Source organism: Collinsella sp. An271 (assembly GCF_002159695.1).
Taxonomy (GTDB): domain Bacteria; phylum Actinomycetota; class Coriobacteriia; order Coriobacteriales; family Coriobacteriaceae; genus Collinsella; species Collinsella ihumii.
On record NZ_NFJE01000005.1, the window covers coordinates 115343 to 173013 of the forward strand.

Here is a 57671-nt window from a genome sequence, read left to right on the forward strand (position 1 = left end):
CCCTCCTCGAACGGCAACAGGTTCACGATCGCGGTGCCGCGCGCCTGGCGCGTGCCGACCGGGAGCTCATGGACCTTCAGGCGGTACACCTTGCCGCGGTTGGAGAAGAACAGCACGTATTCATGCGTGCTCGCGATGAACATCTCGTCGATGACGTCGTCCTCTTTGAGGTTCGCGCCCGTCACGCCCTTGCCACCGCGCTTCTGCGCGCGGTAGGCGGCCACGGGGATGCGCTTGACGTAGCCCGTGTGCGTGATGGTGACGACCATGTCCTCGTCGGCGATGAGGTCCTCGACGTCCAGGTCGCGCTCGGCGGCGCAGATCTCGGTGCGGCGCTTGTCGCCGTACTTGCGCGAGATTTCGCGCATCTCCTCCTTGATCACGCCGAGGATCTTCTCCTCGTGCGCCAAGAGGTCCTCGTAGTAGGCGATGGCGCGGAGCAGGCCGTCCAGCTCCTCCTGGATCTTGTCGCGCTCCAAACCGGTCAGGCGGCGCAGCTTCATCTCGAGGATGGCCGTGGTCTGCTCGGGGCTGAAGCCGAACCGCTCGATCAGGCGGGCGCTCGCCTCGGAGTCGGTGCGCGAAGAGCGGATGATGGAGATGACCTCGTCGATATGGTCGAGCGCCAGCAGGTAGCCCTCGAGGATGTGGGCGCGGGCCTGGGCCTTCTTGAGGTCGAAGCGCGTGCGGCGGGTGACGACGTCGACCTGGTGGTCGATGTAGCAACGCAGCATGTCGCGCAGGGACAGGCATTTGGGGACACCGTTCACGAGCGCGAGGTTGTTCACGCCGAACGTGTTCTGCAGCGAGGTGTACTTATACAGGTTGTTCAGGACGACCTGCGGGATAACGCCCTTCTTGAGCTCGATGACCAGGCGGATGCCCTTCTGCGTCGACTCGTCGCGCATGTCGGAGATGCCCTCGATGCGCTTCTCGTTGACGAGCTGGGCGATCTTCTCCTGCAGGTTACCCTTATTCACCTGATAGGGGATCTCGGTGAACACAAGGCGGTTGCGGCCGGTCTTGGTGGACTCGACATGCGCCTTGGCGCGCACGGTGATGGAGCCGCGGCCCGTCTCATATGCCTGGCGGATACCGTCCGACCCCATGATGCGGGCACCGGTGGGGAAGTCGGGACCGGGCATGACGGTCATGAGCTCTTCCGTCGTGGCGTCCGGGTTGTCGATGAGCATGCAGGTCGCCTCGACGGCCTCGGCGAGGTTGTGCGGGGGGATGTTCGTGGCCATGCCGACCGCGATGCCCGAAGAGCCGTTGACGAGCAGGTTGGGGAAGCGCGCCGGAAGCACCTGGGGCTCGGCGAGCGACTCGTCGTAGTTCGGCTGCCAGTCGACCGTATCCTTCTGCAGGTCGCGCAGGAGCTCCATGGCCGGCTTGGCCAGACGGCTTTCCGTGTAACGCATGGCCGCCGCGCCGTCGCCGTCGATGTTGCCGAAGTTGCCGTGGCCGTCGATCAGGGGCGTGCGCATGGAGAACCACTGCGCCAGGCGGACCATGGTGTCGTACACCGCGGCGTCGCCATGGGGGTGGTACTTGCCGATAACCTCGCCGACCGTCCAGGCCGACTTCTTATGCGGACGGTTGGGGTAGATGCCCGACTCGTTCATGGCGTAGAGGATGCGGCGGTGCACCGGCTTCAAGCCGTCGCGCACATCGGGCAGGGCACGCGCCGTGATGACCGACATCGAGTACTCGATGAAGGACTGCTTCATCTCGTGTCCGAACTCGGAGATCTGGAGCGATCCGCCGTTGATGTCCTCGCCGGCATCCTCGCCGCGGTCTACGGTGCCGAAACTCTCCTCGAGCTCCTCGTCATCGTCTTCCTCGTCCTCGTCGACGGCGTCCGGGTCGTAACCGACCGTCTCGCCGTCGTCGTTCTGCGTCTCGGCGCGGGCCAGCAGACGCTTGAGGTCCTCGGGCAGGCCCTCGGTACCCTCGCCGTCGGCGCCGGGCGTGTTGTTCATATCATCTGCCACGTGCTACCTCCTGGTTTAGTCGTGGTCTGGTCTGGTTCGGTCTGATTCAGTCGCAGTCGGCCGTGGGTTGGGGGTTGGTTGGGGACGGGTTCGTTTCAACCCATCCCCTGATGGGGGAACTCTGACGGCCTACATACTGGGGATGGGTTGAAACGAACCCGTCCCCAACCAACCCTCCGCCGACCCGGCGCGCTAGGCGTCCAGGAAGCGCGCGTCGTGGGCGTGCTTCTCGATGTACTCGCGGCGGTACTCCACCTGGTTGCCCATGAGCTCGCGCACGGCGCGATCGGCGACCGCGGCGTCCTCGATGGTGACGCGCTGCAGGATGCGCGTCTTGGGGTCCATGGTGGTCGACGCGAGCTGCTTGGGATCCATCTCGCCCAGACCCTTGTAGCGCTGAACGGTGTAGCCGCGGCGCTTCTTGGTGATCTTGCCGGCCGCTGCCTCGTCGTCGCCGTCATCGGGATTGAGGCCGAGCGCGGCGATGCTCTCGCGCAGGATCTCCTCTTCCGCCTGGCGGCCGTTGGGGTAGACGTAGTGAATCTTGTTGCGAACCTTGATGCCGAAGATCGGCGGGCAAGCCACGTACACATAGCCGGCGTCGATGAGCGGGCGCATGTACTTGTAGAAGAACGTCAGCAGCAGGATGCGGATGTGCGCGCCGTCGACGTCCGCATCGGTCATGATGATGATCTTGTGGTAGCGGGCCTTGGTGATATCGAAATCGCCGCCGTCGCCGCTGCCCGTGGTCACACCGCAGCCGATGGCCGTGATGAGCGACTGGATGGTATCGCTCGAGAACGCGCGGTGGTCGCCGACGCGCTCCACGTTCAGGATCTTGCCGCGCAGGGGCAGGATCGCCTGAATGTCGCGGCGGCGGCCGTCTTTGGCCGAGCCGCCCGCGGAGTCACCCTCTACGATGAACAGCTCGGTCATCTCGGGGTCGCGCACGGAGCAGTCGGCCAGCTTGCCGGGCAGGCTCGCCGTCTCGAGCAGGCTCTTGCGGCGCGTCGCCTCGCGCGCCTTGCGGGCGGCGTTGCGGGCCTTGGATGCCTGCTGGGCCTTCTTGATGATCTCGCGCGCCTGCTTGGGATGCTCCTCGAGATATTCCGACAGGCCGTCGGAGACGACCTTGCGCACGAGCGTGCGCATGAACGAGCTGCCGAGCTTGGCCTTGGTCTGGCCCTCGAACTGGGGGTCGGCGAGCTTGACGGAGATGACGGCGGCGAGACCCTCGCGGACATCGTCGCCCGTGAGGTTGGCGTCCTTCTCCTTCAAGATGTTCTGCTTGCGCGCGTACTCGTTGATGACGCTCGTGAGCGCGGTGCGGAAGCCCTCGAGGTGCATACCGCCCTCGGGCGTGTAGATGTCGTTCGCGAAGCTCATGACCGTCTCGGAATACGAGGTGTTCCACTGCATCGCGATCTCGACCTCGCCGGTGCGGTCGACCGGCAGGCCGGGCTCGGAGGCGCCGGAGAGGTAGATGGGCTTCTTCAGGCCGTCGGGGATGTCCTTGCCCTCGTTCAGGAACTTGACGAAGTCGACGATACCGCCGGCGTAGCAGTACTCGTCGACGCGAGGGGCGAGCTCGCGCTCGTCTTTGAGCACGATCTTGAGGTTCTTGTTGAGGAAGGCGGTCTCCTGCAGGCGGTTGCGCAGGATGTCGTAATCGTAGACCGTCGTTTCGAAGATCTCCTCGTCGGGCCAGAACGTCGTCGTGGTGCCCGTCGTCTTGGACGTGCCGACCTCGATCATCTTCTGCGTGGTCTTGCCGCGGCTGAACTGCATCTCGTAGATCTTGCCGTCGCGGCGGACCTGGACGACCATCTTCTTGGACAGGGCATTGACGACCGAGACGCCCACGCCGTGCAGGCCGCCGGATACCTTGTACGCCGAGTTGTCAAACTTGCCGCCGGCGTGCAGGATGGTCATGACGACCTCGAGCGTCGGGATCTTCTTGACCGGATGCTTGTCGACCGGGATGCCGCGGCCGTTGTCGACGACGGTGATGGAGTTGTCGGCGTGCACCGTCACCTCGATCTTGGTGCAGAACCCGGCCATGGCCTCGTCGACGGAGTTGTCGACGATCTCCCACACGAGATGATGCAGACCGCTGGAGCTCGTGGAGCCGATATACATGCCCGGGCGCTTACGAACGGCCTCGAGACCTTCGAGGATTTTAATTTCGCTGCCGCCGTATTCGTTCTTATTCGCCACGCACATCTCCTTTTCCTTCAAGCAAATGCTAGTAACCTTCAATAGTTTAATGGAAAAGAAGGGGTGCCATCGCGCGTTTCAAATACCCCTACAAGACCACCAGACGCGATTTGCGCCCGTTTTGGCCTATCGGGAGTCTTCGCATTCAAAACTGGCCTTTATGGCCCGTTTGAGCGCATCCCTCAGGCGTTCGTCGGCGATGCCGGAGACCCTATCGTCAAGACGCGCGTCCTCCTCCGCCGTCAACGGGTGGCGCGCCACGGCGCGATGGGAAGCAGGGGAGGGGCTCTGGGCATGCGTGCGGGGAGCGCCCGCCTTGGGACGCGCGTAGCCCTCGCGCGAAAGCTTGACCTTGATGCCGGCGATATCGACCCCGAGCCGGTACATGCGCGCGCGGATGATCTCGCGCATCATGGTGAGCTCTCCCACCCATGTCGAGCCGTCGGCGTAGACGATGAGCTCGTTCGATTCGGGCACATAGTGCAGGCCCGTCACGTGCTCGCCCTCTCGGGTCCCCGCGCACACCTGGTTCCACGCATGGTAGACGTCGTGCGTCGCCTCCGCGGCGCGCATCTGCGCGAGCTTGGTCTCGGACGCCCCGTCGAGGATGCGGCGGCGCTCGAGGGGGATGAAATCGGCCAGGCTGTGCGTCTCGCCCTTACGCTCGCTTCTCTTCACCGATGCCCACCACCTTCGAGGCATCCAAGATGCCATCGGAAAAATAACCCAGGTTCGTCGTGGTGATGACCGTCTGGATCTCGCCCTCGACGAACCGCATGATCGATTCACGGCGCGCGGCGTCGAGCTCGCTCATGACGTCGTCGAGCAGCAGGATCGGATAGCGGCCCAGAATGTCGTAGGTGACCTCGACCTCCGCGATCTTCCACGCGAGGACGAGGCTGCGCTGCTGGCCCTGGCTGGCAAAGGAGCGCGCCTCGCGGCCGTCGACGAGAAAGACGATCTCGTCGCGGTGCGGTCCGACGAGCGTGAGCCCGCGCCGGACCTCGTCCTCGCGCGTCTCGGCGAGCGCCGCGGCGAAACAGGAGGCGACCGCGTCGCGGTCGCGGGCCGAGGCCGCAGGTATATCGCCGATGGAGGCGCGGTACCGGACATCGACCGTTTCACGTGGAGCGATCCTGGCGTAGACGTCGACCAGGCGCTCGCGCACGCGCTCGAGCAGGGCCAAGCGATGCACCAGCACCGACGCGCCGGCGGTGATGAGCGCATCGTCCCACGCACCGAGCAGATCGTGCGAGGCGAAGCGGTCCTTGAGTAGGTTGTTGCGCTGCTCGAGAGTGCGCTCATAGGCGCCGACGAGCTGCGCGTAGCTCTCGTTCAGCTGCACGCCGAAGTCATCGAGCGCGGCCCGGCGCACAGATGCCGAGCGCTTGATCATATCGAGGTGATCCGGGCAGAACAGCACGCTCGGCAGCACGCCCCGCACGCCCGACGCCGTCGCCTTCTTGCCGTTCTTGGAAAACGCGCGCCGCCCGCGCTCGACGGTCATGCCCATGTCGAGAACGCGGCCGTCGCCTTCCAGGCGCAGCTCGATCTTCGTGCCCGGGGCGCCGTCGCGCACGAGGTCGGAAGGGGAGGGGCGGCGAAACGATTGCCCCGCCGTCAGCAGCTGCAGCGCCTCCACCAGATTGGTCTTGCCCGCGGCATTGGGTCCCACAAGGACGGTGACACCCTCGTCGAGCTCCAGCTCATACAGCTCGTAACTGCGATAGTTGTGAACCGTCAACGTCCGCGCGTAGATGCCCACCCGGGGTCACCTCCTTTCCCCTGATGAATTTTTAGGGACTGTCCCTAAAAATTCAGCCGCACCAGCCCCCTGATGATTTTTTAGGGACTGTCCCTAAAAAATCATCAGGGAAAGGCAGCTAGATGCGCACCGGCATGACCAGATAGAGGTAATTGATCTTGTCGTAGGCCTTGAAGATGCCCGCCTGGCTGTAGCTTTGCAGCTCCAGGGTGATCTCCTTCTCGCGGTTCAGCACGTTCAGGCAGCCGAAGATGTAGTGGTAGTTGAACGCGATGACGCCCGAAGCGCCCTCGACCTCGACGTCCACCGTCTCGGCGGCCTGGTCCTGGTCGTTGGAAATGGCCGAAAGCCCCATCGTGCCCGCCTCAGCGGAGATCTCGAACTTCACGGCGGAGTTCGCCTGCGCCACGACGGCCACGCGCTTCAGGGCCGCGGAGAACTCCTCGACGTTGATCTTGACGGTCGTCGCGCAGGTCGGCGGCAGCAGGGCCTTGTAGTTGGGGTAGTTGCCCTCGATGCGGCGCGACACGTACGTGGTGTTGCCGGCGGCGAACACGACCTGCGTGTCGGTCGAGCCGACCATGATGGTGGGCTGGCCGCCCATGATGTTCAACGCGTCGTTGAAGGCCTCGGCGGGAACGTTCAGCTCGAAGCTCCCCTCGAGCGAAGACGTCTCGACCTGGGTGTCGCACACGGCCAGACGGTAGGAGTCGGTCGCCACGAGGCGCACGGTGTTGTTCTCGACCGTCATGAACACGCCGTTCAGCACCGGGCGGTTCTTGTCGGTCGACGTCACGCGCCACACGCGCGACACCATCTCGGAGAGGATGTCGCACGGAAGCTCGACGGAGCGCTCGAGCGCGATGGTCGGGAACTCGGGGAAATCGGTCGGGTCGAGCGTGTTCAGCTTGAACGAGCTCTTCTCGCACGTGATGCGCACCTGGCGATCCGAGATCTCAAAGGAGACCGGCGCATCGGGCAGCGTCTTGGTGATGTTCGAGAGCATCTTGCACGGGATGACCGTGTCCCCCTCCTCCTCGACGCGCGCCGCGATGCGGTGACGGATCGAGATGGTGTAGTTCGACGTTTGGAACTCAAGCACCCCGTCGGTGGCGCGAATCAAGACACCCGAGAGGATGGGGAGCGTGCTTGCGCTCGCTACGCCCTTCATGACTATTCCGAGTGCCTCCGCAAGTGCAGGCTGGCTGACGGTGAATCTCATGTGCTCGTCCCTTCCGTTTTATATCTATCTATATATACCTATACCAAATAGTAGTAATAAGCCCGTCGAATCTGTTGATAACCCGCGTTTGCTCAGGTCGGTGCAGAAAAGTTTTCAATCTGCGCGTGTCGAGAACTGAGGCTGTTTTCGACACGCGCCTGTGCGCCGCGAATTCATCCACAGTATCGCACGGTCTTTCGACAAGTTTTCTCAAACCTTTCACGCACTTTTCAACAGCCTGTCAGGACTTGATCAGAACGATGTTCGAGAGCTGCTGGAGCTGTTCGGAGAAAGCCGCCTCCTCCCCGCGCTTCTTTTCGATGACGTTCAGGCTGTGCACGACGGTCGCGTGGTTGCGGCCGAACAGCGAACCGATGGCCGGCAGCGACAGGTCGCACATCTGGTGGATGAGGAAGATGGCGACATGGCGCGGAAACGCGATGTCTTTGGTCTGCTTGCGGCCGATGAGGTCGGCATGGCTGACGTGATAGAACTCCTCCACGACCGCCTGGATGGTCGCCGGCTTGACCACCTTGCGCGCCGTGTCGAAGTACTCGTCGGCCACGGCGTCGATATCTGCGGCGGTGAGCTCGGATCCCGCGCGCTCCTTCTCGTAGCTCAAACCCGAGCACCGCTCGCAGAAGCTTTCGAGCTCGCGGATGTTGTTGCTCGAGATCTCCGCCATGTGCCGCAGGTGATCGTCGGTGAGCGTGCCCTCCTCCAGCGCGATGCCGTCCAGGATGGACGCGCCCGCGCCGTCTCGGGAGACGGGGCGCTCGGCGCGCAGCGTGTGCTCGTAGTAGTACTTGAGGATGCGGTACTTGGTCTCGAAGGTCGGCTCTGAGACCAGGCACAGCATGCCGGAATTGAAGCGGCTCGTAAGGCGCTCGTCCATGCCGAGCTTCTTGGGTGCGCGGTCGCTGGCGATGACGATCTTCTTGCTCTCGCGGATGAACTCGTCGACGAGCTGGAAGAAGAACTCGATGGATGCCTGGCGGCCGATGATGTTCTGGATGTCGTCGATGATGAGGACGTCGGCGTTGCGGTATTCGCGCATGATCGGCTCGCCGGGCCCGCGCTGGGCGCCCAGGTCGCGCATGTAGTCGTCGATATAGGCCTGGCTGTTGGCGTATTTCACGCGCATCCAGGGCTTCTCGGTCGCGATGTAGTTTTGGATCGCGAACAGCAGGTGCGTCTTGCCCAGGCCGGAGTTGCCGTAGATGAACAGACTCGTGCACTGGCCGGGCTCGTCGGCGAACGCCGCGAAGCGCGCGGCCGACTGGTAGGCGTGTCGGTTCTCGTCGCCGAGGACGAAGTTCTCGAACGTGTACTTGGCGCTGATGCCGGCCGATGCCGCCGGGTGCTGCTGCTCTTCGATGGTGGGGGCGGCGGCCTCGGGCATGCGAGGTGCCGGTGCGGTGTTCCCGCCCTGTTTCATGGCGGCCATCATGCTCTTGAACTGCTCGGGCGACAACGTGTTGTTGATGCTGACCCGTCGGTCGCCCTCGTCCGCCCGCGCTAGGGCGGGGCCGCCGTGGAACTGCGGCGGAACGGGGTCGATGGCGGGGGAGGGTGCAGCCGGCGCCGCATAGGAGGCCTCTGCCGCCGCGGTCGCTTCCGCCGCGACGGAAGCGGTGCCGGGGGCGGCGGCCGGCGTGGAGGGGCTGCCAGCCTGCTCCGCCGCCTCCGCTGTCGGGCGCGCTGCCGCGGGGGCCTGCGGCGCGGTGACCATGAGCGCCAAGGGGGCGAAGGCGATCTCCTCGAGATAGCGCTCGATGGTCGCCCGCTGCTTGACGAGATAGGAATAGGCGAATCGGCTGGGGGCCTCGATGGTCAGGGCGTCTTCGTTCAGGTCGGTCGCCTGTGCGCCGGCGAGCATGTTGACGAGCCGCGCGTCGAGCCCGTCGCGCTGGCAGCAGGCGATGACGTCGTCGAGAAGCAGTCGGGCATCGTTATCCATGGTTCACCCCTTACGCGTTCTGCTGGTTCTGCTGATGGTTTTGGGCCCAGAGCTGGCCCATTTCGGTTAAGAAGCGCTTTTGGCCGCGCTTGATGACGAGTCCGACCTGCGCCAGCGTCTCAAGCTCGCGCGACCAAGTCGGCGCCGACGAGCCGAACGCGCCGGCAAGATCGGTCGGCCCGCCGCTTCCGTGCTGCGCGAGGAAGCTCAGGGCGAGCGCTCCGCGTTCGGAAACGTACGGCTCGCCTGCATGCGGGGCCTCCTGCGGCCATCCGCCCGCACCCATGCCCGCCTGCGGGGCCCAGCCTTGGGTGGGGGGTGCGGGCTGTTGCGGCCAGGGCGCCTGGTAGGGTTGCTGATATGCGGCGGGCGGATACCCTTGCGGCTGATAGGCCGCATATCCCTGGGGCGCCGGGTACGCGCCCGGCGCTTGGGTGCCCGGCGCGCCGAAGCCGTATCCCTGCGGGTACGGCGCATATCCTGCCTGGTAGGACAGGGGCGCCCCCGCATTCGGTGCCATGGGGTTCGCGACCCCCGGCGCGCCCGGCATCTGCTGCTGGGGCATGGCCTGCAGCGGCTGCGCGCCGCGTACCGCTCCGCCGCGCTCGGCGGCATGCTCGATCTCCATGACGCGCGTGGGATCGATGGAAACGGTCACCACGGTGCCCTGGTGCAGGTTGTCCTCGATGGAGACCGCGCCTCCGGCGTTTTCCAGATACTGTTGGACCATGGGGAAGCCGGCCCCCGTCCCTCGTATGTAGCGCTTTTGGTCGCGGTCGGCGCTCGTCACGCCGAACTCGAACGCCCGCTCCTTGTCCTCGATGCCCGGACCTTGGTCCGCAAAGCGGATCGTGTTGCCGTCGTCGAGGATCGAGATGATAGGTTCCACGAAGTTGGCGTGGATGAAGTTCTCGACGATCTCGCGGATGACCATCAGCGAGATGCCGCCGCCCTGCTCGCGCATGCAGCGGTAGACCGTGTTGGTGATCTCCTCAAGATAGGCGCGGACGTCTTTGGGCGCGATGACGATGACGCGCGGGGTGGAGAGCATGTCGTCGTATACGGCGATGCGCGTGGCATAGTTCGCCTGCTCGGCAGACGGTGCCGTGCCGCCTGCGTCGGCGGGGTCTGCGCCCGATGCGCGTATACCGGTTATATGGGCGTTGTCCGGCGCCGGGTCACCGGAGTCAACAAAAGGGTAGAAGTCATCAGACATGGTGCACCGCATTCTAGTTCGTTTGAGCTGCCCGTCTAGCATATCAGCTTGCACACCTTGTGCAGGGCTTTCAACAAGTTTTCTAAAACTGTTGAAAACTGAAGAAAAGTCGCGAAAAGTTATCAACATCTTCAACGTGACCTGTTGAAAAGTCGCTGAAAAGACGTGAAAGGATGCACTTGTTGACTGCGTGCTGTGGGCGCTTCGTGCGCAAAGCATGAGGTATTGCAAGCTTTTCGTGGTCTTTCATTGACATCGGAGCGCCGTATTCCCTACAATCTCTAAGCTCACGTGTCTAAAACGTGCAAATCGCACGCAAAATGCAGCAGGAGGAAATCAACCATGAAGCGTACCTATCAGCCCAATAAGCGTAAGCGCGCCAAGACTCACGGCTTCCGCGCCCGTATGGCAACCAAGGGCGGCCGTGCCGTGCTCGCCCGTCGTCGCGCCAAGGGCCGCAAGCGCCTTACCGTTAGCGATAAATAACCGTATGCGTCTCGCATGAGGACGATCAAGTCTAAGCAAGACTTCGAGCGCGTCTTTCACCAGGGGAGGTCCTATCGCCATCCCCTGATGCGCATGATAGCGTGCAACACTCTGGACGAAGGCGATCCCGGGCGGGTCGCCTTCGTCGCAGCAAAGCGACTTGGTTGCGCGGTTGTGCGCAATCGTTCCAAGCGCGTGCTGCGTGAGGCTGCACGCGCTTGTGCGTTTCCGCGCGCGGGGTTTGATGTGATCTTGTTCGCTACGCCGAAGACCAAGACGTCCTCACCGCAAGAGATGCAGGCCGCGCTCAGGTCCCTGTGCTCGCGAGCGGGTATCGATGAACAATAAGGTTTGTGGTCTTGCGCACCTGCCGCGACGCTGTGCCGTCGCTGCGGTGCGTTTTTACCAACGATTCATCTCGCCTTTGCTTCCCGACTCGTGCATCTACATCCCGACCTGTTCGCAGTACGCCGTCGAGGCCATCTCGAAATACGGCGTTCTCAAGGGCTGTTGGCTGGGGTTCCGGCGCATCCTGCGCTGCAATCCCTGGCGCGACGGCGGTTATGATCCCGTGCCGTAAGGCGCTTTACAGACGGAGGTTTATACATGTGGGACTGGATCGTTAACATCCTCTTCCAAATCCTGAAGCTTATCCAGAGCTTTGCGGTGGACTGGGGCCTGTCCATCATCATTCTCGTGATCATCGTGCGCCTGCTCTTGACCCCGCTGATGCTCAAGTCGTCCAAATCGACGGCTCGCATGCAGGTGCTCCAGCCTAAGCTCCAGGAGCTGCAGGAGAGGTACGCTGACGACCCTCAGCGCCAGGCCGAGGAGATGCAGAAGTTCTATTCCGAGAACAAATTCAATCCCTTCGGCAGCTGCCTGCCGCTGCTGATCCAGATGCCCATTCTGTTCGCGCTGTTCACGCTGCTCAACAACCTTCCGCAGTACTTCTCCGGTGAGAGCTTCTCGTTCTACGGCATCCTTCCCGACCTGCAGGCCTCCGCGGCCGGCACGATCAGCCAGGGCTTTGGCCCCGCCGCGCCGTATCTGATCGCGCTTGCGCTGTTCGCCGTGCTGACGCTCATCCCGCAGCTGTGGATGTCGCGCAACCAGACCGGCCAGCAGGCTTCGAGCATGCGCATGATGGCTGTCGTCATGGCCGTCATGATGCTGTGGATCGGATGGGGCCTTCCCGCCGGTGTTCTTCTGTACTACGACGTCTCCTCTGCGTGGCAGGTTGCTCAGCAGCTGTTCGTCACCCAGAAGGTTATCGAAAAGGCTAAGGCCGAGGAGGAGGAGCGCATGAAGAACGCTCCGATCGAGGTCAATGTCGTTCGTCGTGAGCGCAAGCAGCGCCCCCACAAGAAGAAGTAAGTGGATTGAGTTAATTTAGGTACCTAACTAATGGAGTATGCCATGTCTGAAGAGCTTGAAGAGGTGACCGAGGGCGCGGTCGAGGAGTACGCCGAGATTGCCGCCCATTACAAGGCCGGTGAGGGGCTTTCTGATGAGGAGCTCGACACCGTTGCCGACGTTGCGGTTTCCGTGCTCCGTGACATCCTGTTCTACTTTGATGCTCAGGATTCTCCCATCGACGAGTACGATGGCGACGAGGGAGAGCTGATTCTCGATGTGACCGCCCCCGATCTTGCCGTGTTGATCGGTCGCCATGGTCGCACGCTCGAGTCGCTGCAGACGTTGTTCTCCCTGTTGGTGAGTCGGAAGCTCGGGTTCCGTTATCCGGTTGCCGTCGATGTCGAAGGATATAAGAGCCGTCGCCACGACAAGGTGATCTCCATGGCTCGCTCCGCGGCCGCTCGTGCGGTTCGACAGCACTCCACGGTGTCGCTTCCGCCCATGAGCGCCTATGAGCGCCGCTTGGTTCACATCGCCCTGCGTGACAACAATCGTGTTGATACGCACTCTGAGGGCGCGGATCCCGAGCGTCGCGTTGTCATCACGGTGCTCTAGGATTCCTCGATTCCGCTATGCTAGGGGCGTACCTTCGGGTGCGCCCTTTCTTTTTGCCACAAGTTCTCGATTCACGTATTCCTGTCATCTCTCTGCTACATGAAGGGATTGCATCATGGCTTCCTTGGACCGTCCGATTATCCTCGCACCTCTAGAGACTTCGGAGTCGGATATCAATCGTCTGGCCAATAGTCTGATCGGCCTCGCTTCGTCGTGTCATGTTGAGCTGACGCTCGACCAGGCGCGTCTGTGTGTCGAGCATCTGCTCTATGTCGAGCAGATAAACCAGTACATCAACCTTACGCGCATTACGGATATCAACGAGGCTCTTGTTCTCCATATTCTTGATTCGTTATCACTGGTTCCCCTGATCAACGCAACGGTCACGCGCTTTCTTGATATGGGTACGGGCGCAGGATTTCCCGGAGTACCGCTTCATGTTGCAACCGGTCTGCCTGGCGTACTTCTCGATTCAGTTGGAAAGAAGATCAAGGCAGTGAATGCCTGTCTGAAGCAGCTGGGGATAGATCGCATTACCGGTGTACACGATCGACTCGAATCGTATGCTGCTGAGAATAAGAAGGCGTTCGATCTCGTCGTTGCAAGGGCTGTGGCTCCGCTCCCTATTCTGATCGAGTATGCGTCGCCCTTCCTTAAACACAACGGACAGCTTTTGATCTCAAAGGGCAATCCTGATCCTGAAGAGCTTGCTCAGGGACGCAGCGCTGCAAAGCTCTGTGGGATGGAGTTGCAGGTCCATGAGTCTTTCGACCTGCCCGATGGCTTTGGTCATCGCGAGCTGTATTCGTTCGTTCAGGTTTCCAAGCCGACGATAAAGCTACCCCGTTCGGTAGGGGAGGCGAGGAAGCGCCCTCTCGGTCAATAAGCTCGATGCTAGGCCCCGATGTTCCACGTGAAACATCGGGGCCTTTTCATGGTGCTGCCAGCGCGCTCCATCTCACATATTGGGATGGCACGCGTTACGTGAAGTAAGGTGGGATAATACCGTCGGCTTCTTTATATAAAGAGTCGTAGGTGGCCAGATTTCGTTGCATGTGGGAATCATCAGGTTGCATTGCGGCTGTACCGGCTCAACAATTCAACGAGGAGTGTGTGGATATCCGCATTGCCGTACGTGTGTCTGACGAATGGGAATGGGTAGTCGTTGCGCAAGAAGCGCAATTCGCTCGACATGCTGCGTTGGGCTCTCGACTAAGGAGAATTCTGACCGAGCGCAGGAACGCCGTGTCTCGATACTTTTCAGTTGTGTCATGTTCATCATGCAGATACGTTTGCGTGCAATAACGATACCTGCACCACTTCATGAGTGACTCGTTTTAATGAGCCGCAGGGATCATACGCTTAAGGCAAATGGTGCGGACCTCTGATGCGATGTATGTTTGCCCTAGCTGTACGCATTTGAAGTCCTATATTATTAGCAGGCTGTAAGGGTATTCATTTTCAGACCTGGGTAGCAGTTTGCGAAATTGGAATGTAAGGCGATCACAGTCTATTTCATGCGACGCGTCGTATTGGATGCGTTAGTGCATTCTGGTGGGACAATGAATAAGTTGAAACATTGAGACAGTCTGGGTGAAATCAAATACATGGCGAGTCAACTCAGTTTGATCGTATACGTGGCCCTGATCACCGCAACCTTTGCAATGGCAGAACGCAGTTAGCACGATTACTTTAGTTTCAGGGGGTAGGCGGGTGGTAATGCGGCTTGCCGATTGTTCGCTCAGTTACGGATCAAACTCTCAAGGGCGACATAACCACCTGCTGCCACTCTTTGTCTGCAACAGACCAATTCCCAGCTGTTACAACCTCATGATGTCGAATATCCGGCAGAAACGCGTCCTACTCCTTTGTAGAATTCGTATATCGAGACTGGCGTACGGATGTCTGGGAGCCAAGGGATGATTCTGGCTCCCCTTTTATGAGCCATTCGTCAACCTAGTGCAATAGATGTTAGTCCGTCTTCCCCAATCGATTCTCTTGAAAGCATGTATAGAGGGCAGGGGAGGGCATTGAACCTTGCAAGTTGGTTTCACGTGAAACATAATGAACGAGTGATTCAGCGTGTTTCACGTGAAACCCTTGATAGGGGTACGTTTCACGTGAAACATAGTGTTCACCTGGAAATGACTGTCGGTGGTGCAGGAGGGTGACGTGGGCTTTAGAGATGTCGAGCGTTCAAAAACGGAGATGAATACGAGGGTTATTGCCATCATCAACCAAAAAGGTGGTGTAGGTAAGTCGACCACCGCGGTTAATTTGGCTGCGGCTCTCAGTGAAGAGGGATATAAAGTCCTCGTCGTTGATTTCGATCCCCAGGGCAATACAACAAGCGGGTTCGGTATCGAGAAGGAACAGCTAGAGAGTTGTGTGTATGACGCGTTGCTCCATGACGTTCCCGCAGAGCAGATTATCCAGGGCACGGATTGCGAGAAGGTGTTTGTCGTACCCGCGACCATTCAGCTTGCGGGTGCGGAGATTGAGCTCGTTTCCACTATGGCTCGTGAATCACGTCTCAAGGATCTACTGGAGCCGATTATCGATGAATTCGATTTCATCTTTATCGATTGCCCGCCCTCGCTTGGCCTATTGACCATCAACGCGCTGACGGCAGCGGATAGCGTGCTCATACCGATCCAGTGCGAGTACTATGCCCTTGAGGGCGTTACAAAGCTGTTGGAGTCGATGCGCATGGTCAAGGGGCGCATCAATAAGAAGCTTGAGACGTTTGGCGTGCTCCTCACCATGTATGATTCGAGAACATCACTCTCGAATCAGGTTGTAGACGAAGTCAAGGGATACTTCGGGGATAAGGCCTTCGAGACGTGCATCCCCCGTTCGGTCAAGGTCTCTGAGGCTCCCTCGTTCGGCATGCCGGTGGTAACCTATGCGCCCACCAATAAGGGTGCGCAGGCATATCGGGAACTTGCACGGGAGGTGATCGCACGTGCCTAGTCCAAAGAAGAAGGCGCTTGGCCGCGGGTTGGGTTCATTGATTCAAGAGGCTCAGACCGAGGCGGCTGCATCAAATAATGACGCTACCAATATGGTGTCAATAAGCGAGATTCACCCGAATCCCAATCAGCCTCGCACTCACTTCAATGAAACTGAGCTTGAAGAGCTCAGCGAATCCATTCGTGCCCACGGCGTGCTTCAACCGCTTCTTGTTCGCAAGGATGATAGTGGCTACGAGATCATCGCAGGAGAGCGCCGCTATCAAGCTTCTAAGATAGCGGGTCTTGAGGAGGTCCCTGTGGTCATCAAAGATGTGGATGACCAGGAGATGCTCCAGCTCGCCCTCATAGAGAACCTGCAGCGCTCTGATCTCAATCCGATTGAAGAAGCCAAGGGATACCGTCAGCTCATCAAAGCGAGCGGTATGACCCAGGAGGCTCTTTCCAAAGCGGTCTCAAAGTCACGCTCGACCATTACCAATTCTCTGCGCTTGCTGGATCTGCCCCAGCGTGTCCAGGACCTGTTGTTTGAGGGTAAGCTGACCGCCGGCCATGCTCGTGCGATTCTTGCTGTTCCGTTTGAAGAGCAGCGCATCAAGCTGGCGGAGAAGGTTGTTGCTGAAGGCCTTTCCGTTCGAGCGACAGAAAACCTTGCACCGTTGTTTTCTGTCGGTGAAACGCCAAAGGCTCCTCGTCCTGTCACACCTCAATCGTTCAAAAAGGCAGCACGTGTGCTTCGTCAGGTCTTTAATACCAATGTGAAAGTGAAGGCCACGCGAGGAAAGAATAAGATCGAGATTGAGTTCAAGGATGAAGAAGAGCTCGCTCAAATCTTGCAGCATGTGATGAATGATGCGACAAGTAGGGAGCTGGACGATGAAGAGTAGGATTATTTCCGCGATCATAGCCGGGGCCGCCGTCGCAGCAGGCGCTTTTGTCGGGTATAAGCTTGCAACAGATAGCGAGCTGCGCGGAAGGCTCACGCGAAGTGCAAAGGATGTATATCAAACATCCAAAAAGAAAGTTGGCGACATGACGGAAGATGTTGCTGTAAGAACCGCGCAAATGACCAAAAACCCCAAGATCAATCAAGACTGGGTTAAAAACCAGTGGGAAAGCATTTGTTATTAAGTAAAATAGAAATCATATAATAGAAAAGGCGCCGGATAACAACGTTGTTATCCGGCGCCTTAGGTTTCATGTGAAACAATCGATCAATGGTTCACTAGGATTGAATCAGGCGCTGCTTGAGCTGGCCGCAGGCGGCATCGATATCGTTGCCACGCGAGTTGCGGATAGTTGCCTCGACACCATGCATCTGCAGCCGCTTCTGAAGCGTTTCGACCTTCTTCATGGGGGAGGGCTTGAGGAGCGACCCCGGGGTGTCGTTGAGCTGAATGAGGTTGACGTGGCAGAGTGTGCCGCGGCAGAAATCGATCAGGGCTTCCATCTCGGGATTGGTGTCGTTGATGCCGTCGATCATGGCGAACTCGTAGGTCGGGCGGCGTCCGGTCTTCTCGACATACGCTTGAATCGCCTCATGCAGACGGGGGAGCGTGTACTTCTTGACGCCGGGCATCAGCTTGTTGCGGGTGCTTTGAACAGCGGAATGGAGCGAGATGGCGAGCGTGAACTGCTCGGGGAGCTCCGAGAAACGCTTGATGCCGGGAATGACGCCGCAGGTGGAAACGGTCAGATGGCGGGCGCCGATGGCGTAGCCATCCGGATCGTTGAGCATGCGAAGCGCCTCGACGGTCGCATCGAAGTTTGCAAACGGCTCGCCCTGCCCCATGAAGACGACGCTGGTGACGCGCTCATCAAAATCCATGGCGACGTGGCGGACTTGATCGACGATCTCCTGTGCGCTGAGTGAGCGTGTAAGGCCATTGAAGCCCGTCGCGCAGAACGCGCAACCCATGGCGCAGCCCGCCTGAGTCGAGACGCAGACAGCAAGCTTGTTTTTGCTGGGCATGCCGACGGTCTCGACCGACGTGCCGTCGCTGAACTCAAGGAGATACTTGCGGGACCCGTCGTGCGAGACCTGCTTGACGAGTTCTTCGGGAAGGCGGAAGGAGAAGTGCTCAGAGAGCTGTTCGCGCAGCTTTTTGGGGATATTGGTCATCTCCTCAAACGAAGAGACGTGCTTGGTGAAGACCCATTCGCAGATCTGCTTTGCTCGAAACGCGGGCTGGCCGAGTTCCTGGACGAGCTCGGCGATTTCGTCGGCCGTCAGAGAGCGGATGTCGCGCATGCGATTTGAACGTTCCATACAGGACCTTTCAAGGAATCATGGGTAACAACTTACCTATACAATAAGGTAATTGCGCGGGTTCGTATTGAATGAACGGCCCGCATTGGACAAACAACATCATGACGGGCCTGCCCGCGATAAAGGAGTGCAAACCATGGGAAGCGATCAACGAAGCGCTATGCGCATCGCCGTACTGGCGGGTGGAATGTCATCGGAGCGCGAGATTTCGTTCTCCTCGGGAAAGAATGCGGCCGTAGCCCTTCGGGAGGCGGGTTTTGGCACCGTCGACCTGCTTGATCCTGCCGACAAGGGCTTTCTGGATGGTATCCGCGCGGGTGGCTACGACGCTGCATTCATCGCCCTGCATGGTGCTGGCGGCGAGGACGGCATGATTCAGCACCTGATGGAGTACCTGGACATGCCGTACACCGGTTCAGATGCGCTTGCCAGCGCGTGCGGTGTCGACAAGGATCTTTCCAAGGCCCTCTATGAGCGCGCGGGTATTCCGGTGGCGGACGGCGTCGCCATCCGCCGCGGCGAGAAGGTCGATCCGGACGCGATCGTCGCATCGCTCGGACACGACCTGTTCGTCAAGCCGGCGATCAACGGATCGAGCTATGGCGTGACCAAGGTATCCGATGCGCAGGAGCTGCCTAAGGCGATTGAGCGGGCATTTGAATACAGCAGCAAGGTCCTTGTCGAAACATGCCTGACGGGTACGGAGATCACCGTCGGCGTTTTTGGCGATGACGATTCCTTGCGTGCGCTGCCTATCGTGGAGATCTGCTGTCCCGATGAGGTCGACTTCTACGATCTCTCCGTGAAGTACGTGGTCTCGGACAGCATTCACCGCATTCCCGCCCGTCTCCCCGAGGACGTGTACGCGCAGGCGCAAGAGCTCGCCTGCCGTGCGCATCGCGCGCTGGGGTGCTTCGGGTTCTCCCGCACCGACTTCATCGTGACGAAGGACGGTCCGGTGATTCTTGAGACGAACACGATCCCTGGCATGACGGAAACCTCGCTGTTCCCTGACGAGGTGCGTCATGAGGGTCGTGCGTTCTCCGACGTGTGCGCCGAGCTGGTCGACATGGCGATCGCTCGCCATGGGCGCAAGTAGGGACATCGGATGCCGGATTTGACCATACGGAACGCGGTGATGGCGGGAACCCCCGAATTCATCGTGCAGAATTACGAAACGCTAGCCGAGCGCGCACAGACGCGTTCGTTCGGCCTGATCGAGGAGGACGTGATCGTCCTCGATACCGAGACCACGGGTCTTTCGGTGCAGGACAACCGGCTTATCGAGATCGCCGCGGCCCGTCTGAGGGGCCGGGAAATCGTCGACAGGTTCGACACCTTCGTGCATCCGGGCGTTCCGATTCCCGACGAGATCGTCCGTTTGACGGGCATTACGGATGCCGATGTCGCTCACGCGCCGTCTCCTGAGGAGGCGGTCGCCCTGCTCGAGGATTTTGTCGGCGGTTGCCCCGTTATCGCGCATAACGCCGCGTTCGACCGCTCGTTCATCGAGGCGGTCAAGGGAGGCGTTCGCGTCAGCGACGTGTGGATCGATTCACTTGCCCTGTCGCGCATCGCGCTTCCGCGCCTGTCTTCGCACAAGCTGTCGAATTTGGCCGAATTGTTCGGGTGCAGTGCCGTCTCGCACCGGGCGATCGATGATGTCGAGGCGCTGTGCGGCGTCTGGCGCATCCTGCTGGTGGCGCTGAGCGATCTGCCGCGGGGACTGATGCGCCACCTGGCGGATATGCACCCCGACGTTCCGTGGAGCTATCGCCCCATCTTCTCGTTCTTGGCGGGGGAGGATCCCGATGCGATCTTCTCGCTCGCCGCCGCCCGCACCGAGGTGCTTCGCGCGCAGGCCCCCGAGGAGCGCATCGATGCCGATAACCTGCCGTTTCTCTCGATGCCGACCTCCGAGGAGATTCGCGCGCACTATGCGCCGGGCGGCCTGGTCAACCGGATGTATCCCGAGTACGAGCCTCGCGCCGAGCAGGTGCAGATGGCGTGCGAGGTGCGCGATGCCCTCGCGACCGGCACGCATCGCGTGATCGAGGCGGGAACGGGCGTCGGCAAATCCATCGCCTACCTCGTGCCGCTCGCCGAGGCGGCTCGCCGCAACCGCGTGACGGTAGGCGTCGCCACCAAATCGAACAACCTTGCCGACCAGCTCATCTATCATGAGCTGCCGCGCCTGGCGCGCGAGATCGAAGGCGGCCTGACGTTCTGTGCGCTCAAGGGGTACGATCACTACCCCTGCCTGCGCAAGCTCGAGCGCCTGAGCCGCTCCGATGCGGAGATCAAGACGACGCGTGACCCTGCTGACACGCTGACGGCCGTTGCGGTCATCTACGCATACGTCTGCCAGTCGCCGACGGGGGATCTCGATGGCCTTGGGATCCGATGGCGCAGCGTCAACCGCGCGGATCTGACGACCCCTTCACGCGAGTGCGCCCGCAGGCTCTGCCCGTTTTTCCCTGACAAGTGCCTTGTACACGGCGCTCGCCGGCGCGCGGCGCGCGTGGATGTCGTCGTGACCAACCACTCGCTGCTGTTCCGCAACGTTGCGGCGGACGGCAAGATATTGCCCCCGATCAGGCATTGGGTCGTCGATGAGGCGCATTCCATCGAGCGTGAGGCGCGCCGCCAATGGGCGGTGACCGTGTCGGCGGATGAGTCTCGTTCCATATTCGAGCGACTGGGCGGCGAGCGCTCGGGCGCCTTGGGGCAGTTGATTCGCAATCTCGCCGGGTCAGACGCCATGACGCTGTATATGGGACTGTCGGCCAAGGCGGTGGCGACGGTGCAGCGCGCCTCGCTTGCCATGGCCGAGGTGTTCGACGGGGTCCGCGACCTCGCGCGCCGCGGAAGGTCGGACGGGTATGACGCCGCGAACATCTGGATCGGTCCGGATATGCGCGAAAGCGACGGTTGGCAGCACTTCCTGCCTATCGCCCTGACAGCCGTCGATGCGCTCGAAGAGGCCCAGCGCAACGTGTCGTCGCTGGTGGAGACCGTTGCCGAGGACAAACCCGACCTCGTGGTCGATGTGGCCGACGGGGCGCGGCGGTTGAAGGAGATGCTCGACGGCCTTGACCTCATCGTAAAGGGTGAAAACGACCGCTACGTCTACTCGCTTCAGGTGAATCGTCGCCTGCGCGCCGGTGGCGAGTCGCTGACCGCGGAGTTGCTCGATGTCGGCGAGATGCTGGCCGAGCGCTGGCTTCCCGAGGTGCACACGGCGATCTTCACATCCGCTACGATCTCCATCGCAGGAGCTTTCAACCACTTTGAGCGCGCGGTCGGTCTCGATCGTCTCCCGCAGGGTTCCTCGCGGGCGCTGCATCTCGATTCGAGTTACGACTTCGATGAGAACATGACGGTGGTGGTGGCGGGCGACGTGCCGGACCCGCGCAACCGCGATGCGTATCTGGGGACGCTCGAGCAGCTGCTCGTCGATGTCCACATCGCAATGGGCGGGTCGGCGCTCACGCTGTTCACCAACCGTCGCGACATGGAGGATCTCTATGCTCGCGTCGAGCCCAAGCTGGCCGCCGTCGGCCTCGAGCTCGCCTGCCAGCAGCGCAGTGCCTCGGCACGTCAGCTGCGCGATCACTTCATTTCCGAGAAGTCCTCGTCGTTGTTTGCGCTTAAAGCCTTTTGGGAGGGCTTCGATGCATCCGGGGACACGCTGCGCTGTGTGGTGATCCCGAAGCTGCCGTTCTCGAGCCCGACCGACCCGCTTGCGTGCGAGCGCGGCTTGCGCGAGGAGCGGGCATGGGCGCAGTATGCGCTGCCTGAAGCGGTTCTCGAGGTCAAGCAGGCTGCCGGCCGCCTGATTCGCTCGTCATCCGATGTCGGCGTGCTGGTGCTCGCCGATTCTCGCCTGGTGACCAAGGGCTATGGCAAGAAGTTCCTCAACTCGTTGCCGACCTCGGGATATCAGCGCATCGAGAGCAACCAGGTCGGGCGCTATCTTGAGCTGTGGAGGCGCGCGCACGAGCACTAGAAGATATGACCGATACCTGAACGGTTGCAATGGGTTGGAACGAACCCGTCCCCAAATGACCCATTACGCTATGAGCAGGCTGCGGGCGTAGGCGACGAACCGGTCGCGTACGCCCTGCGGCTCGACGATGGTGCATGCGCCTCCCGCTGCGAGAATCTGGTCGAACAGCCATGGTTCGGAGGAATAGAAAACGGTGCACAAAGAAGTGCCCTTTCCGTCCGAGACGACCTCCCCGATGCCGGCCCAATCGAGCTGCGCGAGGTAGCCGTCTTCCATCTTCAGGCGCGCTCGGTTGCCCGTGGTCCGTAAGCTCTCAGCTGTTGAACGGTGGACAGCGTCATGCGGAGACACCGAGTCGTCGGTAAACTCAAAACGGTCAATACGGTCAAGACGATAGCGCCGCTCTGCGTCTTTATTGATGTCCCAGGCAATCAGATATACCGCATCGGCTTCTTCTTGCAGGGCAATCGGGTCGATCAGACGCTCGGTCGGGCTCTCTTGTGTGAGCGAACGATAGGCCATCGTGCAGCGAACGCCATCCTCGAGTGCCTCGCCGATCCGTGTGAACCATTGGCCGTAGCGCGACGGCTCTGCAAGTCCTTCGGTCGAGGGGGTCTCATCGAGCGGCATGAGGGAGCGCTGGACGCGTTCGCGCGTCGCATCGTCGATATTCAGTACATCGAGCACGTGCGAGAGCACCATGCCCTCTTCGACGCTCAGCCTGAGCGGCATGATGAGGGCGGAATCCCCAACAAGGCGAATCGTGTTCCCCTCGAGGGAGAGGGCCGCTCGGGCGCCGCTCGATCGGTCGGAGAGCGCGCCGAGCGTGCTGACGATCGAAGGGATATCCTGCGCGGGGACGCCGAGTGCGCGTGCGGCATCGTTGATGTCGAGGGTTTGTTGGGGCGCGGCCGTGAGTGCCTCGAGCAGGCGGATGCCCAGGGCGATCATGCGCTCGGTGGTGATATTCGGTGTGTTAGCCATGCGATTCGACCGCCTTGTCAATCATCGTGTTCCATGCGTCGACCAGCTGCTTTGGACTCTGCGGGCGCATGCCCATCTGCGCGTGCGCCAGGGCGAATTGCGCGGCTGCGCGCATGTCGCTGACCTTGACCGTCCAAATCCATGCGCCCGTATCCGGCCGCCGCTCGAGCGCACCGCGCCCTTTGGTGAGCGACTCGATCTCCGCCTGTCCGATACCGTCGGGAAACCTGAAGCTCACGGCTGTGGTCATGCCGCCTGCCATATCGAATGGCATAAACAGGTAGTCGTGGATGTTGAACCAGCGCGGAATGGTGTAGTTGCCCGAAGGACGCCACACACGCGTGATGCGGTCGCCGCGAAACGTTCGGACGCCCCCGCTCTGCTCGTCGAGTCCAACGTAGTAGCTGTGACCGTGTTGGGTGAAGATGCCCCAGATCGCCATGGTCCTCGACGTGTCGCGCCCGCGCGCGTCGCGATAGGCAAATCGAACCTTGCGCTTCAAGGTGTATGCGCTCCAAAGCGCATCGGCGATGCGGTCGCTTGGTGCGGTTCCGATCGCCGCGTGCGCATCTGCATCACGGCCGTCTGCATCATCCGAATCGCTCTGCTTGAGGGGATGGGTCAGTGCGTGGAGGCGGTGCCTGATGTTGATCAGGGCCCTGCGGTAGGGAATCTCCTTACGCGCAAGGCATTCGTCGACGGCTCTCAGCAGGGTGCCCGCATCCTTTTGCGTGATGATGCCGAGCGTGGCGTACGTATTGGCGCGGTCGATGGTCCAGAGGCTCTCCTCGGTCTGCTTCGCACCGGCGGGCCTCACCTCCACGATCGAGACACCGTGTTCGGCGAGCTTCTCGCGGTCGCGCTTGAATTTCTTGAGATCCGATGCACGATTCGCCGAACCGTATCCAAGATCCGAGTCCTGGAGAATCTGCTCGGTGGATAGGGGAGTGGAGGACGCGTTGAGGATGAACAGAAGGTTGAGGACGCGTAGCGCGGTCTCGTTGAGGTCTTCTTGCTGGAGCGATTCGGTGAAGCTGTCGATGTCCATCGTGCGCGCGCCCTTCTGCTGCAGATACGGTGATCGGAAAGGATGCGAGACGTCGCCTTGCGACTGCCGTATGCAGGTGGAAAGAAACCGGTCGCATACGGCGCTTCCTTTGGCCAACCATTTTAGTCGATATGGAGATAGCCGGGTAAACGCACCCCTTTTGTCGGTAAGAGGGATGTAAAGCTGCAGGTAGTTTAAGTTCAGGGTATACTTTCGACTACATACGGATGATGTTGCATTATGCGCATCGTCTGCATATAAGGACAATCGATGTGGAGCCCACATGGCGAATACCCAAAAATATCTGAACCACCTGCTTCAGAACATCGGCATCACCCCCGCATGCAGCGAGGAGGAGCGCCTTGCTGCCGAGGAGATCTCGCGCATCTTTTCGCGGCACGGCTTCGAGCCGGAGGTCCAAGAGTTCACCTCCACCTCGTCGCCCAAACTCGTGCGGGCCATTCTCTGCCTGCTGCTGTTCATCTCCACGGTCCTCATGGGGGTCGGGGGCTTTTTGGGCGTGCTCGGCACGTTGGTGACGATCCTGTGCGCGGCGCTGTACCTGCTCGAGCGCTTCGGCCGCATCACGTTCCCCCAGCTTGGTTCTGGCGGCCTGTCCCAAAACGTCATCGCCTACCACAAGGCTGCCGGCCCGCTCGCCTCGCCGCGCAACCGCCCTGTGGTCGTGGTCGCCCACTATGATTCCCCGCGCGCAGACTTCTTGGCGCAGCCGCCCTTCTCCGCATACCGCCCGCTGCTGGTCAAGCTGCTTCCGTTCGCGGTCCTGGTTCCCGCCATCGTCGTGGTGCTGCGCCTGTTCCCGCTCCCCGATGCGGCCAAGATCGTGCTGTGGGTGCTCGCCATCCTCGTGGCGTTGATTCCGCTGCTCAACGCCGTCGCCATCCTGTGTAACCGCTACGTACTGCCGTATACGTCCGGCTCCGTGTGCAACAAGTCTTCCCTTGCCGCCCTGCTGGGCATTATGGACTCGGTGTCGCCCTATCGCGGCTCGCGCGAGTTCCCCGACGACGTGCCGTTCAGCGAGTACATGGCCGAGCAGCAGCGCATGTACGCCGAGCTCATGCCCGAGGGCGTGGAGCATCCGATGCCCGAGGTCGCCGACGAGGAAGAGCACAACGCCCCTGCCTTCGAAGAGGAAGCTGCGTACGCCGCCGATGAGCTCGCTCCCGCAGCGGATGTTCCCGTTGCGGCCAACGAGCAGGGCGAGGTGGCCGCTTTCGCAGGAGAGACCGTTCAGATGCCCGCGCTCGATGTCGAAGAGCCTGTCGAGGATGCCGGAGCGACGACGGTCTTTGAGGTCATCGATGGCGAGTCCGCCGTCCAGAGCGAGCCGGCTATCCAGGAGGAGCCCGTCTCCGATACGCCCGCTCCCGTCGAGGAGAAGCCCGAAGAGGAGGAGGCCGACGAGCTTCCCGTCAACTCCGCTGGCTGCCTGCGCTACGGCGTCGACGTCATCCGTTCGCTCGGCATGGTGGCCGAGTCCTGTGCAATCGAATACGAGCAGGGTGCGCTTCCCATGCCGAAGCCCAAGGCGGTTCTGAACTTCCGTCGCGCTCCGGAGCCCGCTCCGCAGCAGGTCGAAAAGCTGACTGCCGAGAAACCGGAGCCCGAGACGAGGACCGTCGATCAGGTCCCTCATATCGTTCCCGAGGTCGAGCCCGCGCCGGTGGAGCAGCCCTCCGATCGCATCGATGCGTCGGCGACCGTCTCCATGCCCCAGCAGCCAGCATCCGATGAGCCCCAGTATGCTCAATACGATGAGCCGGTGGACGTGCCGGTCGTCAACGAGATCTCTGAGCCCGCCCCCGCCGAGCCCGAGGCATATCCGGTCATGGATGATCCCTTCGCGTACAACGGATATACCGGCGAAGAGGACGAGCCGGTCGAGGAGACACAGGCCTACGCCTTTGCGGCCGAGTATGAGGAGATGCCCGAGGAGGGCTTCGAGGACGCAGAGGAAGACGAGGACGATTTCGAGGAGATCGACCCCGAGTTCCTCGACGAGTACCAGATCGATGAGCTCGACGAGCCGGTTATGGCTTCCTATGAGGTGGAGGACGAGAACGGCGACTTCGTGCTTGCGGCCGATGAGGACGAATATGCCGATGGCGGTTACGAGCAGGATGCCTTTGACGAGGAGGCCGACGGCGAGGCCGAATACGATGAGGACGAGGCAGCCGAGTACGAGCAGCTCGATGTTGCCGAAGAGGCCGAAGAGGATTCGGATGATGTCGAGGACGAGGCCGCATTCGATGAGGACGACGCTCTGGAGTACGAGGAAGCCGAAGAGGTAGCGGAAGACGACGCGATCGAATACGTCGAGTCCGAAGAGTCCGTCGAGGAGGAAATCGAGGCCGACGAGCTTCCCTACGACGAGTCGATCGACATCGAGGACTCTCAGGAGATCGAGTCGGATGACGAGGCGCTTGAAGACCCCGGTGCCACGACGGTCTTCGAGGCCCAGCCTTTTGCTGACACCATGATCATCGACGACGCCGTGTCCGAGGGTACGGACGATGTCGAGTCCGCCACCCTTGACGCGGATGACGCCGAGGACGATATCGTCTCCGAGGACGATGAACCGATCGCCGCGGAGGGTGAGTCCGAGGACGTCGAGGAGGGCGCTTTCGACGCCTTCGTGTCCGACGACCCCGATGAGATCACGGACTTCAGCGAGTTCGACTTCGAGGGTGACCTCGGCGTCATGGAGGCCATCTACGAGGAGGTCGACGAAGACGAGCCCGAGCAGGACGTTATCGAGAGCGTGACCGATGCGCCGGAGGATGAGTCCACCGACGATTCCGACTCGTTCGAGGTAGAGGCTCAGCCCGTCAATCTCGACGAGACGGTCTCCTTCGATATGGGTGCGGTCGAGCCTCTTGATCAGACCGCCGAGTTCAATCCCGATGCCGTCGATCCGCTCGACCAGACCGCCGCGTATGATCCCGACACCAAGGCTCCGGCCGATGACTTCAGCTCCGACAGCCTCGCGCTCTTCCAGAGCGTGCTGGAGAAGACGGCTGAGGATTCAGATGACGTGATGTTCGATATGCCCGAGATCGCCGACATCGATTCCGCGGCAGCGGCCGATCCCGTGATGGAGGCGGAGGATCAGCCGCATCTCGCCGAGCGCGAGCTCAAGGTTCCCGAGGTGACGCCTGTCGCGGAAGCGGGAGAGCCGGAAAAGCCCCTTACGGGTGCGACCCAGCTGTTCGACATGTCTTCTGCCGCCCCCGCCGCTCCTCAGGCAGCCCCTGCCAAGCCTACCGAGACGGTGGACTCTCTGATGGCGGAGATCGAGCATCATCCTGCCCGTCGTCAGCGCTCCATCAACGTCCCGGATATCGCGAACCCCGCTCCTTCTGCCCCTGCCGCGCCAGCTCGCCGCACCACGACGAATCGATCCGCCCTGCTGGATCTTCCCGACCCCTCCGCGGGCGGTTCCGATCCGTTCGCCGCGGTCGGGACGACGGGTACCAGCCGGCCCGCCATGGGTTCGACGGCCCAGTTCACTGTAGTGAGCTCCAACGACCGCCCCGCCTCTTCCGCTCCCGCGTCCGGAACGTTCGACACCATCTCCGCGCCGGCACCGGATGCGCATAAAAAGAAGCGTCGTGGCCTGTTTGGTCGTAAGAAGCGTCGTGAGGAGAACCTGAACGACTGGCTCGATAACGACGACGGCTGGAAGGGCGGCGCCACGGGCAACGAGCTGCTGACCGAGGACGATCTGCGCGAAGCGGTCGCCTCGCTCGGCGACGACGAGTTGCTCGGTCACGACATCTGGTTCGTCGCGACCGGTGCATCCGAGCACGGCAACGCCGGAATCCGCGAGTTCCTCGAGTCCCATCGCGACAAGCTGCGCGGCGTGTTCCTGATCAACCTCGAGTGCATCGGCGCCGGCAGGCTCGCGATGCTCTCGACTGAGGGCGAGCGCCGTGTGCTCAAGGGCGACAAGCGCATCATGCGCCTCGTCTCGCGCGTCTCCGCCGATTTCCATCATGAGATCGGCGCGGTCGATATGCCTTATGTCGACACCGACGCGCATGCCGCGATGGAGCGCAGCCTGCGCTCGCTGACCATCGCCGGTGTTGACGGCGCGAGCTTCGCTTGCTCGCACAGCCAGGAGGACATCCCGCTGAACATCGACACCTCCAACATCGCGCTGGCAGCGGATGTCGTCACCGAGGTCATTCGCCGCTCCTAGTCCGATATGAAAGAAAGGGCCCGTATCCGGGCCCTTTCTTTTGGCTTAAGCGAGGTGTTCAGCGAGATAGTCGACGATATCCGATGACTCGTACAACGGCTTTCCGTCGATAAACAGGCAGGGCACCTGTCGCTTCCCGCCGACGCGCACGAGTGTTTCCGCCGCCTGGGAGTCGGCGGTGATGTCGCGTATCGGCATCTCGATATCGTGCTTTGACAGGAAGTTGAGTACCTTGTGGCAGTACGGGCAAGACGGCATGATGTAAAGCTCGTACGTTTCGCTGGTCATATGGGTGTCCTTTCTGGTGCATGGGTACATGTCACCTCGTATACCCGATAATTGACGCAGAATCGTGTCGAGGAGGAACTCCCGGCCGCGGCTGCGTAAAATGCTGCTAGCATACAAAGGACCGATACATCTTGAGGAGGTCACGTGTTCTCGTTTATCAAACGCCATTGGATTGCCTACCTCATCGGTGCCGTGGTGGCGTTGGCCCTCGGTTTCGGCTTGGCCTATGCGGTCGGTGTCGTCGGCTCCACACCCGAGGCCGTCCATACCGAGGAAGTGCTCCAGGAGTCCGGCAACTAATCTCTTCCCTCGACGTCGGTGAAGACGACGAGCGTGCGCCACGTCTGCCCAGGCTGCTCGCTTGAACAGGTGACCAGCGTCAGCACGCGAGTCGCATCCGTCATCTGTTTGGCCCACATGCGAGCCTTGGCCTGGGCGTCTTTCGAAAGAGAGCCGATCCATATCTGCAGGTCAACTTGGTCTGCAAATGAAAAGCGTTGGATGGTGTCGTATGAGGACTCAACGTTGAGGGCCATGCACGGATAGAACGTCTCCGTTTCCCCGTCGGGAGTGCTCCACGTGGCGGATCCTATCGCCTCGAAGATATCTTCCTGATACGCTGCAGCAATGCTGCTGAACATCGCGTCTGAGTTGTGCACATGATGGCCGTACACGAGCAGATGGTGCTTATCGGTGCCGCTTCGGTTGTCGATATAGGGGCATCCAAGCGGATTCCAATACCCCTGGACGTCGTGATCGAGATACCAGTCCCGAGGCGTCTCGGCTTCCGGCAAAACGACGGGATACGAGATCGACGTGTTCTCGACTGTGAGCCAGCCGGCGACTTCGGGGTTGATCGACAGCACGTCGGCCAGCGTCGCGACCGAATCGCCCTCAGCGGTGTTTCCTCTCGATGCCGGAACCGCCAGAGCGCTGCGCTCCAAAGCGTCGTACACCATATCTGAGGACTGTTCCTGTGCACAAGAGATCGCGAGCGACATGGTGCTGACGAGGCAGATTGCGCCGGCGATGCCTCGCAACGCGCGCCGCGCGATATCAAGATCCATCTACGCCGCCTCCTCAAACGTAAACGTAACGCGGCAGACGGTCGTCGGTTCCTTCACGGCCTGGCCGATAAGATCTGCGTTTTCCCGAGGATCGAGATCTCCTATGTGCCACGTGAAACATTGTGAGGACCCCTCAGCGATATCGAGACGTCCAACCATCTTTCCGGTTCGGTAGATGCAGCCCGAATCGTCGGCCATCTCAACGGATACGTCATCGGCGAGGTACTCGGTTGCCATGTCCGATGCCGTGACGGGTACCACCGATCGGTTCTCTATGCGGTAACCCGTTGGCTCGACTACGCTTCCGTCGGGCATGATCGTGCATGCAACGAGCGTGGGGACTCTCACGGAGATGATCGGCTCGTAGACGGGGTGGATGGAAAGGTCCTTCGTCACGCTGATGAACGAGGTGTCCCAACCTGAGGCCGTATATCCGTCAAGAGGGGGAATGCCGGGATCCGTTGCCGCCGATCCATGGTCGACAGATTGCCTCGACAGCTCGTGTCCGTCGCGATCGTAGAACACTACGTCGTGCACGCGGATATAGCGCGCGGTGATCGTCGTGTCGGCATCGATGTCGTCAAAACTGGAGCTCCAGCGGTCGAAGCGATACCCATCATGCTTCGGGATGGAGGGAACCTCCGCATCGTCGCCGTCATCGACGGTTTGACGGTCGATGATCGATCCGTTGATGCCGTCGACGACCGTGACGCGCCAGGTCTTTACGAACCGAGCCTCGATGGTGTGATTGCTGTCAATCAAGGTGAAACGGTAATCGGGTCGGGCTCCGACCGATAGATCGTCCACGATAACGTTGGAAATGCGATATCCCGCATCCGCCTCGATGCGGTATAGCTTCGATGTTCCCTCATAAGCAAGAGATGGGCCGTCCGGCTCGATGGATCCGCCGGTAGCGGCTGTTGCGGTGATGACAAAGGGGACGTTGACCTCGAAATCCCAGCCGGCCGAGGTCTCCGTCCCCTCCCTGAACTCCTCTTCGATGCTGGTGATGTGATGCACCCCGCCGCCGGAGACGCTGAATCGAGCTTCTTGGGAAATGGATTCACCGGGACCTGCCTGCTCGTAGTCGGGTCCGATATAGGCGACCTCTTCACCGTCGCAGTAGATTGTCTTGGTGGTGGTCCAGTACGCGAAGTTCGAGTCGACGCTGGTGAGCGTGGTCCGCACGATAACGTTGACGGTTCCATCGTCATTGGGTTCGCTTTCGATAAAGTAGTCGTTGACCTGCGTGATGCGTCCAGACGTGGAGCCGCCAAAATAAATCCAAACCCCGGTCTGATCCTGCTCGTCCGCTGTCCTCATACGTGATGTCGCGCGGAGGGGAAGTTCGACCACCGTGTCGCCCATGCGCTCGGCAAGGATCGTCAGATCGGATGCGAGGGCGCCACGTGGCGCCATGGCTGCTGCCGCAAGCAGTGCGAGACAGACAATACACGCGAGTTGTCGCAAACGATCGATCATGACCAATCCTCCTTTAATAACGACGGCTAACGAAGATGGGGTCGCGGGCGCAAGAGGGCGACTGCCGTTGCCGACCCCAAAGCGATGGCCGCGATGAAGCCTGATGAGTTCGAGACGCCCGTTTGCGGGAGGCCCTCCGGCTCTTCGGTGTCGGGCGCAGGCTGTTCGGTGGCAATCACGGTGACGTCGGTTGAGCCTCCAGCCGAAGAAGGCGCGTCGGCGGTCGCGGCTCGGGACTGCAAAGGGATTGCGAAGGCAAGCGCCCCGGCAAGGCCGAGTGCGGCAAGTGCCGGGGCGCTGCGCTTACGAGACATGCTGGCCAGGGGCAACAGTCCAGCTGATCGTGGCTATTTTGGCGCCGTCACCGGAAAGGTCGACGGTCGCGTGGGAGATGTTTCCCTCAGATTTAAGCTGGATTGAATCTCCTTCTCCGCCGGCGTAAGCCATATTCCAACTCTGCCTTTGAGACAAATCGGTTCCAGTGTCACGTGAAGCTTCGAAGGCGTCTTTCATATCGTCTTCTGGCCCCACCTGGAAGTCCACCGAGTTGTCCTGTCCGGCCGATTCGGCATCTGCGACCAAAACCCAGGGAGCCTCCTCCTCGACCGACATGTTGGTGACATGGATGCCAAAGACCGAGAGGTTCTTGATCAGCGTCTCGCTGGCCGTCGGTCCCACAAGCTCGCCGTCGCCCGCTGCGGCAAACGGAATGATGGTCGGGATGGAAAACTTGATGTTCTCGTTGGACGTTTGGACCGTTACATCGGTGGTTCCGTTGGTTCCGGTGACGACCTTGTCCTGCGCCAAGGCGATTGTGGGCGAGGCGAGCATGCAGGCGACGCCGACTGAGCAAGCCAGGGTCCCAAGTCGGTTCCGGGTACGTGTGGTTCGTGCACTCATGATCGATCCTTTCTATTCGCGTGGCATATCCCTCATGCCACTGGGTGCCTATGATTCGTCGGCTTCAACGATCGAGATGTCGACGCGGGTCGGGCTGCCGTGGTCTTCGCTGGATTCCGGGTCGAGCGCCTGGATTTCGATGACAGCTGGACCGGCGGAGATATGGTCCGGATGACACGAGCTGACGGTCTTTCCCGGGTCGATCGTTCCGGACCGATATACGACCTCGCCATCTTGGATAAGCGAAAACCGCTGGGGGAATCGATTGCTTTCCTCATTGATGACGTTGACGGCAACATCGCCGTTCTCAGCGAGGAGTGCGGTCGGTGCAACCGAGACGGTCATCATGTTCTCGCGCACCGTCCGGTCGAGCTCGGCTTGGATCTCTTCCCGCGTCATGCCTTCGTATTGGGTGACGATGGCTCCCTCGTCGGCCTTTCCGAACTGAAGGACCTTCCAACCCAAGAACAAGATGCAAAGCAGCAGGATGATCAGGGCGACGATCTGCCCTATCCGGCCGATCTTTCTGCGCCTGTCCTCACATGTGGCCGCAGCGGTGTCTGTCATGATGATTATCCTTTCTAGCGAATGGTTCGCGTCCGTTTGCCGAGACCCGCCCAAGCCCCGAAGGCGCAGATGGCGCCGGTGCCCAAGAGCGTCCCGCCGATGATGCGGAAGCCCGTTTGATCGAGCGGGCGAAACTCCGGTTCGCCCTCATACCGGACAAGGTCTGTGTCATGAGCCTCGAGACCGTCCCCGCCTCCGTTGCGGTACTCGTCGATCTGGACGGAGTTGACGACGGCGTCTCCCGAGACGTACGTTGCGCTCGCGCGCATCTCGATGCGCATGGGGGAGAGGTTCTCGGAGCCTATTTCCTCGGGTTCGACAGTGTCTTGCTCATCTTTGAGAAGGCTGGAGGCGTCGAGGTCGTCCCTTGTCGTGAAGTCCTCTTCAACGCGTCCGAATTCAAACCGCACGGCTGTGATGAGGCTGCCGGTGGCGAGGTTGAGGTCGGCAACATCAAGCGTGGTCGCCTCGGAGGTGCTTACGCCCTCTGCCCATAGATGCCAGCCGTTGTAGTCGAGGACGCGCTGGTCGTCGCCGGTGATGAGCTCTTGCTGCTCCTCTTCAAGTCGGGGGTTGCCCTCGTCGTCGGCGGTAGTCGCGTTCGCATCGCTCGTCTCGGGCTGCGCATCGGAGTCGGCGAGGTAGTACCACACGTTGAGAAGGCCGTCGTGATCGCCTTGCGCGATCGGCGTGGTGACGCTCGTCAACTCGACCAGACCCTGGAGGGCGCTATCGAGCGTATCGGTGACCGTGCACTCGTCGACCCATGACGAGCTGTCGTTCTTGGCATCGATCACATAAGAAAACGTTTCTCGGTCTCCTGAAGACCCCTCGCTGTTCACGCGTCGCTTGTCCACGAGAGCGGCTATTTCCACCGGGTCGTTATACAGGGTGAATGCCTGGACCTCCGCCGTTTCCTCGATGACGATCTCCATGGCACCAGCCGTGTCGTATCCGTCGGGTGCTTCGGTTTCCGCAAGCTGATACGTTCCGGGGGCGATCTTTTCGATACGATGCGGCGTGTCGCTCGTTTCCCAGGAGTCGATCTCCTTGCCCTCGGCATCGATGAGCGTAAGATGGGCTCCCGTCAAGCATGACTCGTCAACTGAGCTGCGTTTAGAGATGTCGACCTTGGTGTAGTCGTTCTCGAACGTAAGGCTCAACGTCGAGGAGCCGTCAATCAAGCCGTCCTGGTCGACCGTGAATTCGCGCGGTGCGTCATCGACGAGATAGCCTGCGGGAGCTTCGAGCTCTTGAAGACGATAGGTTCCGGGGGCGAGGCAGGTGATGGCGATCGTGCCGTCCGCATCGGTCGTATAGGTGCTGCCGGACTCCTCGACTATCGAGTCATCCGCAGGCTCGTCGGGACCCGGATTGCCTGACTCCATGTCTTCGGCGGCATCCTGCGTGTTCTCAGCATCATCCGCCGTCGCTTCGTCTGAAGATCGGTCTTCGACGATACCGGTGTCGCCCTCGGCATCGCTGCCGCTATCGGTGCCGTCATCGTCGTTGACGCCGGTATCGCCATCGGGCTCCTCAGCACCTATGTCGGGTGTCTCCTCCGCTTCGTTTTCTGAAGGTGATTCGGCCTGCTCGTCGATGCTCGTCAGGGCAAAGGTCGCCTCGGCGACAGGCTCCTGGTCGCCTGCAGACACCTTGGTGATGGTGACTGTTGTGGGTTTGTTGGTACAGGCGACCTCGGTGGTCACGACCTCGGTTGCCGGGTCCTGATATGAAAGCGTGAAGGGGACGGGATCCGGATTGACGACATAACCCTCGGGTGCTGCGGTTTCGATGAACGCATAGGTCGCCTCGCCGGAGCCCAAGGGAAGCTCTTTGGTGGTCGCGATGCCGTCCTCATCGGTGATCACCTGGTCGACGATCTCGCCGGTCCGAACCTGCACCGTACCATCGGGTGCGACAACATCCAGTTGCGCGACGACATCGAACGCGGCTCCTGCTAAAGGAGATTCATTTTGACTACCGGTCTTGACGATCTTGCCCTGTCCGGTCGCCGCGGCATCGGCGATCTCAACGACCACGGCTGGCTCATCGGATGAGGCTTCGACTTCAAAGGGAATCAATTCGTCGGCGAGAAGATACGGCTCGGGCGCTTGCGTTTCCTTGACGCAGTACGTCCCACGGCGCAGCTTCTGGGGAATGGCGACGGTGCCTGTCTCGTCTGTGGTGAACGTTTCCTGCTCCGGTGCGGTTGGGAACCAGGAGTCTGCCGAAAGCTGGTTGCCCTGGGCGTCGAGTATGCTAAAGGTAAAGCCCGCGAGGGGTATGGGCTGTCCCGTCGCCTTGTCTACCTTCACGATGGTGAGCTGCGATGCGACGACGGCGTTGTCGACATCGAATGACAGGCTGACCCCATCGACGATCTGATCCGCCGTGATGTTCCACGGTTCTGCGGCCTCAAATCCATCGGGTGTCGTATCCGGGTCCTCGCGGACGGTGTATCCCGCAGCGTCGTAGGGAATCGCACCGGACGCATTGTCGGGACGAGTGCCAGCTCCAAACCATGTGTCGGTTGTATCCGCGTGGCCCGTCTCGTCGGTCACGATCGTCCCGACAACCTCATCGGTCGTGTTCGAGATGATATCGAATGCGATGCCCTTGGCTGATTCATCGGCAGCCTCGCCATTCAGCGTCTTCTCAATCGCGATGTCGAAGGCAACGGGCGTGTTCTCAACGATAAGTTCCCGGGTAAGCGCGAGCTCATCGTCACCTTCCGCATCGCCAAGGATGACTTCATGAACCGTCTCGTCGAGTACGTAGCCCGTGGGAGCCTTCGTCTCCTGGACATAGACGGGTCCGAGGGGGAGGTTTTCAATCGTCGCCGTTCCCGTTTCATCGATGGTGCTCGTTCTTGTGTTGCCCTGTGCGTCGGTGATGGAGAACTCCGCACCCTCCAGGCTTAACGTCGGCTGCGCGTCGTTTCCGGTCGCTGCGTCCACCTTCTTGACGGTGAGCTGGAGCCGTTGGGGAGAGTCGGTCAGGACGATCTCGATGGCATCCTGTTCGGTGACGAACTCGATGCGCTCCTCGTTGAGCTCGTATCCGGCAGGCGCTTTGGTCTCGACGGCGTAATACGAGGTGTCCGGTTTAAGACGGCATGTCGCCCGACCCTCATCATCGGTCGCGAACGAAGCGACGAGGTCGTCGCTTTCGGCAAGGTAGATGCTGTATTCCGCGCCGGCAAGGCTGTACGCCTCGTTGTTATCGGTCACGGCTTCATCATCAGACACTTTGCAGAAGGTGACGAGCAGCTCTTTGTCGGCCGTGATGACCCCTTGGTAGCTGAATGTGCCATCGGCTTCGTATGCGTTGCGATTGCTCCAGAACGTGGCGCAGCCTTCTTCGATGCCGCCACCGCCGTCCTCGGCGTAGTCGAGTGCTTCCTGGTACAGGTCGTATGCGGCCTGCTTGATCGACTCGTCTTCGATGCTCTGCCAGCGCTCGAGATACATCTTGTTGCCATGGAAGGGCTTATCCACGTTGGGGATGAAATTGAGGATGTCGCCGCGCTTGTCTCCGATGGCAAGCCATACGGCTGCCATGGTCGCCATCTCCGAGCGCTGCTCATCGAGTCCGTAGACGGAGGTGACCATGGCTCCGTCGTAGCCGTGGTACATCACGTAGTCGAGCTCGGGAATCTCAAGTGATCCGTAGCGCTCGAGGCTTTGGCCCTCGGGAGGAGTGATGAGCCAGCCTTGGGCGCAGTAGGCGACCGAGGAGGTCGGTCCTTCAACACGGATGAAGTGTCCCGTTCCGCCCTTTGAGTGTGGGTTGCTGACGAGCTGCGAGACCTTCACCGTGATCGGATTCGCGGCGGCAGGCTGGGGAGACGCGAAGACAAGATAGAGCAGCCAGGCGACAAGACATAACGCGCATATGGCCACGGAGGAAATCCTGTCCACGATAATTCTCTTGATAAACGACCGTTCGCGCCGTGGTGAATTGAATCGCGATCTTCCATATGTTTTCAGATATGAACGACGTAACGAACGATAATCATCCCCTGACACCAGTCTCATGACCGACCTCCTTCACACACATGGGATTCGATCGTAGAAACCGGACGGGGGCGAATATCCCGTGGTATCTGCTCACAGTCCGACAGGGTTCTTACAGCAAGCCGATTCCGCGCTAAATCTGCAGCGCTTGTCGGGCGGGGTTTCGAGATTCAGGCTGCAAGGCGAAGAATGAACGCCAGACCGTCTCCACGCATTCATAAAACGAGCTGGGACTGTCAGCGTTATGCTCAGCCTGCATGTTGCTCCGGATCGTGATGGCTCTGCAGCGCGAAGCGTATAATGAAGGCAATATCCTTCTTCAAGAGGGGCGCATGACGACTTCCTTCTAGCCGATATGTCTGACAGGGACGCCGGTCGCTCGTCCCGGCAGTGCCGGGATGGTTCCGTGCGGCCCGAAATGAGATGGAAAGAAGGATAATCATGCTTCAGGCTGACACTGCTGCTATCAAATCCGTGCCGTTTTCGCTGGCCTGCTCCGTAGCGATGCGCGTTCTGACCGCGCCTATGCTTGTTGGGAAGGTCTTTCTTGAGGGAGGGCTTGTCCCCTGGATTGCTTCGGGATGCGATTCGAGGCGGCTTCACGGTGACGTGGACATATCGCTTCGCATCGCCGACATGCCCGATGTGCGCACCTGGCTTGTCGGCGAGGGTCTGTATGACCCTCGGCTCGATTCGCTCAATCTGCCCTGCAACGAGGAGCGTGGAGATTTCGGCGTGCATTCCGTGATCGACGGAGTGCTCGTGAGCTTTTGCCCATATTTAGTTGAGAGTGATGAACTGCACCAACGCAATGCTGCGCTTGAGGTAACCGACGGCTTTGACGCCTTGCTTGAGGCGGTAATGCCTTGCTCTATGGAGGCTGACCGCACCGAGTTGCGTCGCCTGCCCACTGGCGTAACCATCGGCTGTGCGACGCTCGAGGCGGTACGAGCATCCAAGATCATGAGTGATCGCGAGAAGGATGCGCACGATATCGCCGAGATCGATCGCATCGGATACGACTTGGATCGCTACGCACGCATCGCCAAGGAATACGCCACCATGCGTATCGTCTGCGTAGCGCATGGCGAATAGACGGTCCAAGAGCGATTTATAATGGAGCCCTTATGTCGCAGCGTCTCCTCTCTCTTGACTCGAGTTGTCGTTGCCGCGCGTCGCGTGAGCCGATTTCGTGCGGATTGGAATCATGCGGCCCTCTTCTTCTTGCCCGTCAAAAACAGGCAGGGTATACTACTTCGTGCGTCGCTTGATGCGATGCTGACATACGCGGGCATCGCCAAGTGGTAAGGCATCAGCTTCCCAAGCTGACACTCGCGGGTTCGAGTCCCGTTGCCCGCTCCAGGATTTGCAGAGGCACCAGCAATGGTGCCTTTTTCATACGAGCACCGCTTCAGGGACTCGAACCCGTTGGGGTCGCGAGGCTGCGGAAACGCGTGAGCGTTTCCCAGCGAGCGTCCGAGGCGCGCAGCGCCTCGGAGCTGCGCGCCCGCGCCAGCGTGCGCGCGAGTCCCGTTGCCCGCTCCAGGATTTGCAGAGGCACCAGCGATGGTGCCTTTTTGATATTTTTAGGGACTGTCCCTAAAACGGTCACGTCCCCAAAAAGCTCCACATGAGCAAATCTGTCGAATGTGCCCACCCCCGAGGGCAAAGAGAAAAGAGCGCTCGCACCGCGTACAATAGAGCGGTACCAACAGCGTGCCAATATTCAAAAAGGAGCCGCCATGATCGACCGCTATACCCGTCCGGAGATGGGCCATATCTTCTCGCTGGAGAACAAGTACGCCATCTGGCAGGAGATCGAGGTGCTCGCCTGCGAGGCACAGGCCGAGCTCGGCAAGATCGGAATCACCAAGGAGGAGGCTGCTTGGATTCGCGAGCACGCCGCCTTCAACAAGGAAGAGGTCGACGCCATCGAGGCCGTGACCAACCACGATGTCATCGCGTTTCTCACCAACATGGGAGAGCATATCGACAGGGATGTTCCCGAGGGAGATCCCAAGCCGAGCCGTTGGGTTCACTTTGGCATGACGAGCTCCGATCTGGGTGACACGGCCCTGTGCTACCAGCTCGTTCAGGCCACTGACATCCTGATCGAGGACTGCAAGAAGCTCGGCGAGATCTGCAAGCGCCGCGCGTTCGAGGAGCGTGACACGCTGTGCGTCGGGCGCACCCACGGCATCCATGCGGAACCGATGACCTTCGGCATGAAGTTCGGCAGCTGGGCTTGGGAGCTCAAGCGCGATTACGATCGCCTGAAGGAGGCCCGTGCGGCCGTGGCGTTCGGCGCGATCTCCGGCGCCGTGGGAACCTACTCCTCGATCGAGCCCTTTGTCGAAGAGTATGTCTGCGAGCATCTGGGTCTCGTGCACGATCCGCTGTCGACGCAGGTCATCTCGCGCGATCATCATGCGTATCTCGCCGGCGTTCTGGCGACGACCGCCGCGACCTGCGAGCGCATTGCGACCGAGATCCGCAATCTGCAGAAGACCGATACCCTTGAGGCCGAGGAGCCGTTCCGCAAGGGTCAGAAGGGCAGCTCCGCTATGCCCCACAAGCGCAACCCCATCACGGTCGAGAAGGTCTGCGGCCTCTCCCGCATCGTGAAGGCGAACGCGCAGGTCGCATTCGATAACGTTGCCTTGTGGCACGAGCGCGACATCTCGCACTCGAGTGCCGAGCGTGTGGCCCAGGCCGATAGCTTCATCGCCCTCGATCACATGTTCCAGTGCCTGACTCGCATCGTCGACGGACTGATTCTGTATCCCGCCCGCATGATGGCGAACCTGAACAAGACGCGCGGCCTGATCTATTCCTCGAAGGTGCTGCTGGCCCTCGTGGAGACGGGTATCACGCGCGAGGAGGCCTACGCTATCGTGCAGGAGAACGCTATGGCGACATGGCGCGAGGTCCAGCAGTGCGAGCAGGGCTCGACGTTCCGCGAGAAGCTGGAGGCGGATCCCCGCTGCACGGTGACCGACGAGGAGCTCGACCGCATCTTCGATCCGCGTTCGTTCCTGACGCGCGTCGATGTGGTGTTCGACCGTCTGGAGTCGCTCGAGTTCTAACGAGACGCCGATATCGTCTGTAGCAACGGGTCCCACGGCAGTGCCATGGGACCCGTTTCGCTTTTCGTCAACCGTCTATGGGCGGGGGCTGCCGTACTCGGCGATGTAGTCCAAGATCTCTTGGCGCGAATGCAGGTCCGTCTTCTCGTAGACGCGCTTGATATGCGTATGGACCGTGTTGGTGGACAGCTTGAGCTCTTCGCTCACACGGGCTTGGGTGTGGCCCAGCGCGTAGAGCGTGAGAACCTCGACCTCGCGGCCGGTCAGGCCGAAGCGCTGCCCCATCTCCATAACCGAGGTCGCGATGTGCACGTCCGGCTTCTGCTGCACCATCGCGGGGTGCTCCTGCGGAGTGATGGCGAGCACGCCCATCAGCGGAACGCGCTTGATGTCCTCTTCGGTGATCGCCTCGCCTGCGGTCTGGCGCCGTTCCGTTCGCTCGCTCGGCGAGGAGAGGAGCTTGGTGAAGACCACCTGGGCGCCGATGAGCACGAAGAGGCTCATGATGGAGATGAGCACCGGCGTGTTGTTGGGGAACAGCCGCGTGATAAGGCCGTCGAGGCGCATGCCGGCGACGAACAGCAGCGTCATGGACACCCACGACAGCGTGCAGTAATAGAACGGATCCCGCCAGCCGAAGCTGATGAAGGCGATGGTGAGATACCAGACGAAGGTCTGCAGCACGAGCGAGGAGCCCATGATGAACGAGGCGCCGACCGAGATGGTGTTGGGCCAGATGGAGAGGAACACGGCGCCTAAGGCAAGCAGGACCTCCATGGCGACCCAGATGCTCGTGGTGATGGCGCGCATGCGCGACGCGAAGCCGTAGCGAATCCACAGGGCCGACACGATGATGACGAAGAGCAGCACCATGAAGCGGGGCACGGTGCTCATGTAGATGGCTTCGCCCGATGAGAAACCGAGGCCCATGCCCATGGGGACCGAGATGAACCAGATGCCCAGCGTCGCCACGGCCAAAAAGCTGCGGTTGGAGAAGCGGTCCTCGTTCGTGCCGAAATACGATTCCGAAACGGCGGGGAAGGGGTCTCCCGCCGCTCCAAGTTCGCGGGAGATGCGCACGACGCTGAACTGGGCAAACGTGAGGATGGTTCCCGCGATATACCACATGAGCTCGCCGGAGAAGCTCAACGAGAAGGTGATGAACTCCGAGATGGCGAGTGCGCAGAACACGACGATGACGGCTGCCTGGGCGGATGTCCCGCGAAGCTTGCGGAGCCAGTAGAACTTGATGAACGTTGCGCCTGCGGCAACGCCCGCCTGCAGCGCAACGGCGCCGGTAAGGGAGAGCTGCACGCCATAGGCATGCAGCACGGCGAGCACCAGGCAGCAGAGTCCGGAGATGACGATGCTCGCAAAGATGAAGCGGGAGATGAATCGCTTGGTGAAGCGCTTGACCGCGAGGGTCGAGAGGAACAGCATGCCTGCGATAAGGGCGGCGATGATCATCGCCGTGCCGTTGAAGGTTGAGACCCCGGTGGTTCTGTGCGCCTGCTGGACCACGATATCGGTGGTGGTCGAGGCGAGGGTGAGGCCCAAGATGGGTGGGATCAAGACCCGATAGGTTTCAAGCGAAAGCGGGGGCATTGCCTGGCCGGTATCCTGTTGCGCCACGCGTCACACTCCCCCTATCGCATGGCCCGAGCCATTCAGACCATCTGTTTTAGCGATATTAGAGTATACCTTGTACTACACTTGGGCATGCAGATTGGTCATATCAATTTGTAGGGGGAGAATGTGGAGCAGAAGCCCGATGCGGCCATTTCGAAGCAGTCATCTGACATGTCGCATGCCGCTGGCGAGGAATGCCTTCAGCAGGCGGGGCAAGATGATGGCGAGCTGTCCGTTGAGGAGCGAGAGAGGCGTCGCGCCCGCAACGAGATGATATACGCGATGGACGACGCCCTCGCCGACATTCGCCAACGGTCGTACGAGGGGAAGCTCACGCGCACGTCCCGTTGGAAGAAGATGGCGTTCCAGCCGAAGGGCATGGACGCCCGCGCGTTTGAGGAGCAGATGCTGCTGTATATCGAGCAGCACGACCATGCCGAGGACGCCCCGGCGATCGGCAAGCTCACGGCTCCTCGACCGCTGAAGGTGCAGCTGGGCGATCGGCAGATAACGGATGAAGAGGAGCTGCCCGACCTCGACGTGTCGGACATCGTGCTCATCTATGGTAAAAAGGGAATCTACCTGTATTCCAAGGCGCTCATGTCGCATAGCTACGCGCATGCGCTCTATCAGACGGCGGAAGATAGCGATATCGCCACCTTTGTGGACGTGGTTCGGTCGGAATCGAGGGTCTATCCGCGTCCGGTCGCCGCGGACATCTTCATGAACGTGCCGTATCTATGGCCTGTATCCAAGACGCTCGACGTGTACGAGCAGGTGAAGTCGTCTGGGGCGTTCGCGGATATCTGCATGACGCGCACGAGCAGGGGAGAGGCGTACTTTTATTCCAACCTGTACCTGTCTGACGCACAGGGCAAGGCCCTGGCGGAATGGTACGGTGTGGAGCGCGGCATGAATCCATAGCGTTCTGCAGCTTTTTGCGGGACCGCCATGCTGGAGACAAGGGGGAAGGTTCATGGCAAAGATGAGGTTGACGGAGGATACGCCGTTTCTGCGTACTCCCGACATGTATCAGATTGAAAACGATGCGCCGATCACCGAGTATTCGGATAAGCTGCTCGACTTGATCGCAGATACGCCGAACGGAGGCATTCCCGACGAGGCGAATGCCTTCTGCAGCGTGGGCAAGGAGAAGCGCGGCACGGTGCAGATGCAGCTGTTTGCCGTGATCGATCCTGAGACTGAGTCATTTGGTGCAGTCGGTTTCAGGAGCCACGGATGCCTTGCCGCCATCGGATGCGCGGCCGCTTTGGCGGAGATGCTGCCGGGCAAGACGTTTTCCGAGGCGCTCGGTATCACCAAGGACGAGATTCGGGAGCGTCTCGGAGGCGTGCCGAGCTCCAAGCTGTACACGTTGATCTTGGCGACCTGCGCCGTCAAGGCCGTTATCGGCGACTACTACCTGCGCGTCAAGGGCTCATCGACCGAGGAGCTGGACCGATTGTTCGCGTGTCAGAGCATGTCGGTCGACTGCCTGATGACCGAGAACTGCTCGCTGCGCGACCTTCGCGTCGATGCCTACATGAGGGCGTGCGGCGAGATCGAGTAGGAGCATCGCCAGCCGGTGAGTTTGGTGCCACGGGGGTGGATGGTGCGGACGATCGCGCCATCCACCCCTTCTGGCGCGGTGTGGTGCAGTCGTCTGCCGAAGCGCTCCGCATGCCGCCGCCACGCCCCTCAACGCCTGTTTTTGGATGATACGAAGGGTGCGCGACGCGATATCTCACCTATGAGTAAAACGTTGACAGCCCGTTCCGCACACCCTATTGACGTGCGAATATGCCGAGATGACGCTCCTATACCCTGTAACAGGTGACAGGTACGGGGACCATGAGGTGACAAGTTGACCAAATTACCCGCAAGCAGGGTATGGAATGTGAGGCCTTGACGGCACAATATCATCGAAGAGAAAGGTGTGTTTCGCCGCACACGTTTCAATAGTGGGTCGATCGTCCTACGCGTTCGGCCTGTGGTCGTAAAGGGGGGACTATGAAAGGGAACACCGCATTGGAGCATGTGGGCTCCGGCGCGGACCATCTCGACTCCTTCTTCACCCGTCGCGGGTTCGTGAAGGTGTCGGGAGCGTTCGTCGCGGCCATGGCGGCACTCGGGCTTCTGCCCGATACCGCTGCAGCCGCCCCGACGAGCTCGAAGGGAAAGGTCGACTATTACGCGACCCCGTCCCATGTACTCAAGATCAACCGCGCCAAGTGCACCGGTTGCCAGCGCTGCGAGATGAGCTGCACGCTGCTCAACGACGGCAAGTCGCAGCCTGCCGCCGCCCGCATCCACGTGAACGACGGGTTCCAGTACGGCAGCGAGCTCGGCAGCGGTGACGGCATCTACTACTCCATGGAGTGGAATATCCGCACCTGCCACATGTGCACCACCGCGCTGTGCCAGACCGCGTGCCCGCACGGTGCCATCATCACCAACGACAACGGCGTGCGCGAGGTCGACACCGACAAGTGCGTCGGCTGCGGCGCGTGCGTGGCGGCCTGCCCGTGGCACATGCCCGTCATCAACACCGAGACCAACAGGTCCGCCAAGTGCATCGCGTGCGGCCGCTGCGCCGAGCAGTGCCCCAACGGAGCCCTTGAACTGGTTGAGTGGGAAGACGTCAACCATTCGTCCGGTCCGACCCGCCAGGAGAACCCGCTTCCGCTCGTCAGCGAGGAGCAGGACTTCATTGCCGGCGGCAAGATCGCGTAAGTAGAGGAGAAACGTAATGGCTGATAACGTCTCTTACGGTTGGATGGGCTGGATCGCCCGTGTCAACCTTTCGACTGGCGAGATCACCGAAGAGTCCGATGAGGCGATGCAGAAGGACTACATCGGCGGTATGGGCTTCGCCAACAAGATCATGTATGACGAGGTGCCCGCAGGCGTCGACTGGATGGACGAGGAGAACAAGGTCGTCCTCGCCGTCGGTCCGCTGACCGGTGCGGGCGTGCCGCTGGGCGGTCGCTCCACCTGGGCCACGCTGTCCACCTTCACGACCGACCACCTGGTCGTCGACAGCCACTGCGGCGGCCAGCTGGGCGCCAAGCTCAAGTATTCCGGCCACGACGGCCTGATCATCGAGGGCAAGGCCGACAAGCCCGTCTACATCCTAATCGACGATGACGACATCTCGATCGAGGACGCCTCCGCGCTGTGGGGCAAGGGAACCCGCGAGACCAACGAGGCGCTGTGCAAGAAGCACGGCGTCGACGTGTGCGTGGCCGCCATCGGCCCTGCGGGCGAGAACCTGCTTCCCTACGCCTGCGTGCTCAACACCCGCAGCCATTCCGCGGGCGCGGGCCTCGGCGCGGTGCTCGGCGCCAAGAACGTCAAGGCGGTCGTCGTGCGCGGCACGAAGGGCGTCAACGTCGCCGACCCGCAGATGGTCGCCGACCTGTCCGACTACATGATCGACCAGGTCATCGGCTCCAACAACAACCACGTCGTGCCCTCCACCCAGCAGTCGTGGGCCGAGTACTACGACAAGGGGTCCCGTTGGACGGCCAAGAAGGGCCTGTACTGGGCTGCCGCCGAGGGCGGCGCCATCGAGACCGGCGAGCCCAAGCCGCACGAGCCCAACACCATGGGCTACCGCTGCATGAAGTCGACCAAGGACCTGGGTCCCGAGGCCGAGAAGTACACCGTCAAGATGGCCGGCTGCCACGGCTGCCCCGTGCGCTGCTATGCCCAGGTGAAGCATCCGCAGATCCTCGAGAAGACCGGCTACGAGTCCATGGGTAACACCTGCGTGCCGAACTTCCCGTTCTCCTCCTATATGCAGAGCATGATGAAGGTGCCCGGCACCACCACGGAGGACGGCGCGCTCACCGAGCAGTCCGTGCTCTACAACCTGCTCATCCAGGCTGTCGTCGACGATCTGGGCCTGTGGTGCAACTACGCGCAGCTCTATCGCGACCTGGCCCACACCTACGTGGACGGCATCCTCGAGCGCGAGCTGGGCGACCAGTTCGCCGAGTACGGCTTTGACAAGATCATGGCGGGCGATCCGACGCCGTTCATCAAGATCCTGACCGACATCGCTTCCAACGACACCGAGAACAAGCCGATCGCCTGGCTGGGCCACGGCCCGCTCGTGTGGACGGAGAAGTGGAACGATGCCAAGTGGTATGACGATTCCCGCTCCTGCCTGATCAACTATCGCGGCTGGCCCGTGCATCACGCCATCGAGTGCTTCGGCCAGGTCGGCGGCCTGTACAACATGGTCTTCAACCGCGACGACATGATCCACTCCGCCGTCAACTTCCAGGGTTGCGGCCTGCCCATCGACCTCAAGAAGGAGATGGGTGCCGAGATGTGGGGCGAGGGCGCGGTCGACGCCGACAAGAACTACACCCCGATGAACGAGGCCAAGGCCGAGTTCGCCTGGTGGAGCATCGTCACCGACGTCCTGCATGACTGCCTGACCCTGTGCAACTGGGTGTGGCCGATGGCCATGGCCCCCGACAAGGACCGCAGCTACCGCGGCGACCTCGATCTCGAGGCGCAGTTCTACACCGCGGTCACCGGTCAGGAGGTCACCATCGACGACCTGTACAAGGCCGGCGAGCGCGTCATGACGCTCCAGCGCTGCAGCACCGCCCGCGGCATGCTCGACAAGGACGGCAACATGGGCTGCAACGACTTCCGCGGCGTCCACGATGTCATGACCGACTGGCCGTTCACCAAGGATCCGGACATCGAGCCGTTCACCGCCGGCACCGATAAGATGGAGCGCGAGGACTGGGATAGCGCCCTCACCATGCTCTATAAGCGTTTCGGCTGGGACGAGAAGCTCGGCTGCCCCACGAAGGAGTGCCTGGAGGATCTGGGCCTCACCGATCAGGAGGCTGAGCTCGAGGAGCTCGGACTGCTTACCGAGGGCGGCGCCGCATATGACGAGCGCACGCGCACCTACGACCATGTGCTCGAGAAGTACTGCGGCGACAACCCGGCGCTGAACGCGTAGGGCTCGGTCCCGAGAGGAGATAGAAATGGCTGACGAGATCAAGGAGACCGCGGGGACCGAGACCCCCGAGCAGGCTCCCAAGAAAAAGAAGAGCTGGAAGGGCAAGCGCCTTCCCATCGTCATCGCCGCGGTCGTCGTCGTGACCGTGCTGGGCGTTGCCGGTTGGGCATGGCGCGCGACCCCGCAGTTCTGCGACACCATCTGCCACAGCACGATGGGCAAGTACTACGACTCGTTCGTGAACGACTCGACGAGCCTTGCCTACCAGCATGCTTCCGCCGTGAACAACCAGTGCCTGGGCTGCCACGAGCAGACGCTGTCCCAGTCCATGCACCAGACCCAGGCGCAGCTTGCCGGCAGCTACAGCGAGCCGTTCGAGAAGGTAGTCTTCTCGAATGACTTCTGCCTGCAGAGCGGCTGCCACACGGGCGGCGGCGTGATGCCGGGCGCGACCGAGTCCTCCACGGCCGATTACCCGTTCGACCCGCACAGCACCTACCATGGCGTGCAGCAGTGCAACTCCTGCCACCTGATGCACGACCAGAGCGTCTTCACGTGCGCGAGCTGCCACCAGGTCGGTGCGTGGGAAGGCGAAGGCGGCGTGCCTGACGGTTGGGTCGTCATGGAGCTGGGCGATGGCAAGACGGGCGGCGTGCCGGATGGCTGGACCACCCCGATGCTGGTTCAGCAGGAGCGCGGCGAGTAGCCGCCTGCAGTGACACGCATGTTTTGAGGGACGGGCCGCACGGCCCGTCCCTTTTCTGTGCAGGGGCTGGGGAAATGGCGCTGCGGGCGCTTTTCCCGGTTTCGCTTCGAGACGCGCCCATATAATGGTGCGCAGACGAACGAAGAGGGGATATTACCTATGATCAACTACGATTACACTCCGCACGGCGTTTGCTCCCGTGCCATCCATGTCAGCCTGACCGACGACGGCTCGACCATCGACCATGTGTCGTTCGAGGGCGGCTGCAATGGCAATCTTAAGGCGATCTCCAAGCTGGTGGCAGGTCAGCCAGTCGCCAGGATCGTCGACATCCTGAAGGGCAACACGTGCGGCCCGCGCCCCACGTCGTGTGCCGACCAGCTCACGCATGCCCTGACGGAGGCGGCCGAAAAGGCTCGTGCATGAAGCTGTTCGGCAAGAACGGAATCACGAGGCGCCGCTTTCTTATAGGCGGCGCCGCTGCTACCGCGGCCACCGCCGCAGCCGTCTCCATGGGCGGCTGCTCGGGCAACGACAATACCGATGAGAGCGGGGAGCCCCAGATCGTCGACGATGAGTCGCAGGTCATCGACGCGCTCGACGAATACTCGGACGTCTCGGGCGAGTTCAACAACATCGCCACGTGGCAGCTGCCGCTCGGAACGCTGCTGTTCCATAGCGACGGCGTCTGGTCGGCGGCGATGATGGCACCTGAGTCGGCAGCCTCTCCCAACACCGTCGGCGTGCTGTCGCTGACATCGGGAAACCTGGTCACGCTGGTGAGCTCCGCCACGCGCGGCCGCCGCTACAACTTCCACGACGTTCGCTGCGGATCGGGCGTGTTCGCATGGCTCGAGGTCGACTACTCGTCGTTGACCTGGGTGCTGCTGGCGGCGGGATTTGCCGACGGGCAGCTGACCGGAGATCCCGAGCAGCTCGACCAGGGCGATTCCGATTGGGAACCCTCCATGTTCACGGCGGTGGGCTCGACGGTCTATTGGCAGAAGATGCCCAGCACCAACGGTTCGAAGACCACTGAGGCGAGCCACTGCTACCGTTGGTCGGTTGGCGATTCCGATAGCGAGGAGGTCTGGGAGTCCCCCGGCCGCTTCGCCACGCATCCGCGCGTCTGCGACAACGTGCTCACGATCTCGCCGCGCGTGCGCGCCGACGAGGGAACGTACTACGGCATGACGGCAGTCGACCTGAGCGATTCCAATTTCCGTCAGATCGATCAACTGGTCCTGCCGGCGGGCGTTCGCCCCTTCGAGGCGGTCTACATGGGGAGTTCGTTCGCCTTCGCCATCGAGGCGAGCTATTCGGGCAGCGGCATCCTCGGCAACATGGGCACGTTCATCGGCCGCGAGGGCGGCCCTTACGTCTATGTCGCGCGCGAGCCGGCCGCATGTCCGGCGGGCAAGGGCACGCGCTATCTCATCAAGACGCGCGCGTCGCACTGCATGATCGACACGGACGCGCAGACCTACGCGGTCTTGGCCTGTCCGGACCGTTCGCTCGACTACGGGGACTATCCTGCGAGCGAGGGGACGTGCGACCTGTTTGTGACCTATGCCACCACGAAGGATACGCAGGGCATTCCCGAAAGCGTCGTGGCCCGCGTATTCCAGCTGTAGCGCGGCCCGGATGGGTCCTTTGGGGACAGGTGCGTTTTTGTCGACGACATGTCGTCGACAAAAACGCACCTGTCCCCAAAGGACCCATCCGGGCGACCGGACGCTATGCGAGGATCGAGGCGATGGTTTCCGGTGAGAGCGGGCCTCGCGGCCGGGGCGCCGCGTCGCAGGGGAGAAGCTGCTTTTCCATCCACGTGACCGAAAGCCAGCGCCCGAGCTTGAACGCGCAGTTGTCGAATGTGCCGCAGATGCGGTAGTCCAGGCGTTCGTGAAACGCGATCGACCCCGTGTTTTCGGATGTGATGCAGGCGACGGCGAGCGCTATGCCCTGCGCGGCCATGAGCTCCTCGAGCTTGTGGAGCAGGGTGGACCCCAGCCCGCGGCCCTGATGGGCCGGATTGAGGTAGATGGATGTCTCGGCTGCCCACTGATATGCCGGGCGGCTCCTCAACGTAGAGTAGTAGGCGTATCCCGCGATGTCGCCGGATTCGGCGTCCTCGGCGACGAGGTAGGCGAAGTCTTTGCCGGTTGCCTCGATGCGGCGTCGGAACTCATCGAGGCTCGGGACTTCGAACTCAAAGGACACGACGGTATCGGTCACAAACGGTGCGTAGATCGAGAGCAGGCGCTCGGCGTCCGCTGGGGTTGCGGTGCGAATTTGGTAGGCCATGATGTCTCCTGGTAGAAATACGGCTCAGTGGGAATAATGTACTGCAACCGCCGGCGCTCGTCATTTGACGGGCATGTTGGCGTGCACATAATCAGCAATGAGCACAATGTGCGTTAGAATGAACGAATACGTCCCGGACGCGAGAAGAAAGGGGCCTGAAATGGCTTCGGATGCAAGAAAGATTCTGCTAGTCGAAGACGAGAAGGCAATTCGTGATGCTGTGGCCGCTTATCTCGAGCGCGAGGGGTATTGGGTTGTCGGCGTGGGTGACGGCCAGTCTGCCGTCGAGGAGTTCGAGAAGCATCAGTTCGATCTGATCGTGCTCGACCTCATGCTCCCCAAGCTCTCCGGCGAGCGCGTGTGCCGTGCCATCCGCGACACCTCCGACGTGCCCATCATCATGCTGACCGCGAAGGGCGAGGTCGAGGACCGCATCATCGGCCTGGAGCTCGGCGCCGACGACTACCTCATCAAGCCGTTCTCGCCGCGCGAGCTCGTGGCCCGCGTGCGCGCGCTGTTCCGCCGCACGCATCTGGCCGATGAGCCCCAGGTCGAGGTGCTCGACTTCGGCGATCTGGTCATCGACATCTCCGGCCATAAGATTTTGGTTGAGGGCCGCGAGGTCGACCTCACGGCTTCCGAGTTCAAGCTGCTCACTACGCTCGCCCGCCATCCGGGCCGCGTGTACAACCGCATGGAGCTGGTCGAGAAGGTTCTGGGCTACGACTTCGAGGGCTACGAGCGCACGATCGACAGCCATGTGAAGAACCTGCGCGCCAAGCTGGGCGACGATCCCAAGAAACCCAAGTGGCTGTTCACCGTGCACGGTGTCGGCTATCGTTTTGAGGCCCCGCAGCAACCCAAGAAAGATGAGGACGCCAGCAAGTAATGCTTCCGGCACGCTTGGTTACCGAACAGAAGAATAAACAGGACACCGAGGCGAGTTCCCGCGCGAGTTGGAACACGCCTCGTTCCGATTCCCGCACGCACATGAGCTACGGCACGCGCATGGCGCTCTCGTTCGCATTGACCTCGCTCATGACCGTGCTGATCCTGGTCTGCGTGGTCTCGGTGGTATGGGGCGGCGTGTTTTCCGAGTACACGCGCGCCAACGTGACCGAGATCGCACAGCTCACGAGCCAGAAGCTTGCGAGCATCTATGAGACCAAGGGCTCGTGGAGCCTCTCCGACCTGGCTTCACTGAGCGACTCCACCATGACATCGGATGATATCGGCCTGCAGGTGATGGATGTCGACGGCACCATCCTGTACGACGACACGTGGCCCGCCGCCCCGGTCGCCGCCGAGCTCAAGCGCCTCAGGGAAGAAGGGTCCTCCGGCGAGGAGAGCGATGACGAGAGCTGGCCCGCGCAGGCGCACAGCCTGGTGTCCACGGCGCCGACCGATGCCGAGGGCGCGGTGACCGAGCAGATCGTCACGAGCGACGGCGAGAACGTCGGCTCGGTGCGCCTGTGGGTCATGGGCAGCGACGTGCTGCTCACCAAGGCCGATGCGGCGTTTCGCGATCGTACGTTCAACGCCATGGTCATCGCCGCGTTCGTGGCCGTGGTGATTGCGCTGCTCGTCGGTCTTCTGGTGTCGCGCAGCCTCGTGAAGCCCATTCGCCGCATCACGGGCACGGCCAAGCAGATCCGAGACGGCGACCTGTCCGCGCGCACGGCCATGCGCGGAGACGACGAGATCGACCAGCTGGGCGAGACGTTCGACGAGATGGCCACCTCGCTTGAGAAGGACCTGAAGCACGAGCGCCGCCTGACGTCGGACGTGGCCCATGAGCTGCGCACGCCGCTGATGGCCATGCTCGCCACCGTCGAGGCCATGCAAGACGGCGTCTATCCCACCGATTCCGAGCACCTTGAGACGGTCGCATCGGAGACGCGCCGCCTGGCACGTCTCGTGCAGCAGATGCGCGACCTTTCCCGTATGGAAAACCGCACGGCCCCGCTCAACCTTGAGCCGGTGGACGTCGTCGCGCTCGCGCGCAACATCGTGAATTCCCAAGAGCAGCTGTTCGTCCAGCGCGACCTGCGCCTTCGCTTTGCCGATGAGACGGGTGGCCGCGGCGCCACCATCGAGATCGATCCCGACATGATCACGCAGGCCATCATCAACCTGCTCTCCAACGCCATGCGCTACACGCCGGAGGGCGGCTGGGTGGTCGCGTCGGTCATGCTCGACCGAAAGGACGTGCTCATCTCGGTTGCCGACACGGGTATCGGCATCGCCAAGGAGGATCTGTCGCGCATCTTCGGAAGGTTCTGGCGCGCCGATGCGAGCCGTGCGCGCGAAGCGGGCGGACTGGGTGTCGGCCTTGCGGTGACCAAGCAGATCGTCGAGCGCCATCACGGGTTCATCTCCGTGGAGTCGGAACTTGGAAAGGGTACGACTTTTACGATTCATCTTCCGCGTGAGCATGCACCCGAAGCGCCTTCAAGTACAATGAAACACTAGACTGTGCTCCTGCCGGTCAAGGAGATACTCGCGCCCGCCCCGTGCGGGCGAGTTTCTGCCGCTCCGAGCAGGCCAGTTGCACATCGGCACCTCCGGTGTGGGAGAACGTATATCTAGGTTAAGGAGTTGACCAGCGTGACTTCGATGGAGCGTCGTCCGGATTCCCAGGGCAAGGTTCGCGATATCTACGATGCCGGCGACAACCTGCTCATGGTTGCATCCGACCGCATCTCGGCGTTCGACTATATTCTGCCGAACGAGATTCCGTATAAGGGCGAGGTGCTGAACCGCATCTCCGCGTTCTGGTTCGATAAGTTCGTCGACATCGTCCCCAACCACGTGGTCTCGATCGATGTGAAGGACTTCCCGGCGGAGTTCGCCGACTACAGCGACTATCTGGCCGGCCGCGCCATGCTCGTCAAGAAGGCGGAGCCCATCAAGATCGAGTGCATCGTCCGCGGCTATCTGACCGGCAGCGGCAAGAAGACCTACGACCAGGACGGCACCGTGTGCGGCATCAAGCTGCCCGCCGGCCTGACCGAGGCCTCTAAGCTCCCCGAGCCGCTGTTCACGCCTTCCACCAAGGCCGATATCGGCGACCATGACGAGAACATCTCCTACGAGCGCTGCTGCGACATCGTGGGCGAGGACATCGCCAGCCAGCTTCGCGACCTGTCCATCAAGATCTACTCCGCAGCCGCCGATTACGCGGCGACGCGCGGCATCATCATCGCCGACACGAAGTTCGAGTTCGGCCTGATCGATGGCAAGGTGGCGCTGATCGACGAGTGCCTGACTCCGGACTCCAGCCGCTTCTGGCCGGCCGCCGAGTACGAAGAGGGCAAGGTCCAGTCCAGCTACGACAAGCAGTACCTGCGCAACTGGCTGCTCGCCAACTGGGACATGACCGGCGATGCGCCGCAGCTGCCCGCCGACGTCATCGAGGAGACCTCGGCCAAATACCGCGAGGCCTATGAGATCATCACGGGCACCGCGTTCAGGTCCATGAAGGAGAACAAGTAAGTGAGTACCCGCAACCCCATGAACAAGCGTAGCCAGGCGCAGCAGTCCGGCGACATGACCGGATTCACGCGCAAGTCGGCAGGTTCCGCCAAGCCGGCGCGCGCGGCCGCTTCGTCTGTGCGCGTCGTTCCGGCTTCCGCCAAGGAGAAGCGCAAGCAGGCCGAGCGCGGCGAGTCCCTGGCGGGCCTCTCCCGCGAGGAGAAGCGCGCCCGCAGGCGCGAGCAGCGCCTTCAGGAGGATCGCATCTATGCGGTCTCGAACGAGCTTCTCAAAGGCGAGCCCGACTACAAGAGCCGGCGCAGGGTGTTCTGGGTGTTGCTTGCCGTGGGTCTGGTCGCCACGCTGGCCGTGTGGCTGGTGCTGCTGGGCATCGATACCGGTGCTGCCGATATCGCCCAGCCCGTCCAGATCGTGGGCCTGGTCATCGCGTACGTCTGCATCATCGCGGCGTTCATCTACGATATCGTGCGCATCCGCCCGCTGCGCAACGACGCCCGCCGTCGTGCCGAGGGCATGTCCGAGGCCAAGCAGATCGCGTTGATCGAAGAGGCCACTGCCGCCGATCGCGCCAAGCGCGAGGCCAAGAAAAAGAAGTAGCTGCGCCGGAGGCGACGTGCACAAGGGCCGGCATCCTGTCGGCAACATGGATGGAATATGGGGTGCGTCGCCTGAGCGCGACGTGCCCCTTTTTTGGGCCCGCGCGTGCGCGTGATTGATAGGAGGAACCATGGATAGAGCCGAGCTGACCGCCGAAGAGGCCCGTGCCGGCATCAAGGCGCTCGCACCGCAGATCGATCGCTACGCGAACCTGATTGTGCGCACGGGCGTGAACGTGAAGCCCGGTCAGGAGATGGTGGTCCAGGCGCCGGTGGAGACCTGCGAGTTCGTGCGCCTGCTTGTCAAGCACGGCTACGCGGCTGGAGCCGGCCACGTGACGGTCATCTGGAATGACGATGCGGTGACGCGCATGACCTATGAGAACGTCGAGACCGCGTATTTCGAGCAGACGCCCGAGTGGCAGCGCATCCAGCTCGATTCGCTCGCGGAGGCGGGAGCCTGCTTCATCTTTGTCGAGGGCGCCGACCCCGAGGCGCTCAAGGGCATCGATCCCGCAAAGCCCGCCGCAGCCTCCAAGGCCCGCAACACCCAGTGCCGCTCTTTCCGCCGCGGCCTCGATTTCAACATCAACCCCTGGTGTATCGCGGGCGCTCCCGTCGCGGCATGGGCGAAGCACGTGTTCCCCGGCGTGCCGGACGACGTCGCCATCTATCGCCTGTGGTGCGCGATCCTGTCCGTCGCGCGTGCTGACGGCGCGGATCCCGAAAGCGATTGGGAGCTGCACAACGCGACGTTCGAGAAGAACCTGCGCTTCCTGAACGAGAGGCGCTTCGTCGCCCTGCACTACACAGCGGATAACGGCACGGACCTGACGGTCGGTCTGACTGACCGCCATCTGTGGGCGGGAGGCTGCGGCGAGACGCCGGACGGCCACCCGTTCTTCCCGAATATCCCGACCGAGGAGGTGTTCACCTCGCCGGATTGCGAGAAGGCGGACGGAATCGTGTACTCCGCGCTCCCGCTCATCCACCATGGCAACAAGATCGATCGCTTCTGGCTACGCTTCGAGGGCGGCCGCGTGGTTGACTACGACGCGGTGATCGGCAAGGACGCGCTCACGAGCATCCTTGCAACCGACGAGGGCGCTTGCCGTCTGGGCGAGGTCGCGCTCATCTCCAAGAACACGCCCATCCGCGAAAGCGAGATGCTGTTCTACGACACGCTGTACGACGAGAACGCGAGCTGCCATCTGGCGCTCGGTATCGGGTTCGCCGAGTGCTACGAGGGCGGGTACGGCATGACGACTGAGGAGCTGCGCGAGCGCGGGGTCAACACTTCGAGCACCCACGTGGACTTCATGATCGGCACCGACGACCTCGATATCATGGGCGTCTGCGCCGACGGCACGGAGATCCCCGTGTTCGTGAACGGCCAGTGGAGCTGGGAGTAGTTTGCCTCGCATGCCAACGTGGGCGGTAATGTGCGGCCGACGTGGTACAATGCCATTCGCGGGCCGTTAGCTCAGCTGGCAGAGCAGGGGACTTTTAATCCCAAGGTCTAGGGTTCGAACCCCTAACGGCCCACCACCATATGTATGTAAAAGACCCCGGCGACGGGGTCTTTTCATAGGTATTCGAGGAGGACGCATGACGCGCGACGAGGCACTGAGCGTGCTCGGGTTGTCGACGGGTGCCGGCCGCGAGGAGATCGCGGCCGCCTATCGCGAGCTCGCACAGATGCTCCATCCGGACAAGTACGGCGACAACAAGCGTCTTCGCGAACGCGCCGAGCAGCAGATGCGCGCCATCAACGAGGCCCGCGACGTGCTGCTCAAGGGGGCGCGGCCCTCGGCGCGCCGCCCGTCTGCCGCCCATGCCTCATCTCCTGCATCGATCGCGTTCGAGGCAACGGCACGCGCAAACGCCGCGGAGACCGCGCGGCTCTCGGTGGTGGCGCAGCTGCGCACCATGCGCGAGCGGCGCCGGTCGATGCTTGTCATGGCCGGTGTGGCCGCGGTGGTCGCGTTCGTCTGCCTGCGGATGCGTTTTGCCGGCGGCTTCGGGGCGACGATCGGCTCCATCGCCTCGATGGTTGCCGTGTGGGGCGTCATCGATGCCGTCATACTGTCCAGCCAGGTCGATGCGCTGCAGAAGCGCTCGCGCGAGCTGCTCCAGACGCGCGACGCCGCTCGCAAGATCGCTGAAGATGCGGCGAATCTGTAACCTGCGGGTTTGATTGCCGCCCTGTGCAGCATGACCGGGATACGCGGTAGAATAAACGGTTAGACCATACGATTGCCTGCGCGAGAGGATGCGTGCGATGCCCCAGAACAACCAGACGACCAGCACCGTCTCACCCGAGCTCGACGAGATGACCTGCGATGTGATCGGCATGTTCCTCGACGCGCTCGCCGAGGGTGATGATCCGGGAGTCGTCGTGTGCGTTGAGGACAAGGCGTGCAACCGATACGAGGTCGTCTTCACCGATGACGGTGAGGAGGCCTGCCTGAGCGCCGCGCAGGCGTTTGTGACCGAGCATGCGGCGCACGGCGTGTCCAGCGACGGCGTGGGCAAGCTCGAGCGCTATGCGATTGCGTGCACCGGATGCGTCGAGATCGACGGCGCCTATGAGAACGCGGTGCTCGTGAGCTTCTACGAGCGGGGGCTTGCGACGGGTTTTTCGGCCTACGTGCTCTACGACGGCGTTGGCGCCAAAGACAACTTTATGTGGAGCGACCCTGAACCTGCAGGTGAAGAGCCCGCGCTCTTCTAAGGTCCGCTACTATATATACGTTTTTTCAAACCGATTACCGAGAATATCGCACGCCCACCGATTGGGCATGCGTGCTGCAGTGAGGAAGAGGGACATATGCGCGTTGATAACCTGAGGGATATCGCCATCATCGCACACGTCGACCACGGCAAGACGACGCTGGTCGACAAGCTGCTGCGCGCCACGGATGCGTTCCGTGCCAACCAGCAGGTCGAGGATCGCGTGCTCGACTCCAACGACCAGGAGCGCGAGCGCGGCATCACCATTCTTGCCAAGAACATCTCCATCGAGTACAAGGGCGTGAAGATCAACGTCATCGATACGCCCGGCCACGCCGACTTCGGCGGCGAGGTCGAGCGCGTGCTGCGCATGGCCGACGGCGCCCTGCTCCTGGTCGATGCGTTCGAGGGCCCCATGCCCCAGACCCGTTTTGTCCTGCGTCACGCCATCGACTGCGGCCTGCGCGTGATGATCGTCATCAACAAGATCGACCGCGACGGCGCCAACCCCGAGAAGGCGTACAACGACTGCCTCGACCTCATGGCGGATCTGGGCGCTTCCGACGAGCAGCTCGAGTTCGCCATGGAGCACGTGGTGTATGCGAGCGCCATGAACGGCTTCGCCCGCCTTGATCCCGAAGACGGAAACATGGACATGTACCCGCTGCTCGACATGATCCTGGACGACATGCCGGCGCCCGACGTCGACGTCGACGGCCCCCTGGCCATGCAGTGCGTGACGGTCGACCACTCCAGCTACGTGGGTCGCATCGGTATCGGTCGCGTGTACTCCGGCACCATTCATGCCGGCGATCAGATCCTCGTGGTCAAAAACGACGGCGGGCGCGCCATGGCGACCGTGAAGCAGCTGTTCACGTTCGACTACCTCGGCCGCACCGAGTGCACCGAGGTCGGCGCGGGCGACATCGCGGCCGTGGTCGGCGTTGACTCCACCGACATCGGCGACGTGTACACCGACCCCGCGAACCCCGTGGAGCTCGACCCGATCGAGATCGATCCGCCCACGCTGTCCATCGTGTTCGAGGCGTCGACCTCCCCGCTCGTGGGTCGCGACGGCGATATCGTCGGTGCCCGTCAGCTCAAGGAGCGCCTGTTCAACGAGCGCGAGAACAACGTGACCATGCGTATCGAGGAGCTGCCCGACAAGAGCGGCGTCGAGGTTTCCGGCCGCGGCATCCTGCATCTGTCCGTGCTCATGGAGACCATGCGTCGCGAGGGCTTTGAGTTCCAGGTCGGCCGTCCGCGCGTCCTGATCAAGAAGGATGAGGACGGCAACCGCATGGAGCCGATCGAGCAGGCCGTTGTCGAGTGCCCTGACGAGTACGCGGGCAAGGTCATCGAGGTGTTCGGCAATGCCGGCGGCACCATGACCAACATGCAGACGGGCAGCACCGTGACGCATATCGAGTTTCGCATCCCCACGCGCGGCATCATGGGCCTGAAGAAC

At 61.5% G+C, this 57671-nt stretch carries 48 protein-coding genes and 2 tRNA genes (2 of these 50 running past the window's edge); 32 read left to right on the plus strand and 18 right to left on the minus strand.

Annotated elements, in window-relative coordinates; translation table 11 throughout:
- From gyrA to B5F74_RS06100, 7 genes are all read right to left on the minus strand, one after another.
- On the minus strand, positions 1–1982 hold the 5' portion of the coding sequence (gene gyrA, locus B5F74_RS06070; RefSeq protein ID WP_087201006.1) for a DNA gyrase subunit A. It extends 787 nt beyond the left edge of the window; only the first 1982 of its 2769 coding nucleotides appear in the window; the start codon lies at positions 1980–1982; the stop codon falls past the left edge of the window.
- A 204-nt stretch (positions 1983–2186) separates the two neighbouring features.
- Positions 2187–4211, minus strand: coding sequence for a DNA topoisomerase (ATP-hydrolyzing) subunit B (gyrB, locus tag B5F74_RS06075; protein WP_066831098.1), 2025 nt, complete (start codon positions 4209–4211; stop codon positions 2187–2189).
- A 126-nt stretch (positions 4212–4337) separates the two neighbouring features.
- Positions 4338–4889 (minus strand): DUF721 domain-containing protein, encoded by a 552-nt coding sequence (locus tag B5F74_RS06080; protein WP_229254193.1) that lies wholly within the window; start codon positions 4887–4889, stop codon positions 4338–4340.
- Positions 4870–5976, minus strand: a complete 1107-nt coding sequence (locus B5F74_RS06085) for a DNA replication/repair protein RecF (RefSeq protein ID WP_087200877.1) — start codon at positions 5974–5976, stop codon at positions 4870–4872. Before B5F74_RS06085 ends, B5F74_RS06080 begins: the two co-directional genes overlap by 20 nt.
- Positions 5977–6094: 118 nt before the next feature.
- A complete protein-coding gene (gene dnaN, locus B5F74_RS06090) occupies positions 6095–7198 on the minus strand; it encodes a DNA polymerase III subunit beta (RefSeq protein WP_087200879.1) in 1104 nt (367 codons plus the stop codon).
- A gap of 241 nt (positions 7199–7439) precedes the next feature.
- Positions 7440–9158: a DnaA/Hda family protein gene (locus B5F74_RS06095; RefSeq protein ID WP_087200881.1), complete on the minus strand. Its 1719-nt coding sequence runs from the start codon at positions 9156–9158 to the stop codon at positions 7440–7442.
- Between the two features lie 10 nt (positions 9159–9168).
- Positions 9169–10374, minus strand: coding sequence for an ATP-binding protein (locus B5F74_RS06100; RefSeq protein ID WP_087201008.1), 1206 nt, complete (start codon positions 10372–10374; stop codon positions 9169–9171).
- A 342-nt stretch (positions 10375–10716) separates the two neighbouring features.
- Here B5F74_RS06100 and rpmH point away from each other — a divergent pair, with 342 nt between their 5' ends.
- The 9 genes from rpmH to B5F74_RS06145 all read left to right on the plus strand — a co-directional run bounded on the left by rpmH (position 10717) and on the right by B5F74_RS06145 (position 16937).
- On the plus strand, positions 10717–10860 hold the full coding sequence (rpmH, locus tag B5F74_RS06105; protein WP_022387171.1) for a 50S ribosomal protein L34: 144 nt from the start codon (positions 10717–10719) through the stop codon (positions 10858–10860).
- Positions 10861–10875: 15 nt separating this feature from the next.
- Positions 10876–11208, plus strand: coding sequence for a ribonuclease P protein component (gene rnpA / locus B5F74_RS06110; RefSeq protein ID WP_066830732.1), 333 nt, complete (start codon positions 10876–10878; stop codon positions 11206–11208).
- Positions 11198–11440, plus strand: a complete 243-nt coding sequence (gene yidD, locus B5F74_RS06115) for a membrane protein insertion efficiency factor YidD (protein WP_066830730.1) — start codon at positions 11198–11200, stop codon at positions 11438–11440. The genes rnpA and yidD overlap by 11 nt, the downstream gene beginning before the upstream one ends.
- Before the next feature lie 26 nt (positions 11441–11466).
- Positions 11467–12237, plus strand: coding sequence for a YidC/Oxa1 family membrane protein insertase (locus B5F74_RS06120; RefSeq protein WP_087200883.1), 771 nt, complete (start codon positions 11467–11469; stop codon positions 12235–12237).
- Between the two features lie 42 nt (positions 12238–12279).
- Entirely contained in the window at positions 12280–12834 is a 555-nt protein-coding gene (locus tag B5F74_RS06125; RefSeq protein ID WP_087201010.1) for a R3H domain-containing nucleic acid-binding protein, read from the plus strand.
- Between the two features lie 115 nt (positions 12835–12949).
- Complete coding sequence (gene rsmG / locus B5F74_RS06130) at positions 12950–13720, plus strand: 16S rRNA (guanine(527)-N(7))-methyltransferase RsmG (protein ID WP_087200886.1); 771 nt, start codon at positions 12950–12952, stop codon at positions 13718–13720.
- A gap of 1286 nt (positions 13721–15006) precedes the next feature.
- Positions 15007–15807: an AAA family ATPase gene (locus B5F74_RS06135; RefSeq protein ID WP_066831096.1), complete on the plus strand. Its 801-nt coding sequence runs from the start codon at positions 15007–15009 to the stop codon at positions 15805–15807.
- A gap of 91 nt (positions 15808–15898) precedes the next feature.
- Entirely contained in the window at positions 15899–16693 is a 795-nt protein-coding gene (locus B5F74_RS06140) for a ParB/RepB/Spo0J family partition protein (RefSeq protein ID WP_239283387.1), read from the plus strand.
- A complete protein-coding gene (locus B5F74_RS06145; protein ID WP_087200888.1) occupies positions 16683–16937 on the plus strand; it encodes a hypothetical protein in 255 nt (84 codons plus the stop codon). Before B5F74_RS06140 ends, B5F74_RS06145 begins: the two co-directional genes overlap by 11 nt.
- Positions 16938–17031: 94 nt before the next feature.
- Here the strand turns inward: B5F74_RS06145 and rlmN are convergent, their stop codons facing one another.
- Positions 17032–18075 (minus strand): 23S rRNA (adenine(2503)-C(2))-methyltransferase RlmN, encoded by a 1044-nt coding sequence (gene rlmN, locus B5F74_RS06150; protein WP_087200890.1) that lies wholly within the window; start codon positions 18073–18075, stop codon positions 17032–17034.
- A gap of 85 nt (positions 18076–18160) precedes the next feature.
- Here rlmN and B5F74_RS06155 point away from each other — a divergent pair, with 85 nt between their 5' ends.
- Positions 18161–19174 (plus strand): D-alanine--D-alanine ligase, encoded by a 1014-nt coding sequence (locus tag B5F74_RS06155; RefSeq protein ID WP_343217550.1) that lies wholly within the window; start codon positions 18161–18163, stop codon positions 19172–19174.
- A gap of 39 nt (positions 19175–19213) precedes the next feature.
- Positions 19214–22084 carry a helicase C-terminal domain-containing protein gene (locus tag B5F74_RS06160; RefSeq protein ID WP_239283379.1) on the plus strand — a complete coding sequence of 957 codons (2871 nt, stop codon included), beginning with the start codon at positions 19214–19216 and terminating at the stop codon, positions 22082–22084.
- A 63-nt stretch (positions 22085–22147) separates the two neighbouring features.
- On the opposite strand, the gene B5F74_RS06165 is transcribed toward B5F74_RS06160, so the two are convergent.
- Positions 22148–23068, minus strand: a complete 921-nt coding sequence (locus B5F74_RS06165; protein WP_087200894.1) for a WYL domain-containing protein — start codon at positions 23066–23068, stop codon at positions 22148–22150.
- The gene (locus B5F74_RS06170) at positions 23061–24116 is read right to left on the minus strand and encodes a WYL domain-containing protein (protein ID WP_158095710.1); all 1056 of its coding nucleotides are present in this window, start codon (positions 24114–24116) and stop codon (positions 23061–23063) included. The genes B5F74_RS06165 and B5F74_RS06170 overlap by 8 nt, the downstream gene beginning before the upstream one ends.
- Positions 24117–24399: 283 nt before the next feature.
- Between B5F74_RS06170 and B5F74_RS06175 the strand changes: the two genes are divergently transcribed.
- Entirely contained in the window at positions 24400–28341 is a 3942-nt protein-coding gene (locus tag B5F74_RS06175; RefSeq protein WP_087200898.1) for a M28 family peptidase, read from the plus strand.
- 45 nt (positions 28342–28386) lie between these two features.
- On the opposite strand, the gene B5F74_RS06180 is transcribed toward B5F74_RS06175, so the two are convergent.
- Positions 28387–28629: a glutaredoxin gene (locus tag B5F74_RS06180; RefSeq protein WP_087200900.1), complete on the minus strand. Its 243-nt coding sequence runs from the start codon at positions 28627–28629 to the stop codon at positions 28387–28389.
- 144 nt (positions 28630–28773) lie between these two features.
- Between B5F74_RS06180 and B5F74_RS12530 the strand changes: the two genes are divergently transcribed.
- Positions 28774–28929, plus strand: a complete 156-nt coding sequence (locus B5F74_RS12530; RefSeq protein WP_187119115.1) for a hypothetical protein — start codon at positions 28774–28776, stop codon at positions 28927–28929.
- On the opposite strand, the gene B5F74_RS06185 is transcribed toward B5F74_RS12530, so the two are convergent.
- The 5 genes from B5F74_RS06185 to B5F74_RS06205 all read right to left on the minus strand — a co-directional run bounded on the left by B5F74_RS06185 (position 28926) and on the right by B5F74_RS06205 (position 36568).
- Positions 28926–29696, minus strand: a complete 771-nt coding sequence (locus B5F74_RS06185; RefSeq protein ID WP_087200902.1) for a class B sortase — start codon at positions 29694–29696, stop codon at positions 28926–28928. The genes B5F74_RS12530 and B5F74_RS06185 overlap by 4 nt on opposite strands.
- A complete protein-coding gene (locus B5F74_RS06190) occupies positions 29697–31178 on the minus strand; it encodes an InlB B-repeat-containing protein (RefSeq protein ID WP_087200904.1) in 1482 nt (493 codons plus the stop codon).
- A 303-nt stretch (positions 31179–31481) separates the two neighbouring features.
- On the minus strand, positions 31482–32078 hold the full coding sequence (locus tag B5F74_RS06195) for a hypothetical protein (RefSeq protein WP_087200905.1): 597 nt from the start codon (positions 32076–32078) through the stop codon (positions 31482–31484).
- A gap of 48 nt (positions 32079–32126) precedes the next feature.
- Positions 32127–32645 (minus strand): hypothetical protein, encoded by a 519-nt coding sequence (locus B5F74_RS06200; RefSeq protein ID WP_087200907.1) that lies wholly within the window; start codon positions 32643–32645, stop codon positions 32127–32129.
- A 14-nt stretch (positions 32646–32659) separates the two neighbouring features.
- Positions 32660–36568, minus strand: a complete 3909-nt coding sequence (locus B5F74_RS06205; protein WP_143753813.1) for a SpaA isopeptide-forming pilin-related protein — start codon at positions 36566–36568, stop codon at positions 32660–32662.
- Positions 36569–37105: 537 nt separating this feature from the next.
- On the opposite strand from B5F74_RS06205, the gene B5F74_RS06210 reads away from it, so the two are divergent.
- From B5F74_RS06210 to purB, 3 genes are all read left to right on the plus strand, one after another.
- Positions 37106–37759 (plus strand): hypothetical protein, encoded by a 654-nt coding sequence (locus tag B5F74_RS06210; protein ID WP_087200911.1) that lies wholly within the window; start codon positions 37106–37108, stop codon positions 37757–37759.
- Between the two features lie 192 nt (positions 37760–37951).
- Positions 37952–38026, plus strand: a tRNA-Gly gene (locus tag B5F74_RS06215).
- A gap of 380 nt (positions 38027–38406) precedes the next feature.
- Entirely contained in the window at positions 38407–39750 is a 1344-nt protein-coding gene (purB, locus tag B5F74_RS06220) for an adenylosuccinate lyase (protein ID WP_087200912.1), read from the plus strand.
- 75 nt (positions 39751–39825) lie between these two features.
- Here purB and B5F74_RS06225 read toward each other — a convergent pair whose 3' ends face one another.
- Positions 39826–41382 (minus strand): helix-turn-helix transcriptional regulator, encoded by a 1557-nt coding sequence (locus B5F74_RS06225; RefSeq protein ID WP_143753815.1) that lies wholly within the window; start codon positions 41380–41382, stop codon positions 39826–39828.
- A gap of 123 nt (positions 41383–41505) precedes the next feature.
- Here B5F74_RS06225 and B5F74_RS06230 point away from each other — a divergent pair, with 123 nt between their 5' ends.
- The 7 genes from B5F74_RS06230 to B5F74_RS06260 all read left to right on the plus strand — a co-directional run bounded on the left by B5F74_RS06230 (position 41506) and on the right by B5F74_RS06260 (position 48709).
- Positions 41506–42303 carry a hypothetical protein gene (locus B5F74_RS06230; RefSeq protein ID WP_087200916.1) on the plus strand — a complete coding sequence of 266 codons (798 nt, stop codon included), beginning with the start codon at positions 41506–41508 and terminating at the stop codon, positions 42301–42303.
- 52 nt (positions 42304–42355) lie between these two features.
- Positions 42356–42949, plus strand: a complete 594-nt coding sequence (locus tag B5F74_RS06235) for an iron-sulfur cluster assembly scaffold protein (RefSeq protein ID WP_066830671.1) — start codon at positions 42356–42358, stop codon at positions 42947–42949.
- A gap of 440 nt (positions 42950–43389) precedes the next feature.
- Positions 43390–44112, plus strand: a complete 723-nt coding sequence (locus B5F74_RS06240; protein WP_087200918.1) for a 4Fe-4S binding protein — start codon at positions 43390–43392, stop codon at positions 44110–44112.
- Between the two features lie 16 nt (positions 44113–44128).
- Positions 44129–46369, plus strand: coding sequence for an aldehyde ferredoxin oxidoreductase (locus B5F74_RS06245; protein WP_087200920.1), 2241 nt, complete (start codon positions 44129–44131; stop codon positions 46367–46369).
- 25 nt (positions 46370–46394) lie between these two features.
- Entirely contained in the window at positions 46395–47075 is a 681-nt protein-coding gene (locus B5F74_RS06250) for a cytochrome c3 family protein (RefSeq protein WP_066830664.1), read from the plus strand.
- Positions 47076–47234: 159 nt separating this feature from the next.
- Positions 47235–47501, plus strand: coding sequence for a TIGR03905 family TSCPD domain-containing protein (locus B5F74_RS06255; protein ID WP_066830662.1), 267 nt, complete (start codon positions 47235–47237; stop codon positions 47499–47501).
- Positions 47498–48709 (plus strand): hypothetical protein, encoded by a 1212-nt coding sequence (locus tag B5F74_RS06260; protein WP_087200921.1) that lies wholly within the window; start codon positions 47498–47500, stop codon positions 48707–48709. Before B5F74_RS06255 ends, B5F74_RS06260 begins: the two co-directional genes overlap by 4 nt.
- Before the next feature lie 103 nt (positions 48710–48812).
- Here B5F74_RS06260 and B5F74_RS06265 read toward each other — a convergent pair whose 3' ends face one another.
- Positions 48813–49379 carry a GNAT family N-acetyltransferase gene (locus B5F74_RS06265; RefSeq protein WP_087200923.1) on the minus strand — a complete coding sequence of 189 codons (567 nt, stop codon included), beginning with the start codon at positions 49377–49379 and terminating at the stop codon, positions 48813–48815.
- Positions 49380–49539: 160 nt separating this feature from the next.
- On the opposite strand from B5F74_RS06265, the gene B5F74_RS06270 reads away from it, so the two are divergent.
- From B5F74_RS06270 to typA, 9 genes are all read left to right on the plus strand, one after another.
- Positions 49540–50268, plus strand: a complete 729-nt coding sequence (locus tag B5F74_RS06270; RefSeq protein ID WP_066830656.1) for a response regulator transcription factor — start codon at positions 49540–49542, stop codon at positions 50266–50268.
- The gene (locus B5F74_RS06275) at positions 50268–51851 is read left to right on the plus strand and encodes a HAMP domain-containing sensor histidine kinase (protein ID WP_087200925.1); all 1584 of its coding nucleotides are present in this window, start codon (positions 50268–50270) and stop codon (positions 51849–51851) included. Before B5F74_RS06270 ends, B5F74_RS06275 begins: the two co-directional genes overlap by 1 nt.
- 144 nt (positions 51852–51995) lie before the next feature.
- The gene (locus B5F74_RS06280) at positions 51996–52874 is read left to right on the plus strand and encodes a phosphoribosylaminoimidazolesuccinocarboxamide synthase (protein ID WP_087200927.1); all 879 of its coding nucleotides are present in this window, start codon (positions 51996–51998) and stop codon (positions 52872–52874) included.
- Positions 52875–53471 carry a hypothetical protein gene (locus B5F74_RS06285; RefSeq protein WP_066830646.1) on the plus strand — a complete coding sequence of 199 codons (597 nt, stop codon included), beginning with the start codon at positions 52875–52877 and terminating at the stop codon, positions 53469–53471.
- Between the two features lie 130 nt (positions 53472–53601).
- The gene (locus tag B5F74_RS06290) at positions 53602–54882 is read left to right on the plus strand and encodes an aminopeptidase (RefSeq protein ID WP_087200929.1); all 1281 of its coding nucleotides are present in this window, start codon (positions 53602–53604) and stop codon (positions 54880–54882) included.
- Positions 54883–54942: 60 nt separating this feature from the next.
- Positions 54943–55018 (plus strand) — tRNA-Lys (locus B5F74_RS06295).
- A 60-nt stretch (positions 55019–55078) separates the two neighbouring features.
- A complete protein-coding gene (locus B5F74_RS06300) occupies positions 55079–55654 on the plus strand; it encodes a J domain-containing protein (protein ID WP_087200930.1) in 576 nt (191 codons plus the stop codon).
- Positions 55655–55751: 97 nt separating this feature from the next.
- Positions 55752–56204 carry a hypothetical protein gene (locus B5F74_RS06305; protein WP_187119114.1) on the plus strand — a complete coding sequence of 151 codons (453 nt, stop codon included), beginning with the start codon at positions 55752–55754 and terminating at the stop codon, positions 56202–56204.
- A 96-nt stretch (positions 56205–56300) separates the two neighbouring features.
- Positions 56301–57671 carry the 5' portion of a translational GTPase TypA gene (typA, locus tag B5F74_RS06310; protein ID WP_087200931.1) on the plus strand. Its footprint extends 465 nt past the window's final position, so 1371 of the gene's 1836 nt are visible here — the first part of the coding sequence; its start codon is at positions 56301–56303; its stop codon lies off the right edge, out of view.

Bases quoted from the DNA above. Each gene is read 5' to 3' on its own strand.
- dnaN (WP_087200879.1), bottom strand. From the start codon at position 7,198: ATGAGATTCACCGTCAGCCAGCCTGCACTTGCGGAGGCACTCGGAATA.
- B5F74_RS06095 (WP_087200881.1), bottom strand. From the start codon at position 9,158: ATGGATAACGATGCCCGACTGCTTCTCGACGACGTCATCGCCTGCTGC.
- B5F74_RS06100 (WP_087201008.1), bottom strand. From the start codon at position 10,374: ATGTCTGATGACTTCTACCCTTTTGTTGACTCCGGTGACCCGGCGCCG.
- rpmH (WP_022387171.1), top strand. From the start codon at position 10,717: ATGAAGCGTACCTATCAGCCCAATAAGCGTAAGCGCGCCAAGACTCAC.
- rnpA (WP_066830732.1), top strand. From the start codon at position 10,876: ATGAGGACGATCAAGTCTAAGCAAGACTTCGAGCGCGTCTTTCACCAG.
- yidD (WP_066830730.1), top strand. From the start codon at position 11,198: ATGAACAATAAGGTTTGTGGTCTTGCGCACCTGCCGCGACGCTGTGCC.
- B5F74_RS06120 (WP_087200883.1), top strand. From the start codon at position 11,467: ATGTGGGACTGGATCGTTAACATCCTCTTCCAAATCCTGAAGCTTATC.
- B5F74_RS06125 (WP_087201010.1), top strand. From the start codon at position 12,280: ATGTCTGAAGAGCTTGAAGAGGTGACCGAGGGCGCGGTCGAGGAGTAC.
- rsmG (WP_087200886.1), top strand. From the start codon at position 12,950: ATGGCTTCCTTGGACCGTCCGATTATCCTCGCACCTCTAGAGACTTCG.
- B5F74_RS06140 (WP_239283387.1), top strand. From the start codon at position 15,899: ATGGTGTCAATAAGCGAGATTCACCCGAATCCCAATCAGCCTCGCACT.
- B5F74_RS06145 (WP_087200888.1), top strand. From the start codon at position 16,683: ATGAAGAGTAGGATTATTTCCGCGATCATAGCCGGGGCCGCCGTCGCA.
- rlmN (WP_087200890.1), bottom strand. From the start codon at position 18,075: ATGGAACGTTCAAATCGCATGCGCGACATCCGCTCTCTGACGGCCGAC.
- B5F74_RS06160 (WP_239283379.1), top strand. From the start codon at position 19,214: ATGGCGGGAACCCCCGAATTCATCGTGCAGAATTACGAAACGCTAGCC.
- B5F74_RS06165 (WP_087200894.1), bottom strand. From the start codon at position 23,068: ATGGCTAACACACCGAATATCACCACCGAGCGCATGATCGCCCTGGGC.
- B5F74_RS06170 (WP_158095710.1), bottom strand. From the start codon at position 24,116: ATGGACATCGACAGCTTCACCGAATCGCTCCAGCAAGAAGACCTCAAC.
- B5F74_RS06175 (WP_087200898.1), top strand. From the start codon at position 24,400: ATGGCGAATACCCAAAAATATCTGAACCACCTGCTTCAGAACATCGGC.
- B5F74_RS06180 (WP_087200900.1), bottom strand. From the start codon at position 28,629: ATGACCAGCGAAACGTACGAGCTTTACATCATGCCGTCTTGCCCGTAC.
- B5F74_RS06185 (WP_087200902.1), bottom strand. From the start codon at position 29,696: ATGGATCTTGATATCGCGCGGCGCGCGTTGCGAGGCATCGCCGGCGCA.
- B5F74_RS06190 (WP_087200904.1), bottom strand. From the start codon at position 31,178: ATGATCGATCGTTTGCGACAACTCGCGTGTATTGTCTGTCTCGCACTG.
- B5F74_RS06195 (WP_087200905.1), bottom strand. From the start codon at position 32,078: ATGAGTGCACGAACCACACGTACCCGGAACCGACTTGGGACCCTGGCT.
- B5F74_RS06200 (WP_087200907.1), bottom strand. From the start codon at position 32,645: ATGACAGACACCGCTGCGGCCACATGTGAGGACAGGCGCAGAAAGATC.
- B5F74_RS06210 (WP_087200911.1), top strand. From the start codon at position 37,106: ATGCTTCAGGCTGACACTGCTGCTATCAAATCCGTGCCGTTTTCGCTG.
- purB (WP_087200912.1), top strand. From the start codon at position 38,407: ATGATCGACCGCTATACCCGTCCGGAGATGGGCCATATCTTCTCGCTG.
- B5F74_RS06235 (WP_066830671.1), top strand. From the start codon at position 42,356: ATGGCAAAGATGAGGTTGACGGAGGATACGCCGTTTCTGCGTACTCCC.
- B5F74_RS06240 (WP_087200918.1), top strand. From the start codon at position 43,390: ATGAAAGGGAACACCGCATTGGAGCATGTGGGCTCCGGCGCGGACCAT.
- B5F74_RS06245 (WP_087200920.1), top strand. From the start codon at position 44,129: ATGGCTGATAACGTCTCTTACGGTTGGATGGGCTGGATCGCCCGTGTC.
- B5F74_RS06250 (WP_066830664.1), top strand. From the start codon at position 46,395: ATGGCTGACGAGATCAAGGAGACCGCGGGGACCGAGACCCCCGAGCAG.
- B5F74_RS06255 (WP_066830662.1), top strand. From the start codon at position 47,235: ATGATCAACTACGATTACACTCCGCACGGCGTTTGCTCCCGTGCCATC.
- B5F74_RS06260 (WP_087200921.1), top strand. From the start codon at position 47,498: ATGAAGCTGTTCGGCAAGAACGGAATCACGAGGCGCCGCTTTCTTATA.
- B5F74_RS06265 (WP_087200923.1), bottom strand. From the start codon at position 49,379: ATGGCCTACCAAATTCGCACCGCAACCCCAGCGGACGCCGAGCGCCTG.
- B5F74_RS06270 (WP_066830656.1), top strand. From the start codon at position 49,540: ATGGCTTCGGATGCAAGAAAGATTCTGCTAGTCGAAGACGAGAAGGCA.
- B5F74_RS06275 (WP_087200925.1), top strand. From the start codon at position 50,268: ATGCTTCCGGCACGCTTGGTTACCGAACAGAAGAATAAACAGGACACC.
- B5F74_RS06280 (WP_087200927.1), top strand. From the start codon at position 51,996: ATGGAGCGTCGTCCGGATTCCCAGGGCAAGGTTCGCGATATCTACGAT.
- B5F74_RS06290 (WP_087200929.1), top strand. From the start codon at position 53,602: ATGGATAGAGCCGAGCTGACCGCCGAAGAGGCCCGTGCCGGCATCAAG.
- B5F74_RS06300 (WP_087200930.1), top strand. From the start codon at position 55,079: ATGACGCGCGACGAGGCACTGAGCGTGCTCGGGTTGTCGACGGGTGCC.
- B5F74_RS06305 (WP_187119114.1), top strand. From the start codon at position 55,752: ATGCCCCAGAACAACCAGACGACCAGCACCGTCTCACCCGAGCTCGAC.